At 60.4% G+C, this 57671-nt stretch carries 52 protein-coding genes (1 of these 52 running past the window's edge); 33 read left to right on the top strand and 19 right to left on the bottom strand.

Annotated elements, in window-relative coordinates; genetic code table 11:
* The 3 genes from AABE10_RS33605 to AABE10_RS33595 all read left to right on the top strand — a co-directional run.
* A protein-coding gene (locus AABE10_RS33605) for a hypothetical protein (RefSeq protein ID WP_342937415.1) crosses the window boundary here: on the top strand, positions 1 to 162 show its end. It extends 384 nt beyond the left edge of the window; 162 of the gene's 546 nt are visible here — the last part of the coding sequence; the start codon falls outside the window, past its left edge; its stop codon occupies positions 160 to 162.
* A 167-nt stretch (positions 163 to 329) separates the two neighbouring features.
* Complete coding sequence (locus AABE10_RS33600; protein ID WP_342937414.1) at positions 330 to 806, top strand: hypothetical protein; 477 nt, start codon at positions 330 to 332, stop codon at positions 804 to 806.
* 260 nt (positions 807 to 1066) lie between these two features.
* Positions 1067 to 1309 carry a hypothetical protein gene (locus tag AABE10_RS33595; RefSeq protein WP_342937413.1) on the top strand — a complete coding sequence of 81 codons (243 nt, stop codon included), beginning with the start codon at positions 1067 to 1069 and terminating at the stop codon, positions 1307 to 1309.
* 23 nt (positions 1310 to 1332) lie between these two features.
* On the opposite strand, the gene AABE10_RS33590 is transcribed toward AABE10_RS33595, so the two are convergent.
* Entirely contained in the window at positions 1333 to 3537 is a 2205-nt protein-coding gene (locus tag AABE10_RS33590) for a phage integrase family protein (RefSeq protein WP_342937412.1), read from the bottom strand.
* Positions 3538 to 3876: 339 nt separating this feature from the next.
* Here AABE10_RS33590 and AABE10_RS33585 point away from each other — a divergent pair, with 339 nt between their 5' ends.
* The 10 genes from AABE10_RS33585 to AABE10_RS33540 all read left to right on the top strand — a co-directional run bounded on the left by AABE10_RS33585 (position 3877) and on the right by AABE10_RS33540 (position 21846).
* Entirely contained in the window at positions 3877 to 4596 is a 720-nt protein-coding gene (locus AABE10_RS33585; protein ID WP_342937411.1) for a hypothetical protein, read from the top strand.
* The gene (locus AABE10_RS33580) at positions 4593 to 5276 is read left to right on the top strand and encodes a DUF1819 family protein (protein WP_342937410.1); all 684 of its coding nucleotides are present in this window, start codon (positions 4593 to 4595) and stop codon (positions 5274 to 5276) included. The genes AABE10_RS33585 and AABE10_RS33580 overlap by 4 nt, the downstream gene beginning before the upstream one ends.
* Positions 5273 to 5851: a DUF1788 domain-containing protein gene (locus tag AABE10_RS33575; RefSeq protein ID WP_201659288.1), complete on the top strand. Its 579-nt coding sequence runs from the start codon at positions 5273 to 5275 to the stop codon at positions 5849 to 5851. Before AABE10_RS33580 ends, AABE10_RS33575 begins: the two co-directional genes overlap by 4 nt.
* Before the next feature lie 15 nt (positions 5852 to 5866).
* Entirely contained in the window at positions 5867 to 9526 is a 3660-nt protein-coding gene (gene brxC / locus AABE10_RS33570) for a BREX system P-loop protein BrxC (protein ID WP_342937409.1), read from the top strand.
* A 25-nt stretch (positions 9527 to 9551) separates the two neighbouring features.
* A complete protein-coding gene (pglX, locus tag AABE10_RS33565; RefSeq protein ID WP_342937408.1) occupies positions 9552 to 13100 on the top strand; it encodes a BREX-1 system adenine-specific DNA-methyltransferase PglX in 3549 nt (1182 codons plus the stop codon).
* On the top strand, positions 13093 to 15711 hold the full coding sequence (gene pglZ / locus AABE10_RS33560; protein ID WP_342937407.1) for a BREX-1 system phosphatase PglZ type A: 2619 nt from the start codon (positions 13093 to 13095) through the stop codon (positions 15709 to 15711). Before pglX ends, pglZ begins: the two co-directional genes overlap by 8 nt.
* A 9-nt stretch (positions 15712 to 15720) precedes the next feature.
* Positions 15721 to 17790 carry a protease Lon-related BREX system protein BrxL gene (gene brxL, locus AABE10_RS33555; protein ID WP_342937406.1) on the top strand — a complete coding sequence of 690 codons (2070 nt, stop codon included), beginning with the start codon at positions 15721 to 15723 and terminating at the stop codon, positions 17788 to 17790.
* 21 nt (positions 17791 to 17811) lie between these two features.
* On the top strand, positions 17812 to 18348 hold the full coding sequence (locus AABE10_RS33550) for a hypothetical protein (RefSeq protein WP_342937405.1): 537 nt from the start codon (positions 17812 to 17814) through the stop codon (positions 18346 to 18348).
* Positions 18349 to 18669: 321 nt separating this feature from the next.
* Entirely contained in the window at positions 18670 to 20490 is a 1821-nt protein-coding gene (locus AABE10_RS33545; RefSeq protein WP_342937404.1) for a hypothetical protein, read from the top strand.
* A 954-nt stretch (positions 20491 to 21444) separates the two neighbouring features.
* On the top strand, positions 21445 to 21846 hold the full coding sequence (locus AABE10_RS33540; protein ID WP_342937403.1) for a hypothetical protein: 402 nt from the start codon (positions 21445 to 21447) through the stop codon (positions 21844 to 21846).
* Between the two features lie 63 nt (positions 21847 to 21909).
* On the opposite strand, the gene AABE10_RS33535 is transcribed toward AABE10_RS33540, so the two are convergent.
* Positions 21910 to 22257, bottom strand: a complete 348-nt coding sequence (locus AABE10_RS33535; RefSeq protein ID WP_342937402.1) for a hypothetical protein — start codon at positions 22255 to 22257, stop codon at positions 21910 to 21912.
* A gap of 399 nt (positions 22258 to 22656) precedes the next feature.
* On the opposite strand from AABE10_RS33535, the gene AABE10_RS33530 reads away from it, so the two are divergent.
* The 3 genes from AABE10_RS33530 (at position 22657) to AABE10_RS33520 (ending at position 24569) form a co-directional block, all read left to right on the top strand.
* On the top strand, positions 22657 to 23238 hold the full coding sequence (locus AABE10_RS33530; RefSeq protein ID WP_342937401.1) for a hypothetical protein: 582 nt from the start codon (positions 22657 to 22659) through the stop codon (positions 23236 to 23238).
* A gap of 139 nt (positions 23239 to 23377) precedes the next feature.
* Complete coding sequence (locus AABE10_RS33525) at positions 23378 to 23599, top strand: hypothetical protein (protein WP_342937400.1); 222 nt, start codon at positions 23378 to 23380, stop codon at positions 23597 to 23599.
* An 85-nt stretch (positions 23600 to 23684) separates the two neighbouring features.
* A complete protein-coding gene (locus tag AABE10_RS33520) occupies positions 23685 to 24569 on the top strand; it encodes a hypothetical protein (RefSeq protein ID WP_342937399.1) in 885 nt (294 codons plus the stop codon).
* Positions 24570 to 24638: 69 nt separating this feature from the next.
* Here AABE10_RS33520 and AABE10_RS33515 read toward each other — a convergent pair whose 3' ends face one another.
* The 3 genes from AABE10_RS33515 to AABE10_RS33505 all read right to left on the bottom strand — a co-directional run bounded on the left by AABE10_RS33515 (position 24639) and on the right by AABE10_RS33505 (position 28202).
* Complete coding sequence (locus AABE10_RS33515; protein WP_342937398.1) at positions 24639 to 25616, bottom strand: hypothetical protein; 978 nt, start codon at positions 25614 to 25616, stop codon at positions 24639 to 24641.
* 623 nt (positions 25617 to 26239) lie between these two features.
* Positions 26240 to 26710, bottom strand: coding sequence for a hypothetical protein (locus AABE10_RS33510; RefSeq protein ID WP_342937397.1), 471 nt, complete (start codon positions 26708 to 26710; stop codon positions 26240 to 26242).
* Between the two features lie 58 nt (positions 26711 to 26768).
* Positions 26769 to 28202, bottom strand: a complete 1434-nt coding sequence (locus AABE10_RS33505; protein ID WP_342937396.1) for a DUF746 domain-containing protein — start codon at positions 28200 to 28202, stop codon at positions 26769 to 26771.
* A 242-nt stretch (positions 28203 to 28444) separates the two neighbouring features.
* Between AABE10_RS33505 and AABE10_RS33500 the strand changes: the two genes are divergently transcribed.
* Together AABE10_RS33500 and AABE10_RS33495 are read left to right on the top strand one after the other, a co-directional pair.
* Complete coding sequence (locus AABE10_RS33500; RefSeq protein WP_342937395.1) at positions 28445 to 29902, top strand: UvrD-helicase domain-containing protein; 1458 nt, start codon at positions 28445 to 28447, stop codon at positions 29900 to 29902.
* Between the two features lie 201 nt (positions 29903 to 30103).
* On the top strand, positions 30104 to 30655 hold the full coding sequence (locus AABE10_RS33495) for a hypothetical protein (RefSeq protein WP_201659247.1): 552 nt from the start codon (positions 30104 to 30106) through the stop codon (positions 30653 to 30655).
* Positions 30656 to 31004: 349 nt separating this feature from the next.
* On the opposite strand, the gene AABE10_RS33490 is transcribed toward AABE10_RS33495, so the two are convergent.
* Positions 31005 to 31601 (bottom strand): hypothetical protein, encoded by a 597-nt coding sequence (locus AABE10_RS33490; RefSeq protein ID WP_342937394.1) that lies wholly within the window; start codon positions 31599 to 31601, stop codon positions 31005 to 31007.
* Positions 31602 to 31732: 131 nt separating this feature from the next.
* Between AABE10_RS33490 and AABE10_RS33485 the strand changes: the two genes are divergently transcribed.
* The 5 genes from AABE10_RS33485 (at position 31733) to AABE10_RS33465 (ending at position 38508) form a co-directional block, all read left to right on the top strand.
* Positions 31733 to 32581 carry a DNA-binding protein gene (locus tag AABE10_RS33485; RefSeq protein WP_342937393.1) on the top strand — a complete coding sequence of 283 codons (849 nt, stop codon included), beginning with the start codon at positions 31733 to 31735 and terminating at the stop codon, positions 32579 to 32581.
* 336 nt (positions 32582 to 32917) lie between these two features.
* Complete coding sequence (imuA, locus tag AABE10_RS33480; RefSeq protein WP_342937392.1) at positions 32918 to 33625, top strand: translesion DNA synthesis-associated protein ImuA; 708 nt, start codon at positions 32918 to 32920, stop codon at positions 33623 to 33625.
* Entirely contained in the window at positions 33555 to 35027 is a 1473-nt protein-coding gene (locus tag AABE10_RS33475) for a DNA polymerase Y family protein (RefSeq protein WP_342937391.1), read from the top strand. The genes imuA and AABE10_RS33475 overlap by 71 nt, the downstream gene beginning before the upstream one ends.
* A gap of 3 nt (positions 35028 to 35030) precedes the next feature.
* Complete coding sequence (locus tag AABE10_RS33470) at positions 35031 to 38186, top strand: error-prone DNA polymerase (protein ID WP_342937390.1); 3156 nt, start codon at positions 35031 to 35033, stop codon at positions 38184 to 38186.
* Positions 38187 to 38208: 22 nt separating this feature from the next.
* On the top strand, positions 38209 to 38508 hold the full coding sequence (locus tag AABE10_RS33465) for a DUF2471 family protein (RefSeq protein ID WP_342937389.1): 300 nt from the start codon (positions 38209 to 38211) through the stop codon (positions 38506 to 38508).
* 98 nt (positions 38509 to 38606) lie between these two features.
* Here AABE10_RS33465 and AABE10_RS33460 read toward each other — a convergent pair whose 3' ends face one another.
* The 4 genes from AABE10_RS33460 to AABE10_RS33445 all read right to left on the bottom strand — a co-directional run bounded on the left by AABE10_RS33460 (position 38607) and on the right by AABE10_RS33445 (position 41700).
* Entirely contained in the window at positions 38607 to 38843 is a 237-nt protein-coding gene (locus tag AABE10_RS33460; RefSeq protein WP_342937388.1) for a hypothetical protein, read from the bottom strand.
* Positions 38844 to 39743: 900 nt separating this feature from the next.
* Positions 39744 to 40247 carry a hypothetical protein gene (locus AABE10_RS33455; protein WP_342937387.1) on the bottom strand — a complete coding sequence of 168 codons (504 nt, stop codon included), beginning with the start codon at positions 40245 to 40247 and terminating at the stop codon, positions 39744 to 39746.
* 362 nt (positions 40248 to 40609) lie between these two features.
* Positions 40610 to 41035 carry a CBS domain-containing protein gene (locus AABE10_RS33450; RefSeq protein WP_342937386.1) on the bottom strand — a complete coding sequence of 142 codons (426 nt, stop codon included), beginning with the start codon at positions 41033 to 41035 and terminating at the stop codon, positions 40610 to 40612.
* Positions 41036 to 41502: 467 nt separating this feature from the next.
* Positions 41503 to 41700, bottom strand: coding sequence for a CsbD family protein (locus tag AABE10_RS33445; RefSeq protein WP_342937385.1), 198 nt, complete (start codon positions 41698 to 41700; stop codon positions 41503 to 41505).
* Between the two features lie 179 nt (positions 41701 to 41879).
* On the opposite strand from AABE10_RS33445, the gene AABE10_RS33440 reads away from it, so the two are divergent.
* Positions 41880 to 42101 (top strand): hypothetical protein, encoded by a 222-nt coding sequence (locus tag AABE10_RS33440; protein WP_342937384.1) that lies wholly within the window; start codon positions 41880 to 41882, stop codon positions 42099 to 42101.
* A 126-nt stretch (positions 42102 to 42227) separates the two neighbouring features.
* On the opposite strand, the gene AABE10_RS33435 is transcribed toward AABE10_RS33440, so the two are convergent.
* Both AABE10_RS33435 and ligD read right to left on the bottom strand, forming a co-directional pair.
* Positions 42228 to 43253, bottom strand: coding sequence for a response regulator receiver protein (locus AABE10_RS33435; protein ID WP_342937383.1), 1026 nt, complete (start codon positions 43251 to 43253; stop codon positions 42228 to 42230).
* A gap of 153 nt (positions 43254 to 43406) precedes the next feature.
* Positions 43407 to 45314, bottom strand: coding sequence for a DNA ligase D (gene ligD / locus AABE10_RS33430; protein ID WP_342937382.1), 1908 nt, complete (start codon positions 45312 to 45314; stop codon positions 43407 to 43409).
* 105 nt (positions 45315 to 45419) lie between these two features.
* Between ligD and AABE10_RS33425 the strand changes: the two genes are divergently transcribed.
* The 4 genes from AABE10_RS33425 to AABE10_RS33410 all read left to right on the top strand — a co-directional run bounded on the left by AABE10_RS33425 (position 45420) and on the right by AABE10_RS33410 (position 47999).
* Positions 45420 to 46346: a Ku protein gene (locus AABE10_RS33425; protein ID WP_342937381.1), complete on the top strand. Its 927-nt coding sequence runs from the start codon at positions 45420 to 45422 to the stop codon at positions 46344 to 46346.
* A gap of 1 nt (position 46347) precedes the next feature.
* Complete coding sequence (locus AABE10_RS33420; protein ID WP_342937380.1) at positions 46348 to 47166, top strand: tetratricopeptide repeat protein; 819 nt, start codon at positions 46348 to 46350, stop codon at positions 47164 to 47166.
* A gap of 73 nt (positions 47167 to 47239) precedes the next feature.
* Positions 47240 to 47395 (top strand): hypothetical protein, encoded by a 156-nt coding sequence (locus tag AABE10_RS33415; protein ID WP_342937379.1) that lies wholly within the window; start codon positions 47240 to 47242, stop codon positions 47393 to 47395.
* A gap of 445 nt (positions 47396 to 47840) precedes the next feature.
* Complete coding sequence (locus tag AABE10_RS33410; RefSeq protein ID WP_342937378.1) at positions 47841 to 47999, top strand: hypothetical protein; 159 nt, start codon at positions 47841 to 47843, stop codon at positions 47997 to 47999.
* An 8-nt stretch (positions 48000 to 48007) separates the two neighbouring features.
* Here AABE10_RS33410 and AABE10_RS33405 read toward each other — a convergent pair whose 3' ends face one another.
* Complete coding sequence (locus tag AABE10_RS33405; RefSeq protein ID WP_342937377.1) at positions 48008 to 48697, bottom strand: SOS response-associated peptidase; 690 nt, start codon at positions 48695 to 48697, stop codon at positions 48008 to 48010.
* A gap of 412 nt (positions 48698 to 49109) precedes the next feature.
* Between AABE10_RS33405 and AABE10_RS33400 the strand changes: the two genes are divergently transcribed.
* The 5 genes from AABE10_RS33400 to AABE10_RS33380 all read left to right on the top strand — a co-directional run bounded on the left by AABE10_RS33400 (position 49110) and on the right by AABE10_RS33380 (position 52864).
* On the top strand, positions 49110 to 49904 hold the full coding sequence (locus tag AABE10_RS33400) for a site-specific integrase (RefSeq protein WP_342937376.1): 795 nt from the start codon (positions 49110 to 49112) through the stop codon (positions 49902 to 49904).
* 73 nt (positions 49905 to 49977) lie between these two features.
* Positions 49978 to 50445, top strand: a complete 468-nt coding sequence (locus AABE10_RS33395) for a hypothetical protein (RefSeq protein ID WP_342937375.1) — start codon at positions 49978 to 49980, stop codon at positions 50443 to 50445.
* Between the two features lie 145 nt (positions 50446 to 50590).
* The gene (locus AABE10_RS33390) at positions 50591 to 52063 is read left to right on the top strand and encodes a 3'-5' exonuclease (protein ID WP_342937374.1); all 1473 of its coding nucleotides are present in this window, start codon (positions 50591 to 50593) and stop codon (positions 52061 to 52063) included.
* Positions 52064 to 52105: 42 nt separating this feature from the next.
* Entirely contained in the window at positions 52106 to 52594 is a 489-nt protein-coding gene (locus AABE10_RS33385) for a hypothetical protein (protein ID WP_342937373.1), read from the top strand.
* Positions 52595 to 52663: 69 nt separating this feature from the next.
* Positions 52664 to 52864 (top strand): hypothetical protein, encoded by a 201-nt coding sequence (locus AABE10_RS33380; RefSeq protein WP_342937372.1) that lies wholly within the window; start codon positions 52664 to 52666, stop codon positions 52862 to 52864.
* 213 nt (positions 52865 to 53077) lie between these two features.
* Here AABE10_RS33380 and AABE10_RS33375 read toward each other — a convergent pair whose 3' ends face one another.
* The 6 genes from AABE10_RS33375 to AABE10_RS33350 form a co-directional block, all read right to left on the bottom strand.
* Positions 53078 to 54064, bottom strand: coding sequence for a DUF7221 family queuine tRNA-ribosyltransferase-like protein (locus AABE10_RS33375; protein WP_342937371.1), 987 nt, complete (start codon positions 54062 to 54064; stop codon positions 53078 to 53080).
* 67 nt (positions 54065 to 54131) lie between these two features.
* A complete protein-coding gene (locus AABE10_RS33370; RefSeq protein WP_342937370.1) occupies positions 54132 to 55934 on the bottom strand; it encodes a hypothetical protein in 1803 nt (600 codons plus the stop codon).
* Between the two features lie 85 nt (positions 55935 to 56019).
* Entirely contained in the window at positions 56020 to 56445 is a 426-nt protein-coding gene (locus tag AABE10_RS33365; RefSeq protein ID WP_342937369.1) for a hypothetical protein, read from the bottom strand.
* A gap of 265 nt (positions 56446 to 56710) precedes the next feature.
* Entirely contained in the window at positions 56711 to 57094 is a 384-nt protein-coding gene (locus tag AABE10_RS33360) for a hypothetical protein (RefSeq protein WP_342937368.1), read from the bottom strand.
* Positions 57095 to 57184: 90 nt separating this feature from the next.
* Positions 57185 to 57466: a winged helix-turn-helix domain-containing protein gene (locus tag AABE10_RS33355; RefSeq protein WP_342937367.1), complete on the bottom strand. Its 282-nt coding sequence runs from the start codon at positions 57464 to 57466 to the stop codon at positions 57185 to 57187.
* Positions 57459 to 57671: hypothetical protein (locus AABE10_RS33350; protein ID WP_342937366.1), on the bottom strand; the 213-nt coding region annotated here is incomplete at its 5' end. The genes AABE10_RS33350 and AABE10_RS33355, both read right to left, overlap by 8 nt.

Genomic DNA, 57671 nt, shown 5'->3' with positions numbered 1-57671 from the left:
GGGAAAAAGGCGCCTCGACAAGGTGTGCGAGTTAGCATCGCTGCCGACGCAAAATATCTGAGGATCGACGTGCCTGATATAGCGCTCGTAGCTCCGCGTGTGAAGGAACTCGAGGAACTCCTCAATGCGATGCTTGGTAACGCCGTCCGCATGAAACGCTAACGCGCACCTGCGGGCAACCGCACACGGCCCGGGAACGCGTGCGCATGGGAAGTGACAGAAAACTGCCACTTATCTGACACTTTGCACTGGTGCTCCCACCCGTGCATGCGAACTATCAGATTACTGATACTTTTCTGTCAGTTTGAAGCAACGAAGAGAAAAAGTTGATGGGTCATTTGCAATTCGACGGCGACGGGACGCGTGAACTGATCTCGCGCGTCAAAATCTTTGTCTTCGCCTATAGACGTCCCGTTGACCGCTTGTTTCTCGACATAGAGGACGCGACGCTTTACGAATGGTCCGATGTGCAGCCGCTTACACCGCAACTGCGCCTCGTGCAGGCGTCTCCGCCGCTGACGCCAGTTTCTGCCGCTGTGGTCTCGACTGTAGTAGCCATATGGGGCCCGGACTTGTTCACGACTAACGCCGGCCGGAGCTTGGTGCACGTCATCGCGGCAGACGGCCCGATCGCCGCTGCGAAGCGGATCGCCATGGGCTTGCTCGATGAAGACAGGCATGACGCCAGATGGGATCAGACCATCGACGCGCTCAAAGCGCTTGTCGCTTTGCATCCGACCGTGTTTCTGCGGCCAGCGAGCATCGCACTTCAGAGGTTCACTGGAGGGCCGGGATCGGAACTCTAGGCGTCACCGCCGCTTTTGCGCGGCTTTCTTAGTCTTGGACTGTTCAGCGAAGGTGCCAGCGTTTTCATACGAAGCCTGGCCGATGACGCGCGTCGTCTCACAAACGACCTTATATACTGAATTTGCGCCAAACGACTTAGGAGACGCGCTATCGCGCGTCCCTCTGCCGCCAGGGAGGGGGCCTTCAGCGAGTAGGAAAATGATCTGCGGCGGCACTTGAAAGGGGCGTTACGCTGACCGCTTTCAAGGCCGAGGCAATCATGAACGATATAGAAGCGTTGTATCAGCAAGCCCTAGCCATCCTCGCCGGGAAAAAGCGGCCCGCGCCGATCGAGTACGCTGGGCCGTGCGGCATCCGCCTGCAGCAGCCGGCGCGGATTCCCACAGATCTGGAGTATCTAAGGCAGGAAGATCCTGTCTTGACGTTCCATCTATATCAAGCGGGGTTGTTCGAGGATGGCGCGCTCATTCGTCGTGACGAAGGCAAGGGAAGGGCGCGCTGATACGCGGAGTCCGTGCATGCCGGCTAGATCGAAGCTTTGCGCACGAACGTTTCTGCCTCCCGATACTGGCGACCAAGCTCAGCAGTTGCGTAGATCGATGTCGTATCCAGCGAATCGTGCCCGGCAAAATTGCGCGCGCTCTCAAGACTCATGCCGTTTGCGACCGCGTGCGATACGAAGGTGTGACGCAGCCAGTGGGGACTCACGGCGGAGAAGGCCCGCGCATGAGGTGAGTCTTCGCAAAGTGCGGCGGCAGTCGCCGTCGCGAAAAAGCGTTTGATGGCGTTGTACAGCCGGGTGGGATGGACCGGTCCAGCTTCGCGCTCAAGTGAGCGCAGCGCAGCGCCGACGTTAGCGCCACGTTCTGAGGCCTCACGACGGACGCGTTGGATCTCGCGATTGTCGGGCAACGCCGGGATCAGTGGAGTGCCCACGGGACAGGCGAGGGGGTCGCGCGGGAAGCCGCGGGCCGCGAGATAGTCGCCGAGCGCCTCGAGCACCGGTGGCACGAGTGGAATGAACCGCTCCTTTGCCCCTTTACCGACGACGCGTAGGACGTGGATTGAACCGAGTTCGGCGCCCGCGTATCGGACACTGATGTCGTCGGTGAAGGCACCGCAGAGTTCGGCGCGGCGCAGACCCGTGCAATACGTGAAGCCGAGCACGAACCGCATGCGGGTCGCAGATGCCGTATCGGGCAGCGTATCGAGTACCCGCATTGCAAAGGTCCAGGCGTCTTTAGTCAGACTGCGCTCTACCTGGATGCGTGGCTTGGCGGCAATTCGTCGCTCGTTACCGGCCTCGTCAATTTCGCTGCCGAGAAACACCTTGACCTTGGCAAAGGCGTTGTGGTCGAGGTACTGGGCGTTCACGAGATCGCCAAAAAATTTCTTCAGGGCTGCGAGGGCGTCCTGGCGACTCTTGATCGACAGAGGTCCACGAAAGGGCCGCCACCCCGGCTCTCCGCGCGGCATCGCGCGCACGGTCACCCACTGTGCGGCCGGCTGCGGATCAACGAGGAAAACGTTGATGTACTCACGCGCGTCGTTGATGTCCAGACTCGACAGCGGTTTGCCCTTCGCAAAGATTGACCACAACAGCAGCCGCTCAGCTTCGATACGGTATTTTTCGCGCGTGTTCGCGTTCTCGTAGTCCGTCAGCCAGAAGTTAATCGCCTGCAGGTCGTTGTCCGCGCCACTGTTGTTCTTAATCAGGTTCCGGTTCGCGCCGTGCGAGCCGTCCAGATCGGCAGGAATCAGGAAGTATTCCAGCGGTACAACGCCGGTCACGGGCTCGCGGCGCAACCGCGGTACCGGCAAGGTACGCGCTGAAGGATGCATCTGCGCTTCCGGCGCCACTCGCAGGCCGTCGACGTCCCGGTAGTGCTCCAGCCAGGCCACAATGCGCCGCGCGCCTGTCTCGCCGAGGCGCGGCACGTCGCGGTACCAGCGGTAGCCCACCGCGTTGATCGTCTGGACGAGCCTCCCGATCGTAGTCAGGCCGACGTCGGACAGGCGCAACGCCACTGTAGTGTCGAACCAGCCGAGCACATGATGGTCTGGCTTCGGGTCTTCGACTACCAGCCGCGCGAGCGCATCAAGAGCCGCCATCTGACGTACGCGCAAGCGTGCGTTGCGTTGCTGCCGGCGCAGCGTGGCCACCGCCTCCGCGCTCTGGCCGGGTTGTCCGCCAACGTGACGGTCGGTGAACAGATCGAGCAGCTCCTTCTCCGTATAGAAGCCGTCCGGATCATGCGCGGCGGCGAACTCCTCCAGAGAAGGCGCCGCGGCACCCGTGGTTGCGGGCGCAACCGCGTTCGCCAGAGCCGACGGGCGGATTGAGAGCAGCCGTGCCGTCGCGAAATCCTGACGCTTGCGTGCGGCCGCGACAAATGCGGTCACCAGCCAGTTGCGCGTGGCCATCGCTCTGCGAGCATCGTGGCCGAACTCGAGATACTGGTCAGCCAGCTCCGCCAGATCCAGGCCTTCGAGATAGCCGCGGAAAAACGCCAGGTGCTGCAGGCCGATGCGGCGGGAGGCTTCCTGTTCTCGCCGCGCACGTCGCCGACGCGCTTTGGCGCTGGCCCCCGGGCTTCGCGCCCGACGCTTCGGCGGTTCGGTCGCCGGCGGCCCTTCACGGAACTCGACATCCTCAACATCCCCGCTGATCTGCATTCGCGATTTTTCCTGATACGGAATCTGTGTTGTTTGATACGCGGTCGGTGCCATACCACTGCAGCGCGAGTCCGGTGATGCATCCACATTTGGCGCTCACGCCACCGCCGCGAGCCTCGTGCGACGGGCATCGACGGAGGTGCGCTGGAAAATGTACCCGTTTGTGCCAGAAAAGTGAAGGGGTAGATAGTTGTGGCTATCTACCCCTTCATTTCTGGACATTGGTTGACGAGTCAGTCGTTCACGCAACTAAATCTGTTACCAGTTTTCAAGTAATGTTGTTACTACCGGCGGACCTAGTCATGGCGTGAGTGGTTTGACGGGCCCTGCGCCGGACTCGGTTTCCGGACTCGCGTGCCGTGACCGGTTATGGTCATCCAATGGTGTAGCGCAATGGGCGGCCCGGCAACCGGGCGGACGCCAGTAGACACAACTTTAGTTGCGCGAGCGTTTGCCGCTCGCGCAACCAACTCCCGTTCCGCGCTGCCCGTCGATAAGCGCGATCGCTTTCGCCCGTTACCCGACAAAAAAAGGAAGTGCACGTGTCAGATACCGTTACCCGCTTTCCCGTCGCACCCGGCGATCGTCCCCGCTCGCCCACGGATCTGCATCCTGCTGGGGATCGTGCTCGTCGGTAGCTACTACGCCTGGCTGAACCCAGAGCCGCTCAATGTCTCTGCGAATGCCATGACCGCCCTGCTGCTGCTGCTGATCGTCGGGGTGGCGATTTTCTTCAACGTCCCGCTCAAAAAAAAGCGGAAGGGCGCGGACAGTCTCGCGCCGCGTCCGGCGCATAAGTGGATGCACCGCAAGCGAAGCAAGCCTGGGGGCGCGGTCGCGCGGCAGGTCACCGCACCAGAAATGTTTTCGCGCGCTGCGTCGCCCGTAGGGTCCAGCTCACCGGCGAAGCAGCCGGTAGGTGCGCACCGGGCTCATCGCGCCGGCCATCTCAAATCTGCTGCCTTCGAAAAGGCCAAAATCAATCACGCATCCGGACGGACGTCTGGGGAAGTGCGCGATAATCACAACTCTTTGAGCCGAGTGTCTGGCGCCAGATCGGCGAGGCGCGGGCGAAATGCTACAACAGCGCAGAAAATGGATGAAACAGCGTGATCAAAACGGGAGCGATCGGCCAATTTCAAGGCCGGCAGCCGGGCCGGGCCGGCCCACGTCGTCCTAGCGGCTTGATTGGGAGGTTTGCGTTGGCCCTGTATAACGCCGAAATCTCGGCAGGATCGCTGATGATTCCGGAAAGCCGACGCATTGCGACTCTTTTGCTTTCGCAACCCAGCGCCGAGCGGTGGGAAGCTGCCCTCAACGACGAAAATCTGCTGCAAAAGAAACCGCAGACGGCCAAGCGCCAAGGCCGCCTGATTCGCAACCGACTCGAGACGCTCGACACCGACGGCGTGCAGCTCGTAATCGGCGGCGACAGCGAGCTTTGCGGGCAGATTTTGCTCGCCGCGGCGATGCGCCACAGCAGACTGCTCAGCGATTTTATGCGCGACGTCTACGCGGCGGATCTGCGACGGTTGGAAAGACACTTGAACCACCAACAGTGGGACGGGTTTCTCTCCGACTGCGAGAATCGTGACGAAGCGGTGGTGCAGTGGGCGGCTTCGACCCGAGAAAAGCTCTTTCAGGTGATCGTTCGCATTCTTTTCGAAGCCAAATTCCTCGACTCCACTCGTCGACGTGGCTTGACGCCGCCTTTGCTGCACCCCCGCGCGAAGGCTTATCTCAAACAGCTCGGCGACATGGAAACGCTCGAGCGGATGGAGCTTCTCGCATGAGCGCGTCCTTCGATGATCGCTTGAACCAGATGTTGCCGCGACTGCTGTTGCCGGACGTGCTCGAAAACAAAGGCTCGGGCGGGGAGATCGGCTTCTGGATCTTCGATTACCCATCCGACAGGGAAATGACGATGCGTGGATGGCTCGCGGACGTTATCGAGCCTGGTTTGCGCAAGCACAGTCCGAAACTGCGGTTCGCGACCGTCGACCTTTTCGAGTGCGTCATCGGCTTGCTCGAAGATCGCCGCCTGCTGGACAAGGCGTTTGAGATGCAGCAAACCAAAGGCGATGACGCGCTGCTCACCTCGTTGCGCTCGGTCCTCAAAGAGGACCGCTTGGCCGCGCGCATCGTCGAACAAACCGGGGTCGCCGACCTGGACCTGTTGATTGTCAAGGGCGTGGGCGCGTCGTATCCGATGGTGCGCACGCACACGCTGTTGTCGGCGTTGCATCCGCACATGCAGCACAAGCCTTTGCTGATGCTCTATCCAGGGCGCTACGACGGGCAGTCGCTTCGGCTGTTCAACACGCTGATCGACGACAACTATTACCGGGCGTTCAGCCTGGTGTCCTAAAGCAACGAGAGACCAATGAAAATCCGAGAGCTTTTTGTTAAGCCAATCGACCGTCCGATCAACGGGGTAGTCAAAGCCGACCAGCGCGACGACGAGAGCGTTTGGCAGGAGCTGGACGAATACGTCGCGACCAAGGAGGTGACCGAATATCTGCGGCGCTTCTTCGACGCGTATCTGGCCACCGTCGACCACCCGAACGACCCGACGATCGCCGCGCGGATGGGCGTCTGGGTGTCGGGCTTCTTCGGCTCGGGCAAGTCGCACTTCATCAAAATCTTGTCCTATCTGCTGTCGAATCTCGAAGCGACCCATCCGGAAGACGGGGCGAGGCGGCACGCGGTCGAGTTTTTCAACTCGAAGGTCAAAGACCCTATGCTCCTCGGCGACATTCGCCGCGCCGTCACGAGCAACACCGACGTCGTCTTGTTCAACATCGACGCGAAGGCGGACTCGAAAAGCGACCGTGACGCCATCTTGCAGGTGTTCTTGCGCGTCTTCAACGAGATGCAGGGGCTCTCGGGCGACGCGCCGCACGTGGCGGATATGGAGCGCTATCTCATTTCGAAGGGCGCCTACGCCACGTTCAAACGAGCGTTCCAGGCGGCCAACGGCAACGCTTGGGAGCGCGAGCGCGACGCGGTCGATTTTCTGCGCGACCACGTCATCGCGGGGCTCAGCGATGCCTTGGACATGTCGCCGGACTCGGCGGCCAAATGGTTCGACAACGCGCGCGACGCCTACAAAATCAACATTGAGGGCTTCGCGACGCTCGTGCGCAAATACCTCGACGCCAAAGGGCCGCGTCACCGCATCGTGTTTTTGGTCGACGAGGTGGGGCAGTTCATTGGGAAAAACACTCAGTTGATGCTCAACCTGCAGACGATCACCGAAGAGCTCGGAACGCAGTGCAAGGGCCGCGCTTGGGTGATCGTCACCAGCCAGGAGGACATCGACGCGACGCTCGGCGAAGTCAATCAGGCGCGCACCAATGATTTTTCGAAGATCACGGGGCGCTTTCACACGCGACTGTCACTTTCAAGCTCGAACACCGACGAAGTGATTTCGCACCGCCTGCTCGAAAAGACGCCCGCCGCGCGCGACGCGCTCGAGGCCCTTTGGGCGTCCAAAGGCGACATCATCAACAACCAGCTTTCGTTTGCCGATCATGCGATCGCCTTCCGACGCTATCGCGACGCGGCGGACTTTGCCGCCCATTACCCGTTCGCGCCTTACCAATTCCAACTGCTCCAAAAGGTGTTCGAGTCGATCCGCAAGGTCGGCGCGACGGGCCGCCACCTCGCGCGCGGCGAGCGCTCCATGCTCGACGCGTTCCAGACGGCCGCCAAGCACAACGGCAACGAGGACGTCAACGCGCTCGTGCCGCTCTACGACTTCTACCCCGCGATCGAAAGCTTTCTCGATTCCTCGGTGAAGCGCGCCATCGATCAGGCGGCCACGAACCCCGCGCTCGAAGAGTGGGATCTGCAACTGCTGCGCGCGTTGTTTCTCATTCGCTATGCCGATGCGGTGAAGGGCACCATCGACAACCTCGCGACGTTGTGCCTCGACGAGGTCGACGCGGACAAGCTCGCGTTGAAGCGGACCATCGAGGCGGCCTTACAGCGGTTGGAGCGTCAGAACTTGGTGAGCCGTAATGGCGAATTGTGGTTTTTCCTGACCAATGAAGAGCGCGACGTTTCGCAGGAGGTCAAGTCCGTTAGCATTTCCGAGGGGGAAATTTCGCGCCTCGTCGCCGAGCTGGTCTTCGACGAAATCCTCGGCGGACAGACGAAGGTGCGGCATCGCGAGACCAAGAGCGACTACGAGTTCAATCGGCTGCTCGACGGCGTGCCCTACAAGCAGGCGAATCAGGCCTTGACCCTTGAGGTGCTCTCGCCGGTGGGCGCCGAATACGAAATGATGCACGAGGCGCGGTGCATTGGTCGAAGCGCCGAAGGGACGGCCGGTCGGGCGCTGCTTCGAATGGCCAACGACGCGCGGGTCTACGTCGAACTCAAAACGTATCTGCAAATCGAGAAATACATCGCGCCCAAGGTCGACACGGCCAGCCCGTCGCTCAAACGGATTCTCTACGATCGAAAGGACGAGAACCGCGATCGGCGGACGCGAATGCTGTCGCAGCTGTCGGAGATGATCAGCGCGGGAGACTTCTACGCGATGGGCCAGCGCCTGACGTGCAAGCCGCAGTCGCCGCCGGTGCTGCTCGACGAGATGCTCAATTACCTCATCACGAACACCTACTTCAAGCTCGGCTACCTGAAAGTCCGGCAGGCCGATCCCATCGCGGAGATTCGAGCCGTGCTGTCGGCGGACACGATTGGCCAGCAGTCGATCGCGCTCGAAGGCGAGGCCGGCAACGCGTTGGCGGTGGGCGAAATGCGCCAGTTTCTCGACATGAGCGCGCAAAACAGCCGCGTGCTGCTGTCGGACGTCGTGGAGCGCTTCGCCGGGGTGCCGTGGGGGTGGAGGCCCGAGTGGGAGTCGGTGCTTCTCGTCGCGCGCCTGTTCATGGCCGGCGAGATCAAACTCGTCATGGACGGTGCCGACCTCGACCCCTTGGCCGCCATCGAGCCGCTCACAAAAGCAGCCCGCTTGAAGAGCGTGTCGATCTTGAAGCGCAAGACGTCGGACGCTCAAACGCGCACGAAGGTGCGCGAGCTGCACCGCGACATGTTCTCGACCATGCCGCCGGACGAGGAGGATCCGCTCATCGCCGAGTTCCGCGCGAACCTGACGCGGTTGAAAGCCGATCTCGAACGCGCTCGCGGCAAAGCCGAATTGAAAGACTATCCGGGCAGTTCGGAAATCGCGGAGGCGCTGGGGGCTATCGACCGGCAATTGGCGCGGCGCGACGCCTTCGAGTTCCTCGAAGGCTTGGCGACCCAGCGCAGCGAGTGGCGCGATCGGGCCGACGACATCCACGACGTGCTGAGCTTCTATCAAAGCCAGGCTCCTGTATGGGCGCGCTTGCTCGAAGCGCTCAGCAGCTTTGCCGACAATCGCGAGCCGCTCCTCAATGACGCGACGGCGGCGGCGGCCTTGGCGGAGTTGGAGCGCATCCAGGCCAATCCCGCACCCTACGGCCAGGTGAACCGAATTGAGCAGCTGGTGGCGACCGTTGAGCGGGTCAACGACGCGTTGGCGGCCGAGCGTCGCGAACGCGCGCTTCGGTCGGTCGACGCGAAGATCGCAGAGGCGATGCACGCGCTCGATGACGCGAGCGCGGACGCCGACCTTCGCAATCGCGCCTTGAAGCCGCTCCAGGACTTGAAGGCGCAGTTAGCCTCGTTGGTGAGCATCCCGCGCATTCTCTTTTTGCAGGGGCGCGCGGGCGACTTGCTCGACGCGGCGATGGATCAGATTGCGCGGGCGGCGCGCTCGCGCTCGGCCGCGGCCCAAGCGGGCAACCCCAGCGCAAGCGCTTCGAGCCCCACCGCATCGAGCTCAACGGCCCCGAGCGCGAGTGCGCCGGGCGCGCAGTCGGACGGCGCACAGCCGGCGCCGGCCGCGCGTCCGGTCAAGGTGATTCGAACCAGCGACCTGAGCGCGAAGACGTATCTGGACACGCCGCAAGACGTCGACGACTACCTCGCGAAGCTTCGAGACGAGTTGATCTCGGCAATCGAATCGGGCCATCGAGCTCGTCTGCAATAACCTTTTCGGAGCACTGGCGCACGTCATGAACAAAGCCAATCTCAAAGCCTACGCGCCGCAAGCGCGGCTCGATTTCATCGCCGCTGTTTCCGCTCGCGCGAACCTGTTGGGCATCAGCACGCAAGGGGTGGCGCCGGCCGAAACCCGCGGCGACGTCGCGATAATCGAAGGGCGCGAGTGGCCCGTCAAGGTGCTCGCGCAGCGACAAAAGCTCATCGACACGATCGAGCGCCACGGCTACGCGCACACGATCGACGCGATCGCCTACACCTGGTTCAACCGATTCGTCGCGCTTCGTTTCATGGAGTTGCACGACTACCTTGATCATGGATGGCGGGTGCTCTCGAGTCGAGATGGCGCCCAACCCGAGATTCTTCGGCACGCCGCTGAGCTGAGCTTGCCTGGCCTCGCGGTCGATCGCCTCCGCGACATGCAACTGGCTGGCAACCAGGACAACGAGCTCTACAAGCTCTTGATCGTGGCCCAATGCAATGAACTCTCGCGCGCGATGCCGTTTCTCTTCGAGCGTATCGACGACGAGTCGGAGTTGCTGTTGCCCGACAACCTCCTGCGCACCGATTCGGTCATCGCCAAGCTCGTGGCCGAAGTGCCCGAAGATGAATGGGAGCAAATCGAAGCCATCGGCTGGCTCTATCAGTTCTACATCAGCGAACGCAAGGACGCCGTCATTGGCCGCGTGGTCGAAACGGACGATATCCCGGCGGCCACGCAGCTCTTCACGCCCAACTGGATCGTCCAATACCTCGTTCAAAACAGCATCGGGCGTCTCTGGTCGCTGGCCAATCCAGCGTCGTCGCTGAAAGCCCAATGGCCGTTCTACGTCGATCCCTCAGAGCGGCCGGCGCAGGAGCTCGCCCCGCTCGCCGCCATGGTCGCGAACCGCGTGGCCGAGGACGGCGGCAGCCTTAACCCGGAGAGCCTTCGTGTCTTCGATCCAGCGTGTGGTTCGGGGCACATTTTGGTCGAGGCCTACGAGCTGCTCAAACAGGTCTATGTGGAGCGCGGCTATCGCCTGCGCGACATCCCGCGCCTGATTCTGGAAAAGAACCTTTACGGCTTGGACATCGACGAGCGGGCGGCGCAACTGGCCGGATTCGCCTTGATGATGAAAGCGCGCGCGGACGACCGACGCGTCTTCGACGAGCCGCCGGCGCTCAACATCTTTGCCCTCAAAGAGCGCGGCGAGCTTTCGCAGAGCGCCCTGGCCGAGCCCTTGAAGCCGTATGGGATTTCCCTCGACATGATCGAGTGTTTGCTCTCGACTTTCTCCGATACGAAAACTTACGGCTCGCTCATCAAGATTGAGGAGCCGTTGGGCTCCGGCCTGGCGACGTTGGCGGCGGGCTTGCAACGCGCGGCGGGCAGCGGCGACTTGTATGCCGAGGCGGCCGCACAGGATCTGTTGCCGTTCATCGGCCAGGCGCTGCTTCTCGGGATGCAGTTTGACGCCGTGCTGGCCAATCCGCCCTACATGGGCGGCAAGTGGATGGGCCGCAAACTCAAGGCCTTCATTGAAGCGCGTTATCCCGAAGGCAAGGGCGACTTGTTCGCGTCCTTCGACCTGCGCATGCTGTCGATGGTGCGCGAGGGCGGCTATTTGGGGGCCGTTCAGCCGTTCCTCTGGATGTTTTTGAGCACCTACGAGGACCTGCGCCGCACGCTGCTCGATCAGGCGAGCATCAGCACGCTGGTGCAGCTCGAATACAACGCGTTTGAGCCGGCGTGCGTGCCGGTCTGCACGTTCGTTTGCATCAAGGGACAGGCCGAAGTCTGCCAGGGCGATTTCTTCGACCTCAGCGACTTCAAGGGTGTTGAAAACCAGGAACCTCGCCTACGCGAGGCGATCGTCGATCCGTCGGCGGCGTGGCGGCATCGCGCGAGCAATCAGCAGTTTCATGAGATTCCGGGGCAGCCGATCGCCTACTGGGTCTCCGAGCGCTTTCGCCAACTGTTCGCGAGCGGCCAGACCATCGAGGGCGTCGCGTTTTCGAAACAAGGGTTGGCCACGGGCAATAACGGTCGATTTATCCGCTTCTGGCATGAGGTTTCGATCGGAAGGGTTGGATTTTCCATGGATAGTCGAGCTGAGGCGCTCGCGTCCAAAAAGAAGTGGTTTCCCCAAACGAAGGGCGGCGCATTCAGGCGCTGGTATGGCAACTTCGAGACCGTGGTCAATTGGGAGGACGATGGTCGCGAGATGCGAGTCTATGGTGTCGAAGACGGGGGGAAGCCTCGTTCGGCAGTAAGGAACATGGATTTTTACTTCAAGCCTGGCATCACGTGGTCGGACTTGACGTCTAGCTTCTTCGGCTCCCGTCAGGTGCCGCAGGGATTCATCATCAACACGGTGGGCCCGGCCCTGTTCGCGAAGCCTAGCAAATCACTCGATGGCCTCCTGGGCTACACCAACTCACGCGTATTCCAGCGCATCGTTGACGTCAGCTTGCAGGGGCTGCACTACAACAACGGCGTCGTTGGCAGCCGCCCCTATGTGCCACCGGCTAACGTCTCGAAGGTCCGCGAACTCGAGCGCGAATTGATTGCGATATCTCGGCGCGACTGGGACGCCTACGAAGGTTCGTGGGAGTTCGCGGGCCATCCCTGCGCATCCTCCGACGCACGAAAGCAACTTGGCCTCGGCGCCGCTTGGGAGGCATGGGCCCGAGCCAAGGCAGAGGACGTGCGCGCAATGCAGGCGCTCGAAGAGGCCAATAACCAATTCTTCATCGAGGCCTACGGTTTGGAGGAGGAGCTTTCGGCGGTCGTGAACGAGGAGCACATAACGCTGGTGCGCCCGGATCGCGCCAAAGACGCCCAACGCTTCATCTCCTACGCGATCGGGTGCATGATGGGCCGCTACAGTCTCGACGAACCCGGGCTGATCTACGCGCATGCCGGCGGAGAGGGCTTTGACCCGACGCGATACGCGTCGTTTGCCGCGGACGCCGACGGCATTTTGCCGACCACGGATTTGCCTTGGTTCGACGACGACTGCGCCCAACGTATCCACGAGTTTGTAGAAGCCCTGTGGGGTGCAGAGCGCGTGGACGAAAACATCGAATGGCTGGCGCAAAGCCTAGGGCCCAAGAGCGACGAGGACCCCGACGACACCATTCGTCGGTATGTGGCGGACAGCTTCTTTCGCGACCACGTTCAGGTCTACAAGAAGCGCCCGGTCTACTGGATGTTCAGCAGCGGCCGTCAGGGCGCCTTCCAGGCCCTGGTCTACATGCACCGCTACAACGAGCGCACGCTCGCTCGCCTGCGCTCCGTGTATGTCGTGCCGCTCTCGACCAAGCTGGTCGCGCGCATTGAATTGCTCGAAAAGGACGCGGCCGCGGCGAGTTCGTCGTCGTCGCGCAGCAAGCTTCAAAAGCAAATTGACGCGCTCCGGCGAAAGCACGCGGAGCTGCTGAGCTTCGACGAGAAGCTGCGGCATTTCGCGGACATGCGCATCCAGATCGATTTGGACGACGGGGTGAAGGTCAACTACGCGAAGTTTGGCGAATTGGTCGCGGATTCCAAAACGATCACTGGCGGAAGCGATGACTAGCGGGCAGCACACCTTTTTGCCGGCCCTTTCGCGCCTGCTGGGCGAAGGGCACTCGCTGGTGTTCTGGAACGACGCCGAGGGCGAGTTCGCCTCGCAGCTCGATGGCGTGGAGCTCGACGGCGTTCGCGTCGTGCGGCTCGATCAAGTCCCGGCCTTGCAGGTGAAAATCTGGATCGAGCGCGAGAAGGACACCCGGTGGCTGCTTTACGCGCCGTTTGCGGAGCCAGAGCCCACCGCTGACTGGCTTCTCGACGCTCGGTTACGCGGCAAGGCGTTCAGCGCGGACACCGCCTCGATTCAGCTGGACGAGCTCGGGCTGGCCACGCAGTCGCTGCGCGCGCATCTCAAACATCGCGCGAAATTTTTGCGGGCGCGGGAGCGGCTCGAGCGGTTGAAGCGCTGGACGGATCCACAAGACACGGCTGAGCACCTCGACCGCAAAATGCTGGGCGTCGTCGTGCGCGCCGAGACGCCCGACGCCTCGGCCATCTTGCTCAAGGTCTTCGCCGGGCTTGCGGCGGAAGCGGACGATTTGGGTGCCACGCCCAAGGCATTGGCGGACATCGCTACCAACGACCTCGACGACGCCTTCTGGACCTTGGTCGAACGCGAGATGGGCTATCGAGAGGTGGAGCCCGAGGCGCGCTGCCTTCGCGGCTTGCTTTACGCGATTTTCGCCACCGACTTTTGCAACGGCGTGCGCGCGACGCCCGCGCCCATGGCACATTTGCTCATCCGCGAGCGCGCCCGAGCCGCCCACGCGTCGGTGTTTGCGAGCCGCTGGCGTTCGGACATGGCGAACTACGGCAGCTACGACACGCTCTCAACGTTGGTGGCCAGCGACCTGCGCGTCGACGATTTGATTCGCCCCATGAGCGCCGAAGATCTCGTCGAATCGATGACTTTCGAGAGCGTTGAGAAACGGGTGATTGCGGACCTCAAAGGTCGCATCATCGCCGGTGGCGGCGCCAACATGGATTCGATTCGCGCACTGATTGCCCGGCGCCGCGATGGCCACTGGGCCAACCCGCTGCTGGCGGGCGCAAACGACTCGACGCGAGCGCTTGCGGCGAGCTACGACGCGTTGGAAGCGGCGGCCAGTTTCTTCGAGCTCAAAGCGGCGCGCGCGGCAGGGTTCAGCTTTTCCGACGCACCGACCGCTTTCTTCGCCTACAGATCTGAGATTTTCAGGTTCGACCAGCTTTATCGGTGGTTCATGCGCGCGACGGAATCAGTGGAGCCGATGGGGTGGGCGCTCCTTCACGAGTTGCGCGATCGGATGGAGGATGCCTATTCCGGTTGGTTCATCGGACAGCTGGCGTCGGCTTGGGCCTCGGTGATCGAAGGTGAAGGCGGCTTGCTGAGTTCGTGGACGCTCCCCGGCGTGGTGAACCAGCAGGCGTTTTACGCTCAGGTGGTCCAGCCCGAGTTCGACAGCGCCAAGCGCGTCTTCGTGATCATTTCAGACGCCTTCCGCTACGAGGCGGCCGAGGAGCTCACGCGCGACCTGAACACGCGCAATCGGGTGAAGGCGCGACTCGAAGCGATGCTCGGCGTGTTGCCAAGCTACACGACCCTGGGGATGGCGAGCCTCTTGCCCCATGAGCGCCTAGCCTACAAGTCGAACGCCAACCTGGACGTGATGGTGGACGCGAAGCCGTCGGCCACGCTCGAACAGCGCTCGGCCATCCTCGCCCAGCACGAAGGAGTGGCCATTGGCCGCGACGAGTTGATGGAGAAGGGGAAGGAGCGCGGCCGCGAGTTCGTCAAGCCGCACCGGCTCGTCTACATTTACCACGATCGCATCGACGCGATCGGCGACAAGCGAGCGACCGAGACGAAGGCCTTTGAAGCGACGGCGCAGACCATCAAGGAGCTGGCCGACACGGTTAACTTCATTGTCAACAGCCTCAATGGCTCGACGGTGCTCGTGACGGCGGACCATGGCTTTTTGTATCAGGAGTCGGCGCTCGAAGAGGCCGACCGCTCCGTGCTCGACGCCGAGCCCGAGCGCGCCGTCAAGTCGAAGAAGCGCTACATTCTCGGCCGCGGCATGGGGAGCACGCCCAAGGCCTGGTGCGGCTCCACGGAGCGGACGGCCGGCACCGACGCGGGCGAGGGGAGCGTCGACTTTTGGGCGCCCAAAGCCGCCGGCCGCTTTCACTTTTCCGGCGGCGCTCGCTTCGTCCACGGCAGCGCGATGCCGCAGGAAATTGCCGTCCCGGTCATTGTGGTCAAAGAGAGCGAGTCCGAGAAGGTCCGCAGCAAGCCAGTGGAAGTGAGCACGCTGGGGTCGAGCAACCGTGTGGTGACGAACAAACAACGCTTCGAGTTCATTCAAAATGAGGCGATCTCGGAGCGCGTTCTGCCCGTCACGTTAATATTCTCCATTCGAGACGGCGACACGCCGGTGAGCGACGAGCAGGCGATCACGTTCGACAGCCCTTCGCCCTTGCTCGACGAGCGCAAGCGCTCGGTGATGCTCACGATCCAGGCCGGCTCCCACGACCGGACGAAAGACTACTTTCTCGTGGCGCGCGACGCCAAGACCAAGGCCGAGGCGTGGCGGGTGCCCGTGCGGATTGACTTGGCGTTCAGCAACGATTTTTAGAGGCAGGGAATGGCAGAACCAACCTCAGAGCCCCTGGCGGAAAAGGCGAGCTTGGACGCGGCGGGTGAGCGCTCGCTCGACACGCTGCTGAACGCGAGCTTCGCGGGGCGAGTGGTGCGCAAGGACCTCACGAAGCTGATCAAAGAGGGCGCCAACGTTCCGGTCTATGTGCTCGAATACCTTTTGGGGATGTATTGCGCCTCCGACGATGCGGAGACGATTCGCGCCGGGCTCGACAGCGTCAAGCGCATCTTGGCCGAGAACTACGTGCGCCCCGACGAGGCCGAAAAGGTCAAGAGCAAGATCCGCGAGCTCGGCTCGTTCAAGGTGATCGACAAAGTCACCGTAAAGCTCAACGAGAGCCGCGACGCCTACGAGGCGCTGCTCTCGAACCTCGGCATCAAGAACGCGGAGGTGCCCGATCACTACGTCCGCCAATACGAGAAGCTGCTCGTCGGCGGCATTTGGTGCATCGTGACGCTGCGCTACTATTTTGAGGAAAACCAGAAGTCATCTCCATTCGCCGTGGCGGACTTGAAGCCGATTCAAATGCCCAGCCTCGAGATGACCGAGTTGTTTTCGGCGAGGAAGAGCTTCACGGAAGAGCAATGGATCGACACGTTGCTGCGCTCGACGGGGATGGAGCCCACGTGCTTTAAGGAGCGGGTCAAGTGGCATCTGCTAGCCCGCATGATCCCCTTGGTGGAAAACAACTACAACCTCTGCGAGCTCGGGCCGCGCGGCACGGGCAAGAGCCACATCTACAAAGAAATCAGCCCGAATTCGATCCTCGTCTCCGGTGGGCAGACGACCGTGGCCAATCTGTTCTATAACATGAGCGCTCGTAAGGTCGGGTTGGTCGGCCTGTGGGACGTCGTCGCGTTCGACGAGGTCGCCGGCATTAGCTTCAAAGACCACGACGGCGTCCAGATCATGAAGGACTATATGGCGTCAGGCTCGTTCAGCCGGGGCCGCGAGTCAGTCAACGCCAGTGCGTCGATGGTCTTCGTGGGCAACATCAACCAAAGCATCGAATCGATGGTGAAGACGAGCCATCTTCTCGCGCCGTTTCCCGACGCGATGATCGACTCTGCCTTCTTCGATCGCTTTCACGCCTATGTGCCGGGCTGGGAAATCCCAAAGATGCGGCCGGAGTTCTTTACGAACCAATACGGCTTGATCGTCGATTACCTTGCGGAATGGGTGCGCGAGATGCGCAAGCGAAGCTTCGCGGACGCGATCGACAAGTGGTTCAAGCTCGGCAACAATCTCAACCAGCGCGATACCATTGCCGTTCGTCGCACGGTTTCGGGCTTGCTCAAACTGATCTGCCCGAATGGCGAGTATGAAAAGGAAACGGTTCGCCGCTGCCTCGAATACGCGTTGGAGGTGCGTCGCCGCGTCAAGGAGCAGCTCAAGAAAATTGGCGGGATGGAGTTTTACGACGTCCACTTCTCCTACGTCGACCTCGAAGACATGCAGGAGCGGTTTGTCGCCGTGCCTGAGCAGACCGGAGGCGGTATCATTCCAGAAGGGCGTCTCCAACCTGGCGTATTGCACACGATCGCGATGGCCGCGGCTGAAATGCCGGGCGTTTACCGCATGGAGGTTCAAGCGCTCGGCGGCAGCGGCAAACTGTCCGTCTCCGGCTCGTTGTCGCGCGAGCATGTTCGCGTGGCGTTTGACTACTTCAAGGCGAACGCGAGCCGAGTCAGCGCGTCGATCCATCCGGCAGAGCGGGACTTCCACCTGCATCTGGTAGAGCTTCAAAACTCTGGTTCGCCGAATGCTGTGACTCTTGCGAGCTTCATTGCGTTTTGCTCTGCGGCGTTGAGTAAGCCGTTGCAGTCACAGTTGGCAGTGATGGGTGACATGACGCTCGGTGGCACGGTTGCCCAGGCGAGAAATCTCGCCGAAAGCCTGCAAGTGGCGTTTGACGCCGGGGCGAAGCGGATCTTGTTGCCCATGTCCAGTGTGACTGACATCCCAACGGTTCCTGGCGAACTGTTTGCCAAGTTTCAGACCAGCTTCTACTCAGATCCCGTCGATGCGGTGTTTAAGGCGCTCGGCGTCGAGTGAGCAATTCACGGGGTGAAATCGATGGGAGAGCGCAAGCGCCAGCTTCCACCGTTCTTGGTTGGTGTCGTCTCGGAGGATCTATATTTGCGCTGGCTTTTGCGCAAAGCGCAGGCGCATGTCGGTCGCGATCGAGCGCGAGGCATGACCGCGAGCGGTGCGCAATATCGCGATGCAATCCATTCCGCGGTGCTCGCGAGTGAAGGCCGAGATCACTACACCGGCGAGCGGCTCGACTGGCACCTCATCTCAAAATACGCCAATGCTGAATCTCAAGCTGGGCGTCACCACTACAAGGCCGGCTTCGCGCTTCTGCCGACTGTCGATCACTTTGAGGCATCGGCGTCGGCCGCTTCGTTCAAGATATGTGCGTGGTGCACGAACGACGCGAAGAATGACCTTTCCGTCGACGGCTTTCTCGCGTTGTGCGCGCGCGTGTTGGAGCATGCAGGCTATCGCGTGGAAGCGCCGAAGGATGAGCAGCGGCCCCGAGTGCGACGCGTCAAAACGCGACCACTGCGCCGCCTGCCGGTGAACCGCCGCGTTGAGATGCGAAACTAGCGTCCGCGTGCCCTCGAGCCGCTATCTATAGAAGCCACGACTCGGAGTTGCGGCAAACCGGCGACGGATGTGCGTCTGCAGCGTTTTCCAAAGAACGATAAATCCATGCGACAGCTATTTGACAGCATTACGACAAGCGTAGGTTGGCTTACTGGACTATATGAAGCGGTAAGGATTAGCTCTGTCGGAAAAGCGATAGCGATTCTGATTAGCATAGCCGCGGGCTTGCTGGTCTGTTTGCGGCTTCTGAATGAGTTCAACAGGTGGCGGGCCACAAGAATCGAAAGAGCCCTCCACTCTCGTGCTCGACTGTCAGAAAATATGGCGGCGTTCGGCGACGACGAAATCAGGAAGGCGGAGCGACTCTACGTCGAACCGGATTGCGCGCAGACTGATCCCGCAAATGAATCCGACCTGCTTCGCGTTGCAGCTGTACGCCAGCCGATACTCAGCGCGGTAGACAATTTTTTCGAAGCTGCGGATGGTCATCGTTATCTGATCGTGCTCGCCGACTCTGGAATGGGCAAAACGACTTTTTGCCTTAACTATTTCCTCAGGAAACAAAGGTCAAAACAGGCAAACGACCGAAAGGTGGCGGTCGTACCGCTGGGCCGTAGTGACGCGCTTTCGTTGATCTCCAAAATCTCGGAACCGCGGGACACTGTGTTGCTGTTGGATGCCCTTGATGAAGACACCGAGGCCATTGGATCCTTCAACGATCGGCTGAATGAGATCATGAACGCAGCGCGCGACTTCAGACGAGTCGTCATTACTTGTCGATCTCAGTTCTTCGCGGATGAAATGTCGATTCCAACGGAAACCGGTATAGCCTATTTCGGCGCACGAGCGGGTGGCGAGCGCGGAGAGTATCAGTTTTACAAGCTGTATCTGCTGCCATTTTCTGTAGCCCAGGTCAACCGATATGTCGAACTGCATTTCCCATTCTTCTTCATTCTAAAAAAAAGACGGGCACTCTCACTGATCAAGGCAATCGGCGATCTGGGTGCGAGACCCATGCTTATTGAGCAAATTCCTGAACTCGTTAAACAGAAGAAGACTTACACGGAGATCTTTGACCTTTATGCTTTTATGGTTGATCGGTGGCTTCAGCGCGAGAGCCGATGGATCAACCCGGACAAGCTCCTTGCTGTGTCGAAGGTCATCGCGGTCGATATCTATCTCGGTCGATCCGTTCGTAGGACGGAAAAGCTAACGGCCAGGGAACTATCTACTTTGGCTAGTCAATGCGGCACAGATCTACAGCAATGGCACCTCACCTCACGGTCGATGCTGAACCGGGACAGCGCGGGCAACTACAAGTTTGCGCATCGGTCGATCATGGAGTTCCTGTTCGTTCTGGCTTTCGTGATGGGCAACGACCAGTGCGCGTCCGATGCATGGACGGATCATATGATTGAACTTTTTTACAGCTGGGGAAGATCTGACCACGCGTCGAATAACTGGGATGCGATCTCGAAAGTGTTGGCCTCGGACCTGCGCAAAACAAACCTTCTTCCTTTTGCGCATCCGATGAAAGTGCCCACGACATTGTCGAAAAGCGAGATCTCGAGAGTTGGGGACGCGCGGCGTCCACCGGCCCACACACTGCCGCCGCGTTGGCATGCCGCACTGATCAGCGTCTTGGTTGACGGGGCCGAAATTCATGTACACGATTCCGCGTATCGGTCGTTCTACAGCCTGCCCGCAACCAGTACGGTTGAGGCTAGCGACCGCATTGTCTTCAGGGAAAATGTCCATGAGCTGGGTGCATTGAAATCAAGTCATGAGGAATCCTTACTATCGACGCGGCTTCCGTCAATCGAAGAAATACTCGCTCTGTGGGAAGCCGAGACCGGTCTGTCAGGCCCGATTTTCGATCGCAGCGAGTATTACTGGCTCGGTGATGTGCTCGATAAGGAGAGAAGGCTCGTCTTCAATATCAACGAGGCGCCAGTCAATGACGATCGCGTTTCGCTCGTCGCGCAGCTTAAGGGAAGGAACGGCGGTGCTCGCGAGACGCTTAACATCTACGAGGTAGTCAAGCCGCCGCGGGTCGTGGCGCTTAGTCGCAGCTTCCATGCGCTTACGATTCGAGTGACGGCCGGCGAGATTAGCCTTAACTCGGCGCCGACATTGCAGTGACTAGGCGCGGGCTGTGATGTTGAGGAGGAGAAAAGCAACCAATGACTTCGCTTTCCAGGCGGTTCAAGTACGGCGAAACGTCATCTATGAACTCTACTCGGTCGAACGAGGGACTATCGGCACTATGACAGCAGCTTTTCTAACTCGCGAGTGTTCTAAGAGGGGCTGTAACGGGAGGGTCCGCTACCGGGCGGAATGGAATCCTATACCCAAATTCTGCCATCAATGTGTATTCACTGAGCTTCTGGATCTTCCAGAGTTGCTAGTCCGGTTCCTCAAACACGAGCGCGCCATGAAAAGCCGAACGCGGTTTGGCACGGATACGGCTCAGTGGATTGAGCGAGAGCCATTGCGAGCAGCCATCCAAGGGCTTCTCCGTCGACATGAGGGGGATCAACGAGGCCTAGCTCGGGAATGTGCGAGGGACCCCGCCATACGAGCCGTCGTCTACCGCATGAGGAGAGACCAGCGGCACTCTGTTTCGACGAGCCCCGGTGGAACTATTGCTTCGCCCAAGCGCATCGGGAAGCTGCTGCAAGGAGGCGCACCGGGTCTCGGGAAGCGATCTTAGGCGGGGAGTAGAAGGCGCGCCCGCGTCGTAAAAGACGATGACGATCTTGGCAGCCAGACCGCCCCGCTTGCTTATTCAAAAAGCATAAAATGACCTTGAGTTGCGGTTGAGAGTCAGAGGATTGGATTGGCTTTCGGGTGAGCCGCGGGTCCGGCATCTTCGCGCGCTGCATCTAGTACCGGCCGCATCAGCCTTGTCGGACGAGCAAAGTATAGCGAGGCCCGAAAACGCCAGTCACAGCCGCTAGCGCACGCGATAACTAAAGTGTTAGTCGAGGGATGCCGATAAGACATTCTGGTCGCAGTACCGAGGAAGCTCGGCGCCAGCAGGGGCCCCCGCCGGTGGTTTTGCTTTTCTGATACCTTCATAACTCTCGTCAAAACATGATCAAGTGCACGCTGTTTACGAAAAATATTGGGCATGTCGCGCGTGAATTTCGCGTTGGCGACGCTCAGGCAATAGTCCTTTCTGATGCCAAAAAGCTGAAAGCCGTGATGGAATCAAACGACGTCTATTACTACAACGCAGCGAAGGTCGAGATGCACAGGGGCCTATTCAAGAAGGGCGTGTTCGAAGTTCCCCTTGTTGCTCCGAGGGGCGACGGACTGCACTGGATCGAAGGGTTTCACCAAGTGAACGCGGCGCTTGAGGAGGGCATGACAGTCGTGCCTATCGGGACCTCGCTTGTCCTTGCGGAACAACTGAAGGCGCTAGTCGGGGCTAGCTGCGACGATACGGCGGGCAGCCCTTTTGATTTTTCGGCTTGTGACGCGACCATCATGTAAACGAGCCGTTACACCAGGTCGTACCGCGAGCGTTTCTGCAGAAGATGGCCCAGTTCCGGACAGTTAAGATCCGTCTCCCGGTCCGAACGTCGCGTTAACTAAAGGCGTCGTTAAGCGGCTCAAAGGAAGAATCGAATGACGGTAGCGTTTGACCCGCATAATCTTGACGCAGCGGTGACCGCAGTCATCGAGGAAGCGGTCCGCCAGGAACAGGTCTCCCCCTTCGACAGACAGGTGCGGGGTGTGGACCTGACGGACCGTGAGCAGGACCGAAACTACCTGAAAAACGAGGTACGTTCGGCTTACGGGCGCGCAAGTGCGTCGCCCGGCGGATTGCAGATCGCTCGCATCGAAGGCGTACCATACCGCGGCATTGGATTTGTCTTTGAATTGCACGGGGGACGTGAACATGTATCCCGCACCGGAGGGCGTAGACGAAGGAAAACGGGTCGATCATCTGGCGCTGTTCTGGGCAAACCTATCGCGCTAAATTTTGCAAACTGCAGACACCTCACCTCGGTAGACGCGCGCCGTTCCTCGATCAGCAGGATACGCAGAAGTGTTGCAACCGCTGTCGCGCGGAGCGCTCTTTAGGCCCGCCGGTCCTTTTCAACGCTCCGACGCCTTGGGCGTGGAGGGGGCGCATTGCCGTCCTTTCGCCAGAGCGCATCGGGCGCAATGCCAAGCAGCGTCCAGAATTCTCCTGCAGTTTCTCGAAGAGAGGTCACCGAGCAACGGGGTTCGAAAGACGAATTTTAAATTTTCACGACGCGGTTAAGACGCAAAAGTGATCAACTAAGGGATCAATTCATGAACATCCATGGACGTCTGTTACAGGCGGCTATCGTCACATCTCTCTGCGTTGGGTGCGCAACCTCAGCGAGGGCGGGCACAGACGCTTCCACCTTCGATGTCGCTGGTATCAGGCTTGGCATGTCGCCTGCAGAGGTGCAGTCCAAAATCGCCGAGCATTTTGGCGTAAGCAAGGCAAAGGTCTATACGCTTTCGATGCCGCAATCCATTCTCGGCGGCAAGCCCGCGATCATCGCAGTGAATTACGAAGCCAACGGCGAGCGCTTGGAAGTCAACTTCGAAGTGGTCAGTGCGAAACCGGGTGACCCGACAGCCGCCGACCGCATTGGTTACAAGTTGCCGTTCTCTCGTGAGAACGCTGATAGGCTGAAATCCGCCGCTGTCGCGAAGTACGGCGCACCGAACGTGGACTCATTTCCGCTTCATTGGTGCGCGAAAGCTTCCAATCCTGCGCTCTGTGATTCTGGTCAGGCCGAACTTACCGTCGGAAACACCGACCTGATCCTGAAGGACGACAGGTATGTTCAGCGATCCATGCGGTTGAGGGACGAACTAAACAGCGCGAAGCCACGTCTTTGATACGACCAGTTTGAAGGGCCGCCGCATCGACGGGAACTAGAACTGCCCGGGCGGCCCTGACTCGATGCGCGTTTCGAGCCGCTCTGATGACATTGTCGAACGCGCACTGAGCGCGCGGAGAGCAGAAAGGAAAATACTCATGAGAAAAAATACGTGGACATACGGTGAATTGACACAGATCGTCGAGAAAGAGATTGACGGGCTAATGGCAGAAGCGCGCGCGACGGCTAAAAGCGAAGACAGGAGGCGCAAACAGTGCTATGCAGCCGGTGTCTTGATGGGTTGGATGGCTATCGCTGCGGGCGACGCGGCCGCAATCGACAAGAAGCGCATGCAGGACAAGCTACGTCTCACTGCATAACGTCGAAGAGCGGATAAACGACGCGCGATTGCGGCCGCCGGGCGTCGTGGCGAAACGATGGCTACGGAGGAAGCGACGCTCGCTCATGACGTATGGCTGGAATTCGACGCGACTCGGTCATTCGATCGAAATTGAGGTCCGCGATCCGAGAATGTGCCTTCGAATTTGTTCGCCTCAACTGTTCTTTCGCTCGAGGCGAGATACCATTTTGCTGCCGAAACTCACCAAGCACGGCCTGTCGCACAGATTCAGCATTTCCCTCTTCCTTCACGCGCCAGTGGGCGCTCGCCGTTTCGGTATGATTCCGCAAAGGGATAAAGGGGACGGGGAAATGGATGACGGAAACGCTGCGTTCGACTACGCGGCATTTATTGAAGAGGTGAGGGGGCTAATCGGTCGGGCGAAGGCGTTCGCGCCGCAGGACAAGAGATACGACAGCCCCGCGTTGAAGCAGTGGCGCCATCAGCTCCACGACTACATCCAGCGGATCGAGCGTGAAGGGTATCGCATCAACTGCGATGATGTCATGCGAGTGTACTTCGTTCGATCCTATGGATCGGTTACCAGCCGCGACCAGTCAGAGGCATTTGAGAAGGACTTAAGTGCCACGATCGGCGAATTGGAGCACCTGCTCGAGGCCTACAACAAGTACGGTGACCCGGGGCCGAACAAGAGACGAAGCGTAGCAGGTCCGATCGCTGCTCCGGTCGAACCGGAGCAGCAGGAAGTCGCTAAGCTCGAGGTGCCTGAACGTATCACTATGCCGTGGATCTGGAGGAACGCATCTGCCACATTTTTGTGGACGGTCATCATCGGCGCGATCGTCTTCATCGGCGTCGTGTTCTCGTTCGGCGTGTTTATGGGCGGGACGAAGGCAGGTCAGCAGTTTATGGATTGGTTCAAACCCGCTGCGCAGTCCGACACCAAAAACGACGACCAATATCGGCTGGTGCGACCGGAAAGGAAATAAGGGCTTCGACCTGATCGCGCAGGCGCCGGATATTCCGTATCCAGCGAAATGAAACGATCCATCGCGCTCCTAAAGAAGAATTTCTTCGCGAGACGAGCAGAATACGCGACTCTGGCAAAAGTAAATCGCGTTTCGATTGAATGCTCGTAGACATTCGAGATTGTCCGCAAAATAGTAAAGCTGGAGCGGATGGTTCTGTTTCTGATGGTGCTCAATTAGTTCGCGCGGTGCACGGGGGACTAACCCCGCGTGATCGGCAAACAAGTAACGAATAAAAGCGTCGTGGCGAAGATTAAACTCCAAGCCAATCTGGTCCTGCCGGTCCGTAAATTGGCTGAAACCACGATCAGACAGTAGGCAACGTGCTTCGCTATAAGTACAGACCATGACTGCCGCAGCATGACTTTTTCGCTCAAACACTGCTTTGACCATACTCTCGAGCATAGAGAGATTTCCCTCCCCCGATTCCACAAAGAGCATGAACAGCATCCGTAGCCATCGGCCATAGTCGGTGTCGGATATGCCAAGTTGTGAACAAAGCCATGCCTGATGAGGCTTGCGACCATTGAGTACACGTTCGAACATCCGTCTTGCATCCGATGCGGTCGGCTCGTAGTTCGCGAGCACGCCGAACGTGTTGAGGATTTTCGCCACCGAAAAGGGGTTGCGCGCGAAGTTCAGTAGTTTGGCCGTGAAGATACTGGCGATCTCGCCGCCGACATTGTTGTCGCCCGATGCGAGCTTCTGAAGCAGGCTCCCGGTTGTGACGGCGACCTCCTGTTCGAAGCGCTGAAAGCTCGCCTCGAAGTTGAATCGCGAAGCGCAGTCCGAAGCGACATCAAACGTGAAGAGGTCATCGAGCGAAAGATTGCTAGATATCAGTCTTCCCCTCTGGTTCTCAAGTCGAATGGTAAAAGACTCCCGCTCTTGGACCTTGAACGAAAAGATCCGTTGATCTCGGGGCGGTGCGAAAGGGTTCGCCGCGTTGAGTCGTTGCTCGACCTGCGGAACAAAGTGCTGATTCCGGGTTGCGTTCGAATAGTTCATTTGGCTGCGGCGCACGACGAGTACGCCATGATATCGGATGGCCCGTGGTGTCCGGGAGCCCATGCTTGGCGCGCAATTCGGCGCATGGCGTTGATGGTGTCATGCTATGCAGGCGCGGCGGGGCCGGAGAACGAGCGCTGGCTGGCCCGCGGCTGGCCGAAAGATAGAAACGGACGTCTGGAAGCGCGGGGCTATCAAAGGCCTGGAAACGCAAGAAGCCCGCTAGGGCTCGGCGCTGCGCTTGGCCTCGCGGCCAGCGCCCACATAGCGCCCAGATTCAAAGAAAAATTTTGTGCCTGGGAAGTAAGCTAAATCGCGGGCGACAATGTCTCATATCGGCAAGACAGCGGGCCGACGTCGATGCTGACTGAGTGACTCAAAGGGTCGATGTCGGCCATTCGAGTCCGCGAGATGCGACAATTTTGCCGCGAACGTAGGGCAGTAGCACCAACTTTGTCGCACCACCCCGCAATGTGGCGCGGCTACGCGTCGTAAGCCTTTGATTACGCACTATACGCCGTCGCGATAACCATGACGCCCTACGAGAGCCGCGACGATCGCGACCGTGATTGTTTCAGTCATTATTTTTCTGGTCTCCGAGATCGCTTGAAATCTCTTTCCGGTCATTGCCGCTCGGCGAAACGCCGAATGGCCTCGATGGAAAAAGGTCCGGCGACTAGGCGCCGCCACTTATCGCGCGTCGCAATCCATTGGCGATGACGAAACTCAGCAGCGTTGACGCCGGACTGAAGCTGAGGATCGTCTTCTTGGTATCCGAGGGTGTCCATGACCTCACCGAGGCCAGCCTGTCCGGCGCGCCAGTCAGATGCCGCTCGCTTTTCCACGATTTCGGGGCCGACATAGTAATGCAGGGTGATCGACATCGCCTTTTCGCTCAACTTGGATTCAGTTGCCATGTATGAACGCACGATGTCAACGAATCGATTGGGAATCTGACTGTGGTCGTCGACACGCTGCACGGACTCGAAACCCGGAAGGAACGAGGCAACAGTCGCGATATCCAGTTGATGATCTGGCGGGACGGTGGCAAACCAGCTTAAGAAGTGCTCAAGGGGAGTTTTGGAATCAGCCATGATAGGTTGGGAAGCACTATAACGGTTTGACCTGTTCACAATCTTCTCACGGCGCGGCTCAGAGGGAGTCGACAGCGACGTCGAAGAACCCATGACAAACGGTGCAGCGGAACAACCGGCGTCTGATCTGAGCGGCAGTTTTCGTGCGCGTGCGCTTGAACCCATGCGGGCGTGCCGCGACCATCTTGCGGCAATGCGGGCACCAGATCTGCGGCGCAGGTGCTTTCAGACCAAGCCGCACGCGGCGCTCGAAATCGCCTGACGGGTCGAGAGCCAGCAACCACTCGCGGAAGCGCTGAACCCACGACTTGATGACCTCCGGCTTTGTGCCCAGCGACTCTGCAGCGTCGCGCAGGGTCCTGTGTTGCGAAAGGAGCGGGAGGATTGCGTAGAGCATGTCCTTGCGCAGTATGTTCGCCATCGGCGTTTTCGTGGTCCGCATGAACAACCGGGCGCACGCTCTGCACTGGAACTGGGGTAACGTGGGTGCGGCTCGCATCTTCCCGGTGAGCCGCGAGTCGGCGCTGCCGCAGTGCGGACAGGCCGGTGGCGCAACACTGGGCGACAGGGCGACGTCGATGTGCTTTTTCAGAAACCGCGTGAGCGCCTTGTCCTCGGTGAAGCGCCGCGCGATCGGGCTGTTGCTGCGCAGCGGCCTGCTGAAGTCGAAGCGCTCTGGCGCCACCGGGGAAAGAGCGGGCTTCGGTAACTGATCTGGCGGCGGGTGAGGCTGCAGCTTCATGGACGCAGTGTCGATGGGCGGGAGATCAGGCGCATCGAGGCCAGATCGCCGACGGCGGGCCGCCGCGTTTCGTGCGAGGTCGTCCACGACGATGACCGGCACGCAGTCGGCCGATGAATCTGACTGAAGCGGCCAGGAGAAAAGACAGGCGGGGCACTTCGCGAGTCGCCGCTGATCGACGCTATACCCGCCGTTGAGTTTCACACCGCCGCGGCCGCATCTCGGACACTCGCCGGCTGGCCGGTACTTGATGCCGAGTTTCACCAGCGACGTCCAGTGGCCGTCCGGATCATGCGCTGCGATCAGCTGGCGAAAACGCATTAGCCAGTTCGATACCGCGGCATAGTCAATCTGCAGGCGACGCGAGGCCTCCTCGACCGGAATCGGTTGCGACAACAGGGAAAAAAACGCAGGCATCTTGCCCACAAATCGAAGGCGCGCGAGCGGACTTCCCGTCAGCCTCGTGAACAGCTTCCTGCACCCGCCACAGCGGAAGTAGGGGACCGAGTGATATCGCGTGGGCCTCTGGTGCAGGCGCGCGGTCGCGGCTCCGCAATGCGGACACAGCGGCGTGGGTTTGATATCGGAAGAGTGCAGCTCCGCCCAAAGGCTGGCCACGAACGCCGTGAGTGTAGTGTTCTCTTCGTTGCCGTAGTCACGGTCGCTCGTTCGCGTGATAGGCGTGCGGGCGTCGAATACCGCAACGGTGGCGACGCGTTTGTCTTTGCGGGCGCGGCCGGTAGTTTTCAAAGCTTGTCGCATCACTTCGGCGAGTGTAAGGTGCGCGGCGGCGGCGCCCGGTGTGGTAGATCAGGGAAGAAGTGGTGTTTGCGCCGTTAACGGTCGGCGCAAGCCCGAAGTTTAATCCCGCGGCCTTGACACGCCCAGCGTCACGCCCTCGGCATAAAAGACCGGACCGATGACCCTCACCGAACTGGTGAGCGGTTGTATTCTCTTCGATTCCCACACGAACGCGCTTCTAGATTTCGCCAATGCTGCGCCTGATGATACCGACCGATGAGCAGCTGGCGATCCTTGATGCCGTCGTCGGCCGCGAGAGCATGAAAATCAAGGCATACGCCGGAGCGGGGAAGACGTCGACCCTGGGGCTCGTCGCGGACCGTCTTTCACATCAACGAGGCATATACCTCGCTTTCAACCGCGAGATCGCGGAGTACGCCAGGCGTCGATTCCCAGGGAACGTTGTTGCGGGCACGATTCACTCAATGGCGTACCGATCGGTTTCGACTTCCCTCACCGCGCGCGTGAATCAACCTGCGGAGCAGCCCCACGAGCTTGCAGCCCGCTACGGACTTGGGCCCGTCGAAGTTCCCCTTGTCACCGGAAAGGTCGTTGAAGTCACGCCTTTTGAGTTGGGCCGGATGATTGTTGATGGGCTCGGCAGGTTTTGCCGATCTGCGGACGACGTGCCGCTCCAGCTTCACATCCCTGTCGACGAGAAGATCGACGTGAGGGCGGCCGAATGGCTGCAAAGCAGACTCGTTCCCTACGTCGAACGACTGTGGAGCGAAAGCAAGGAACCTAGCGGCCGCGGAGCCATTCTTCCCGACGTCTACCTCAAGGTCTGGGCTCAGTCCGGTCCGCGCATTGAATCGGACTTCATTTTGCTCGATGAAGCTCAGGACAGTGATGGTGCGATCTTGCGGTTTCTCGACGAGCAGACACACGCACAGATCGTGTACGTAGGCGATCCCTATCAACAGATCTACGAATGGCGCGGCGCCGTCAACGCAATGGCGAAGATCGAGGCAGCCGAATATTCGCTGACCGAGTCGTTCCGTTTCGGTCACACGTTCGCCCTGCTAGCGAGCCGACTACTTGCGTTGCTTGGCGAGCAGACGCCGGTTCGCGGGCAAGGCACAATCGGCTCCCTCATGGTCGAAGACCCGTCGGTCGCGCCACCTGTTGACGCGATCCTTTGCCGAAAAAATGTCTCCGCCATATGGCATCTTGCCGCCGGCGTGGAGGCGGGCCAAAAGCCGGCAATCCGCATGAGCCCAGCCGAGATTGTCGCTTATGCCGATGGTGCCGAAATGTTGCTGGCGGGACGTCGTGCTTTCCGACCAGCTGCATTGTCGCTGTTCGAGACATGGAAGGACGTTCAGTCTTTCGCTCGCAGCGCGGCCGGCGTCGATCTGCTTCCCATCGTGCGAATCGTCGACGAGCTAGGGACGGATTATCTGCGCTCGCTCGCACTGAGGATCACACCCGAGGCGAGCGCTGATTACGTTATCTCGACGGTGCACAGGGCGAAAGGCCTCGAGTGGAAGCGGGTCAAGGTCGTTAACGATTTCCTGTTCAAATACGTCGATGGTCGCCTGACCCTGGACGACGATGAGCTGCGCCTGCTCTACGTCGCCCTGACGAGAGCGCAGCACGTTCTGGACGTGTCAGACCTGCGTGAACCGCTCTTGAAATTGTTTGCGTGAGACGAATCACTAGGTCGCGATCCTGAGGGCGATAATTCTCGGTGCTCAGTGGCAAGCCTTGAAGTAGTCCCGTAACCGCTTGACACGCTCGTGCACACGATAAAATGGAATTAGCTTTGCCACACAGGTGAGCGGTCGAAGACGCAATTGGAGGGCGGGGCTATCTCCGAAGCGTACATACAGAACCAGTCAAGAGAATAAATGCTTACGGGAACCGGGCTATTACACACGCGAGAATCAGCCGAGCGCCGCTACGAGTTAATCAGACGCCGCGCTCGACTGAGCGCGCAGCGGTACGCGCGACAACGGACGCGGCGTGACTTCAAGTTCAAAGCGTTTGACGTCTTTGCGTTCAAGGCTGTTGCCTCGCAGTGGGAGCCGCGTCGCCGCAGGGTCGCTTGGGACTGGGCCGCTCAGTTCGTTTACTGGAGAAAGAAACGACCTACCCGGTGGGATCTTGCGATCTGGCTGGGTGATGAACTTATTTGTCTGGCGCTGGGTTATGCATCGCGGCCCGGGAAGAAGATTCTCTATCTTGCGGGCGTCGAACGCATTCCCGGCAACCATCCAGAAGCGCAATTTGTACTTCCGATGGTGATCGACGCGACGGAGAGATACGCTCGGAGGCTTGGCGCCGCGGAAGTGCGGATCTTGCAGCCACACCCGGCGCTCGAAGCCAGGTATGCGGTCTTGGGGTACACTTATACCTATGACAACGCCAAGCGCTCAACCGTAGCCCGGCGTGAGGAGTAAACCGTGCGTACGATGAACATGGGTTTTCAGAAAGCCAATGATATTCAGGAGCGAACGGCCCGTGCGGCGGGCGGTTCGGGCCGGTCTACGCCTGTACCGCGTGTGACGCGCGAAGATCGCCGCGCTCGCGACATCTACAGCGCATTCCAGGGAGCGGATACACCGGAGTATCAGGGAACGATCCGGCAGCGACGGCCCCGGTAAAACCAAAAAGGCGCATGAGCGCCTTTTTTTACGTCTCCGACATTTTACATAATAACAATTATCGAACGATCGTTCTATTCAGATCCGCGGGACTGGACCGTGATGGCAACGCGTGGGTGCTCTCGCGGACAGAGCTTGCGATTCTTCACGACCTGTTGGACGTCGCGGAGCGCCAATGGTCGCCGTCCAATGTCAGCGGCATTTGCATCTTGTTCTTGTTCTGACCGTCAATCGCGGCCCGCATGTTCGGTAGCGCCGCCTGCACGTCTGGTCGCTTTGCCCACTCCGGCAGCTCGTCGATCGTATATGTGAAGTACGCCATGGTCTGGGGTACCCCGAGCACCGTTTCAACGGGGTCCCAGTTGAGCAGCTTCTGCAGATGAGGCTTCCCATAGCAGAGTGCACCGCGATTCGCGTATTTTCTCCCCTCGGCTGTGAGGTCGTACTTGTGCCCAGGTACCGGCGCGCCGACGGCGTTGGGGACACTCACCGGTGTGGCGGAAAGAAGGCCCGCATCAACGAGCGGGCGACGCGTTTGTGCTCGGTCACTGGAATCAGGTGCCGAGTCCGGCCAATCCAGTGCAACGGACGCGCAGAGTCGCGGCCCCGACTTGAGACCATCCGTTACCGCTGCTTCGAAATTCGAACTGTTCGGCTCTTTGCTGTTTGAGCACGCTGCCAAGACAAAAACAGAGGCTGCGGCGGCAAAGACAGGGAGAAGGGTTGCGCGATAGGCTTTCATTTAATAGACGAGAAATTACCACGCCCAGCATCTTACGTCAGTTGATTAGCGCGGGGCGTCATCACACATCTTCATTTTTACGATAACATATCGTAACGTAACGTAACGCATAACATAACACGAGGCTTTAAATGGCGCGCGAACCGGCAATCACCCAGGATCAAGTGAGCAAGGCTGCCGAGGCTATAAGTGAGACCGGCGCCCGACCGACCGCCCGCGCGATTCGTGAGCGCCTCGGTGAGGGCTCGATGGCCACTGTTCTCAAATACTTGCAAGCATGGAAGGATGCGCAGATCAGGCCGGCCGAGCCGCCCGTGACTCTGCCCCAGCCGTTGCAGCGGGGACTTATAGAGTTCGTGGCAGCAGAGGTTGAGCGCAGTAAGACCGAGCTTCGAACCGAACTTGAGGCCGCGAACCAGTCAAACGCTGATTTGATCCTGGAGTCCGAGCGGCAAGGGTTGATGATCGAAAACCTCAACGCGTCGCTCGAGAGGGCTTACGCTGAAAAGGCTGAGCTTTCGGGGCGGCTCGATCAAGTAGTAAATGAGCGAGACGCGGCGAGTCATGAAGCAGCAGCCGAGCGTCAAGCCGCGGAGGCAGCGAGAACCGAACTCGCGAAGGCAGAGCTTCGGCTGGAAGCGATGCCGCGGCTTGAGAAAGAACTGGGAGATTTGCGCGACGAGATCGATATCCAACGAGCAAAGCGCACCGAGGCAGAGCAAGCGGCAGCGGTCGCCGACGCTCGTTTTCAAGGTGCTGTTGAGGCGCGCAAAACAGCCGAGACCGCGCTTGATGAAGCCAAGAAAGGCGTAATCAATAAGGATGAAGAGCTTGCGAGTCTTCGTGCAGAACTCAAGGACGCTAGAGCCTCAAATAGTGACCTGCGCGAAAAACTGGCGACCCTCAGCGCGAACACGCCATCCGCCGCCCGTAGAGCACGCCGCGCTATTGCGCCCTTGCCAAAGAAACCTCGCGGGTAAGGCAGTTATCGCGCGGTTGCGCGGCAGTCCATTTCGTTTTTCGAGGCGCGTCCACTCTTCGGCCGCGCCTTTTTTGTTTCTTAACACAGTGCGCGAGAACTCTCAGGCGCGCGTTCGCCTGTGAACAGTTCTTCGGTGGACGATTTGCCCGCGATTTCCCGACGATCAATTTGGATTGCAAATTAAATTTGAAATGAAGAGACAACGTATAACCATGCTGCATGTTTGGATGTTGCACCGGTGCAATAGAACGTTCGTTCAATAAATTGGGGCTTGATCTGGCCGAACCAGGCCAGGATATACTGTGTTTTTATACAGTATTCTAGCGGAGGCAATATGGGCGCCGCCTTAATGCCTGAAGCGATCCATCCCGATTTATGGAAGGGCAACCAGCTTGCACGCGCTGCATCGCGGGTCGTCCCTTGCGGCGATGATGCACTTGCGGCGGAATTGCCCGGCGGCGGCTGGCCACGCGGCGCACTGACCGATCTGCTGGTCCAGCAGACGGGCTGCGGCGAACTGCGTCTACTGCGACCTGCCTTCGAGCGCCTTGGATCTAAGCCCGTCGTGCTCCTGCAGCCGCCGCACAACGTCCAGCCGACCGCGTTCGCCTGGTGGGGCCTGGAGGCCTCGAATCTGATGATGGTGAAAGCGCCGAAGACGGCCGACGCGCTGTGGGCTGCCGAGCAGATTCTGCGCGCGGGCACCTGTGGCGCGCTCGTGTTCTGGCAGCAGCATGTGCGGCCCGAGGCGGTGCGCCGGCTGCACCTGGCCGCGCAGACGTCCGAGTCGCTCTTTTTCATGGTGCGACCGCTGGCGACGACACGCGACGCCTCGCCTGCCCCGTTGCGCCTTGCGATCCGTGCGGCCAAAGGCGGTGTCGATGTCCAGTTTCTGAAGCGCCGCGGCCCCGCCCGGGATGAACCGCTGTTCGTCGCCCTGACGCCCTCTCCAATCCTGAACGTAAAACGCAATGCAACTGTGGATAGGCGTCCATCTCCCGTTGTTGTGCCTCGAAGTGTTCCGGCCGAAGTGGTCGCATGAGCCCGATGACGGCCCAGGCCTTGCCGTGCTCGAAAAGGAGCGTGTCATTGCCGCCGACCCGTGCGCGCGCGAAGCCGGGGTCTGCATCGGCATGCGGCGCGGCGGCGTCGTCACGCTCGCGCCAGCCACTGTCATGCAGGAGCGCGACAGCACGGCAGAGGTCAACGCGGTGCGCGAGATCGCGACCGGGCTGCTGAACCTGTCGCCGCAGGTCGTGATCGCCGAGGAAAGCACGGTGCTCGTCGACGTGTCAGCGAGCCTGCGGCTCTTCGGCGGTATCCGCGCGATGCGCCGCATGGCGCGCCGGGTCGCCGACGCAATGGGTGTAACGGCCACGATCAGCGTCGCGCCAACGGGACAGGCGGCATGGCTGCTCGCGCGGCATCGCGGCGGCGTCGCGCTGTCGCACGCCTCACTCGCACGCGCCCTCGCCGGACTGCCGGTCAGCCTGCCGACGCCCGCCCGCCGTCATCTCGACTGGTTGACGGGCATCGGCTGCGAGACAGTCGGCCAACTGATGCGGCTGCCCCGTGCAGGACTGAAAAAACGCTGCGGCACGGCACTCCTCGATGTGCTTGACCGCGCCAATGGAGTGGCACCCGAAGTGTACGAATGGTATGAAACGCCGCCGACTTTTCAGGCGCGCGTCGAGCTGCCCGATCGCATCGAGCACGCCGAAGCGTGTCTCTTTGCGGCCCGCCGGCTCATCGTCCAGCTAACGGGCTGGCTGTCGCAAAAGCAGCTTGCCGTCACGCGCATTGCGCTGCTGCTCGAACATGAGCGCGGGCGCGATGCGATCGCCCCGACAACGATCGAGGTGGCACTCGCCGAGCCAACGTGGCGCGAGGACCACCTCATGCGCCTGTTGAAAGAACGGCTGGGCCGTGTCGAACTTGCGGCGGCCGTCATTGCGTTGCAGCTCGTCGTGCAGGAAGTGAAGGAGGCTGAGCCCGCGTCAGACTCGTTGTTTCCGGAGCCGGGCGGCACCGCTGCCGATCACGCGCGGCTGCTTGAACTGCTGGTCGCCCGCCTGGGCGCAGAGAACGTACTGAAGCCGGCGCCCGTTGCGGACCACCGGCCGGAAGTCGCTGCGCGCTGGGTGCCCGTTACGGACAAGACAAAATACGTCGCGCCGGCGACGGACACGCCCCGCCCCGCCTGGCTACTGGAGTCTCCTATCAAGCTGCTGATGCGCGGCGAGCGACCGTTTTACGGCTCGCCACTGCGCACGGTGTCATCCGGCGAGCGTGTCGAGGCGGGCTGGTTCCAGGGCGAGCCGGTGACGCGCGACTACTTCGTTGCCGAGGCCGACGACCACATCTGCTACTGGATCTACCGCGAGCGGATTGGCGCGGTCGACGAAGACGAGCCGCGCTGGTACCTGCATGGCCTGTTCGGATAAGTCATGCTGCCCGCTTCATTCGGCCTGCCCGGTTATGCCGAGTTGCAGTGCGCATCCAACTTCACCTTCCTGCAGGGTGCTTCGCACGCCGAGGAACTGGCGACGCGCGCGGCGCAGCTTGGTTACGAAGCCATTGCAATCACCGACGAATGCTCGCTTGCGGGCATCGTGCGCGCGCACGTCGCGGCGAAGGAGGCGGGCGTCAAACTGCTCGTTGGCGCGCACTTTCGCGTCACGAACGCGGACGGCTCATCTGCCCTCGCCTTCACTGCGATCGCCCAGAACCGCGACGGCTACGGCAACCTGTCCGAACTGATCACGCTCTCGCGGACGCGCTCGGCCAAGGGCACGTATGTGCTGTATCCGCACGATCTTGATCATCCCGATCCGCCGTACACGCATCTGCGCGCGCTGCCCGACTGTCTGATCATCCTGACGCCCGATTTTCCGGCGAAGGACGCGCGCCTCGACGCGCAGGCTCAGTGGGCGGCGCAGACGTTCGGTACCGATCGGTGCTGGATGGGCCTCACCCTGCATGCCCGCGCGCTCGACGACCTGCATCGCAACGCGGTGTACGACGTCGCGGCGAGGCACGGGCTGAACGTCGTGGCGACCGGCCAGGTGCTGATGCATGTGCGCTCGCGGAAGCCACTGCAGGACACACTGACGGCAATCCGCCTGAACCGGCCCGTGACCGAATGCGGATTCGAACTGGCACCGAACGCCGAGCAGCATCTCCGCTCGCGGTTGCGGTTGGCCAACGTGTATCCGCCCGACGCGCTCGCGCAGACGCTAAGCATCGCGTCGCGCTGCACGTTCAGGCTCGACGAGCTTCGTTACGAGTATCCCGACGAACTCGTACCACCCGGCATCACGCCAACCGCGTACCTGCGGCGCGAAACCTATCTTGGGGCACATCGCCGGTACCCGCGCGGCATCCCGCACAACGTGCAGACGCAGATCGAGCACGAACTGTCACTGATCGCGGACCTGAAGTACGAGCCGTATTTCCTGACGGTGTACGACATTGTCCGTTTCGCGCGCAACGAAGGCATCCTCTGTCAGGGGCGCGGCTCGGCTGCAAACTCGGCCATCTGCTACTGCCTCGGGATCACCGAGGTGGACCCCGCTCGCGGCAATCTGTTGTTTGAACGGTTCATCTCGAAAGAGCGAGCCGCAGCCGGGGACGTGCCCGATATCGACACCGACTTCGAGCACCAGCGCAGGGAAGAGGTTATTCAGTACATCTATCGAAAATACACCCGAACGCGCGCGGCACTCGCGGCTGCCGTCACCACCTACCGCCCACGATCGGCGATTCGCGACTCGGGCAAGGCACTCGGCATCGACCCGGTGATTGTCGATCGCGTTGCGAAGGAGCATCACTGGTTTGATTCGAGCGCTGACCTGATGCGTCGCTTCGTTGATAGCGGACTGGACCCGGAGACGCCGATCATCCAGCAGTGGGCGACGCTCGCCGCGACGCTGCTCGGCTTTCCGCGCCATCTCTCCCAGCACGTGGGCGGCTTCGTGATCGCACGCGGCAAGCTTTCGCGGCTCGTGCCAGTGGAGAACGCATCAATGCCGGATCGCACCGTGATCCAGTGGGACAAGGACGATCTGGAAGCGCTGGGCCTGCTGAAAATCGACGTGCTCGCGCTTGGCATGCTGTCGGCGATACGCCGCACGCTCGAACTTGTCTCGCAGCAGCGCGGCGAGCCATTCGAGATGCAGGACATCCCCGCCGAAGATGAGGCGACCTACGACATGATCTGCGCGGCCGATACCGTTGGCGTGTTCCAGATCGAGTCGCGCGCACAGATGAGCATGCTGCCGCGCCTGAAGCCGCGCGAGTTCTACGATCTCGTGATCGAAGTCGCTATTGTTCGACCTGGACCTGTGCAGGGGGGTATGGTTCATCCGTACCTGCGCCGGCGGCAGGGACTGGAACCCGTCAGCTACCCGAGTCCTGACGTCGAACAGGCGCTCAAGCGCACGCTTGGCGTGCCGATCTTCCAGGAGCAGGTGATGCAGGTCGCGATGCTTGCGGCAGGCTTCAGTGCCGGCGAGGCGGACCAGCTGCGCCGTGCGATGGCCGCATGGAAGCGCAAGGGTGGCCTCCAGCACTATCACGACCGCATCGTTGAAGGGATGCTCCAGCGCGGCTACGACCGCGAGTTTGCCGAATCGATCTTCGCGCAGATCCAGGGCTTCGGCGAATACGGCTTTCCGGAGAGCCACGCAGCGAGCTTCGCCCTCCTCGTCTACGCAAGTTGCTGGCTCAAGCGCCACGAGCCAGCGGCGTTCCTGTGCGCGATGCTCAACAGCCAGCCGATGGGCTTCTACTCGCCATCGCAACTGGTGCAGGATGCCAAGCGTCATGGCGTCGGCGTGCTGCCCGTCGACGTGACAGTGAGCGACTGGGATTCAACGATGGAGGACGACGGTAGCATGGCGCCTGTGCGTCTTGGCATGTCCGTGATCCGCGGCATGCGTGAGGAAACCGCGCGGCGCATCGAAGCGGCGCGCGCGGTGAAGCCGTTTCGCGATGTCGCCGATCTCGCAAACCGCGCACAACTGGATCGCCATGACCTGCAGGTGCTCGCAGCCGCCAACGCATTGAAACGACTCGCGGGCGACCGTCGGCAGGCACTATGGGCAGCCGTCGCCGCCGTCCCGGAGAAAGATCTGTTGCGCGCGACGGCGCGCGAGGAAGAGGCACCCACGCTGGTCGCGCCAACGGAAGGCCAGGACCTGATCGCCGACTACCGTTCGACGGGCCTGACACTCGGCCGCCATCCGCTCGCCCTGCTGCGCAAGAAGCTGCTGTCAATGCGCCTGATGCCCGCCGAAGCGCTGGCGCGCTATCGCGACGGTCAGCTCGCGCGGTCATGCGGCATCGTTACCGTACGCCAGCGCCCCGGCACGGCGAACGGCGTGATGTTCATGACGCTCGAGGACGAGACAGGGTCTGTCAACGTCATCGTCTGGCAATCAGTGCTCGAACGGCAGCGGCGCGAAGCGCTCGGCTCATCACTGCTTGCCGTTTATGGTGTGTGGCAGCGCCAGGGCGACGTGAAGCATCTGGTCGCCCAACGGCTCGTCGACGTCTCTCACCTGCTTGGCGAACTGCCGACGGCGAGCCGGAATTTTCACTGAACTCTACGGAGAAGAAAGATCGATGGAAAACTTCAACGTGCTGTTTGATGCGCAGGCCGCCGTCGAGGCGGTGCTCCCGGATGTAGTTGCGCGGCATCGCTCCAAAGGCGTCCTGACGTGGAAACTGATCCACCAGATCGAGGAAGAAGTGCTGTCCGAAGTCCGCGCGGGCGGACGTTTCAGCCCGCGGCTGCTGCAGATGATCTGCGCGCCGGCCGCCCTTTCCTACCCCAACGACGACCGGCCCGTTTCGTTTGAAGGCCATGACTTCGTGCCGATCGTTTTTCTGGCGATTGACCGCGCATGGCGACGGGTACATTAAGCGCCGATGATTCGGCCGCCGCCGTTGTGCCCGGCGAAGTCGCGCTCCGGGCCGACGCCGTACAGCTGTTTCGTCAACGGATCGGAAAACAGTGTGACCTAGCGACCGCTTCTCTTAGACCGACGGTTTACTGAGATCTCGCGCCGAATGACGCGGCGGTGTTCAATCGCTAACCGAAGGCTGTCTATCAAAACGGCGAGCAGTTCCTCGCTGACCTCGCGCAATGCATTCCGCTCATCGAAAGACGCAATGCGTTTCTGCTGTTCCCGAATGAGTCGAATGGCGTCGCGAATGTGGCGGTTGGCGCGTAGCAGATCCGGTTCATCGTCCACCATTTCCCTCTCGCGCCGATACGTTGCGACGCTGGCACTATAGGGCGCCCCTGCGGTTAGCAATGGGCCTTTTCATTGAACCTGTCGAGGGGCACAATTGCTGGCAGTGCGAGCATTGGTGCGAAGGCGCATCCCATGTCCGGGATGCAGTTTCAATGTTCCGAAGGAACGAAAGAAGCCGGTGTAAGTCTCCGTCATTGCGCCCGAGCGGCGTCGGTTCACGGACAATGCGCCGTCCGCTCGTGAGCGCTTCGACGATCAACTCACGACGATGTTCAAGCCATGCGAGCTCCTGCCGCAATTGAGTCAAGTCCCACCAGGAGGGTATGGTCCTGGGAGTGGTAAGCCATCCGCGCATCTGCTTGATTTCGGCATCGAGGTTTAGCAACTCGACAAATCGATCTTTTTCCCTCATCGGCCCCCTCTTGCATAGGCGGTTAGTGCACGCGCCCACCTTTCAGCGCAAAAGCAGCAATGGGAAAATGTAGTGGTTTTTATTTGTTTTGCAAGGTGTCGCCAAGAAAACCGCTGCAGCCTGTCTTTTCATTCTGTGCGAACGACAAAGTAGACCGGACGCGTTACCGGAGAAACGCGCCCGGCCTGCCCTAATGCGTCGCTGGCCAATGCGCTAGCGACGCTGACCATGCCGAAGACGCCTGGCCTCTCAACTACCCTGAACTATCAAGTGTAAGGCAATGAGAAAGGAAGAAAGGAGGCTAGGCATCCCCGATCTGCGCCTGGCACGCCTGGCCGTTTTTTTAATCCTGGACGTCGCGCGAGGGCTGGATGCGCCGGCAAGTGTCGCCAGTTGGGCTCGATCAAGGCAGGCATGCGACGGAGACCGTCCTCAGATCGGCGGTCGCACGAACGGGCAGCCCGCGAAGCTAGGCGGCAAGCTGCTGCTCAAAGCTTTGGTGCGTCATCGTCGTCATCCTCAGCATCTCGCCGGGGGATGGGCGCGCGCAGGGGCTTCGACGTGTCAACGCCCATCAGCGCGATCGCCTGCCATAGCATGTCTGTTTGAGGCTTGAAGTCGAGAGTCCGCGTCGCGTGCTCAGATACTACACAGAGCATGCCGCAATGCACCGAAAGGGTGTACGACGCCACGTGCAAGGCGCGCAGCACGCGTCCCTCGTCCGTTATCTGTTGATCCATGTCGAGGTCGATCGCCTCTGCAACGCCGGGCATGGGAGGCACGGCAACAGTGCCGCTTTTAATCAGATGGATCGCGGGGGTGACGATCTGAAGCTGGGGCTCAAAGTCCAGCTGGAAGACGTCGTCCTCACAGTGCACCGTAAGGCCGTGGTGCGCCTCAAGCGTGCGGACGGCGACCTCCAGTGCATGAAGAATCAGCGCATTATCTGCGGCCTGTTTGTTCGCGCGCTGAACGAAGTTTGCCGTTTCCATGCTCCAGCTCCCTCGAGCGGGACCTGCGATCAAAGGCATCGCCGATGCCGGCCTCCCTACTTCCGTTTCTGCCTCCGGTCGTTGTTCCGGCGCAGACTCTCGCCACTTTTTCAGCCCGGTCGCCGAGTTTCCTCAGTCCGTGGTGATCCTCGCGACGAACGCGACGGGGTGGCCGACCGGCTCATTTTTTTTGGGGGAGGCTCTCCTGGCCGGCCAGGTTCTGGTCCCGGTTCGTCTCGGTCGGGCGCCTTCCGATGGCCCGTTAGACGTTGACGGCCTGTTTGCCACTCATCGCGGACGAATCGGTATTTACTCATAGTTCCCTCGTCTGGTGGTGGTGTTCGATCTGGACCGCACCATCGTTAACGCTTCGGTGCGGATGGCGTCGAAATCGCGCTCAGTGTCTTATACGCACCACCATCTGTGCTGGTCGCGAGGTCTCCTAGCGACAAGATACCGACGAGGCGCTTTTCGTTGTCCAGGACGGGTACGCGACGAATTTGCGCGCCTTCCATTTTTTTCCTGACCTCTTCGACGTCATCAGTCTCGTAGCACCAGTTCGGGGGACCGCTGACGATGCCTTCGATCGATTCATCCGGCGACAGGCCTTGTGATACCGCTCGTACAACGATGTCACGGTCGGTTAACATCCCAACCAGATCCGCGCCGTCACATACCGGTAGCGAACCAACGTTCAGTTCCTCCATCAACGTTGCCGCGTCCCTCAGGCTCTGGGTCGGCCCGATCGTGACTGCGTCACGTGTCATCACTTGCGCAACAGTGGTCATAGCGTGCTCCTTGTGAAATGACAGGGTTGATCACGGTGACTGCGCATTGCTCGTTCCACATTTGCAGCGTCGGCGTCCCGCAGGCCCTACGACCGCGACGCGCGTTGTGCTGTCCGGTTCTTTAGCCGCAATAATGCCGAGCGCGCCCGTCCGGTATCGAAATGTGGACGGACGGCCGCTCGCGGCACAATTGGCCTTTTTTATAGCGCCTGCCAATCGCTGTTGGTGTGAGACAGCCACGTGTTTTTTTATGATCTTTTGCTCGTAAGCCGCCGAATCGGCGAGGACTGAACGCCGTTCAGTGCGACGGGTGGTGGGCGGCAGTCAGCCGATCATCGTCCCAAGAGGTCACCCTCTTCGATGGGGGGAACGACCGCCAAAAGCCCGTCGACGCAACAGCGGCTCCGACATCGGCTCCCTGGGTAAAAGCGGCCGTCGGCGTTTAGCCAGCGGCGCTCCTTTCCGGGTCATAGCATGCTGTCGAAGTCCCTCAACTGTCGCTCGGCCTCATCGCGCGCGATCCCGTAGCGCTCCTGAATCCTACCGACGAGATACTCGCTGTCGCCGTCAGCCACCGCAAGATCGTCATCGGTCAGCTTGCCCCATTTGGCCTTCAACTTGCCCGACAGCTGTTTCCACTGGCCCTTTATCTTGTCTTCGTTCATCGTGTGCTCCAAGAGTCGATGTGCCAATGAACAGCAAGTGTCGGGCCTCGTGTTGCTTCTCTAACCAAGCCGAACTGTCCGGTGCGAGAATGCGATAGTGCAGCGCAGGTTCAGCGGAGCAGCGACGGGTAGCAGTCACGGGCAGTACAGTTTTGCGTCTGGATACAGGGGGCACGGTCATGAACGCGGTTCAAGACTACCGGGACTGGAAGTTGGACATCGAGCCGGTTGACGCGGCGGGGATGTACACGGCCCAGGCCACGATCTCGCGAACGAGTACGGATGCAGATGACGGATACTTCAGCTATACGTTCAAGAACATCGGCGTCTCGGACACAGCCGAGGGCGCGATCCGGTGGGCGGCTGAGTGGCTGCGTGGGTGGATAGACGACAACGCGTAAGCCCATACTGCCTTGGGGCATCGCCTTGACCGGATACAGCGCGGAAAAGAGAGCGGCTTCTCGGAAGCAACACGATAACCAGTTCGCGTTTCGGTCGGTGGCAAAACCACGACAGAGCGCTTCCCATCACCATGTTTGTGACGGTGCCTCCGGGGAGTCAGCTATCGCCTTGTCGCGTCTGCGCGACTGCACGTGCAGCCTCAGAGACCAGACAAGCCGGTTCAACTCGTGCTTCAGCACGAGGCGTCGCCATAGCCGCGCGGAGCTGAACGTGCGTCGATTCGCCTGCCGGCCGAGCAACGCTTTACAGCCCGGAAGGTGAAGCAGCGCGCAACCCCTGAACCATCGCAGGTCACGGTGCGTGCTGCCCGACCAGTGTCGTCCGACCATGCGGTAAGCACCGATGTCAATGATCGCCTGACCCCGTTCTGAAAGGATATTGAGGGCCGCGGAGATAAACGCCTCGTCGCCCTGATGGTTCAGGTCGGGAATCACCGCGCGGTAGCGACCGAAGCACGCGCGAGCGACCGGAACCAGTTGACCAACGAACTCCGCCGAGACAATCAGACACTCCCCGCCGAACCAGCGCGGATTGCGAAGAGGTCTGCCGGCAACCAACTCCAGGTCGTCGATGACGCGGGTGCTGCCGTATGCGGAAAATTCCTGGTCGGAGATGTCAAAAGCGCCCACGCCTGACGCATGGCAGCGCCGCAGTAGATCCGGATCAAGGCCGTGCTGGGCGATGACGTCAGTATCGAGCAGCAGCAATAGTCTGTTGGCGGGTAGCGTCAGTGCCATCTGTTCCAGCAGGTCGAGTTTGAAGTGCGCCCCGTAGAACCGGGTCTCTTTTGCCAGATCAAGCGATGGCCTCAGCGGGAAGACGGCCGGACGTATCTCAGCGTCCAGCCGGGAAAGGTAATCATCGACGAGATCTATCGCGTTTGTCGCGATAGTCAGCTGCGGCAAACCTGCGTTCAGCAGGCTGCGGTTGAGCGTCACGGCCTGGGCCACATAGCTGAACGCGTCGCCACAGCGCAAATTTGGACTGCCCGAGGCCTCTGCATCAAGGAAAACGAGCGCGCAAGGCGTAACCCCGATCTCAAGCTGTGCCAAAACCGGGCATTGAACTTGACGATAAAGCTCTTCGAGCATATTTTCCCCGGCTCGACTTTGTCGAATCAGGCAGGTTTTTCATATTGCCTGGATGGTGCGGCAACCTTGCGCCAAAGTCCCGCACGCAGGCGACATCCGGGCCGCTCTTCGCCAATTCGCAGCGGGTCGCCCTCGTCTCACGCGAGCTGACGGTCAACCCGTCACACGAACAGCTCGGCGCATTCTTTCGGTGATTTCCTGTTCCGCAGATGCAGCGCTGCCTTCCGACCGCAGCCTGGCTTCAGCGATGCCGGTCGTAACGTTCCAATCAGCCGCGCCACCGAGTTCACGCAACGCGTCCCACGTAACCGGCATTGATAACGGGAGTCCGGGTCTGGCACGCGGAGACAATGCGACCGCTGTCGTTGCGCCCTTCCCGTTTCGGAGGTAATCAACAAAGATTTTCCCGATGCGATTTCTCGGACCCGACACGGCAGAAAAGCGTTGGGGGATGACTTTTGCGAGATGACGCGCGATTGCGTGACTAAAGGCTTTTACTTCCTGCCATGTGTGGACCGGCGCAAGTGGCACGATGATGTGCACGCCCTTCCCTCCGCTGGTCTTGCAGAACGAATGTAGCCCTAGTTCGTCCAGCACCACCCGCGTCAATGTTGCAGCCTCAACCATAACGCTCCAGTCGAGTTGCGGATCAGGGTCGAGATCGAGAATGAAGCGGTCAGGATGATCGAGATCGGGCGCGGTCGCATTCCACGCGTGGATCTCGATAGTGTTCAGTTGGGCAAGCTCAAGCAGCGCTTCTCGCGTGTTCGCAACGAGCAGCGGTGCATGGCCAGGGTGCATCGACTGGGGCAACTGCGTAACGGCTTTCAGGCGCTGCCCTTCCGCGTGCTTTTGATAAAACATCTCGCCGTCGATACCATCAGGCGCCCGGACAATCATCAGCGGCCTGTCCTTGATGTGTGGCAAGAGGTAATCGGCGACGGCGTCGAAATACTGCACGACGTCCGCTTTCGTGAGACCCGTCGACGGATCAACGATGCGCGAAGCGTTGGTGATTGTCGTTCCCCGAACCCTCGAACTCGCGTCGCGACGACTATTTTCCGCCGGCGCGGCAACCGGCTTCTCTTCGCGGACTTCGCCCGCTTCCTTGTCCTCGCGCATCGCCTTCAGCACGCCATGACGGATCTCGCCAGAGGATGTCCATTCGAGGAACGACACTTCGACAACCACCTGCGGTCGCATCCAGACGAGGACACGGCCGCGCTCGGGTTTCGGCGGGTTAAAAAACGGCGTCTCGCCAACTGGTTCCAGACACTCGTGCAGCTCGCGCATCTGCGCGGGTCGCAACGTCGCCTTGACCGAACCGGCGTAGCGGAGACCACCGTCTCGCTCGTACACGCCAAGCAGCAGCGAGCGAATGCCTGCCGCGGCTCCCGCGCTTCTGCTGATACCGCCGACAACAAACTCCTGGCGCTGCAGGCACTTGACCTTCACCCAATCAGGTGAACGACCTTCCGTATATGGGCGATCGCCCCGTTTGCCAATAAGCCCCTCGAGGCCCATCCGGCAGGCGGAGTCGAGCAACGATTCGACACCTTCGGTGAATGTGTCGCTCAGCCGTATGTGTGCGGCGTCGACGCCCGCGAGCAACTGCTGCAGTGCGGCCCGCCGGTCGATGAGCCGCGCCGTCCGGAGCTCGCGACCATCAAGAAACATCATGTCGAAAGCGAAAAACGTCAGGCCAGCCGTGCGGCGTCGGGCGAACGCATTCTGCAGCGCCGAGAAATCGGGAATGCCGGCCTTGTTGAGTGCCACAATCTCGCCATCGATCCACGCTTGGCTGACCGGCAGCCGCGCGAGTGCTTCAGAGAGCGCAGGCATCCTCTCGGTCCAGTTGTGTCCGTTGCGCGTGAACAGTGTCACAGCACCGTTGTCGATACGGCAAAGCATTCGATAGCCGTCGAATTTGATTTCATACGACCAGTTCGAGCCGACTGGCGGGCGATCGACGAGCGTAGCGAGTTGCGGACGAATGATGTCCGGCAGGCTGCCCCCTTGGCCTCCAGCCGCCTGATCGGCTACTCTCGTTCTACGCGCCACCTGTCGCACCTCCTGAAACCTACCGGCGTCGCACTGACCGTTCCAGGCAGGCGTGCCGGCCGGGAAATTGCTGCTACCGGGAGCGCCTGCCAACGGGAGAATGTCATGGCCGCTCCGCGTTCGATTGCCTCGATGACCATCAGCTTTGGACTTGTGTCGATTCCCTGCCGTATGTTCTCGGCGACGGAATCCAAGTCTGCCGTCAGCTTCAATATGCTGCACAAGGACTGCGGCGCCCGGGTGCGTCAGCAGCTCTACTGCCCCGCTCATCAGGCCGTCATAGAGCGCTCCGATACCGTCAAGGGGTACGAGTTCGAGAAAGACAAGTACGTCGTTTTCGAGCCGTCCGAACTCGAGGCCTTCGAGGCGACCGCCAGCCACAGCATCGACATTGTCGCCTTCCTTCCGGCCGACGCGATCGATCCGATCTATTTTGACAAGGCTTACTATCTCGGGCCAGACAAGCGCGGCGCGAAGCCCTATCAGCTACTCGCGCAGGCCATGACGGAGACCGGCACGTGTGCGCTCGCCAAGTTCGTGATGAAGGGCAAACAGAACGTCGCACAGGTTCGTGCTGGACCGGAAGGATTGATCCTGCAGCAGCTTCTGTACGCCGATGAGGTGCGGGCGCAGTCGGCGATCGGCATTGAGAAGCCCGACGTTCAGCCAGCTGAACTGATGCTCGCCGAGCAGCTCATCGCGCAGTACCGCGTCGATTCGTATGACCCGGCGCAGTTCAAGGACGAGGAAAAGGAACGTCTGCTTGCGGCGATCGACCAGAAAATTGCGGGCAAGAAGATTACCTTGCAGCCCGCCGCGCAGCCGGAGGGCGCTGAAATCATCGACCTCGTTGAAGCTCTGCGGGCCAGCCTGAAGGGACAAGGTACGGCGGCCATGAAGCAAAAGCCCGAGGCCGCCGCGCCTGTCGCCGAGCCGGCCGTGCCGAAGCAGCGCAAGTCGGCGCGCCGCACTGTGACTGCAGAAACGCCCGCCGCGCCCGCACCGGCCAGAAAGACAGGAACCCGCAAATAGCATGACCCGCGAAGAACGTTTTCGCATGCGTGACGTGCAGCGGATGTTGGGCGTCTCGCGAACAGTGATCACTCAGCTCGTCGCAGGCGGCTTCGTCCAGCCAGCGCGCGGCCATGGCCGGGAGACGCTGTTTTCGTTCCGCGACGTCGTCATGCTTCGCACCGCCCATTCGTTGAGAAAGGCGGGCATCCCGCCGCGCAAGATCGTGCGGGCACTGGAAAACCTGCGCGCGACCTGGTCGCCCGACAAGGACCTCACGGCGATCCGGATCACTGCCGTCGGCGCCGACGTCGCCGTGCACGACCGCGCCGGGCCGTGGGACGCCCATACTGGCCAGTTGTTGCTCGATTTTGAGCCGACGCCCGCATGCGGCGGTACCGGCAACATCACGGAGATTCAAAAGCGCCGCGCGCCCGACGAATTCGCGGACGCTGCTGCAAGGGAAGCTGAGGGCGATGTGGACGGCGCCGAAGCCGGCTACCGGCGCGCCATCGAATCGGACCGGACCTATCTCGACGCGTACCTGAACCTTGGATGCCTCCTGTCGGAGTGCGGCCGCTACGACGACGCCATCGAGGTATGGCGTAACGCCCTGCTCGAAAACCCGGACCATCACCTGCTTCACTTCAATCTCGGCGTGGCGCTGGAAGACTCAGGCCGCCTCGAGCAGGCCCTGATCGCATACCGGCGCAGCATCGAACTGAAACACGACTTCGCGGACGCGCATTTCAACGCGGCGCGCATCCATGAAGAACTGGGCCAGCAGACACAGGCAATCCGCCACTACAACGCCTACCGGACATTGAACCGCGACGGTTGAGGGGCTTCTCGGCCCGTCGGGCATCTGGCTTGCTGTCCCTTTTTTGTTATCGTCCGATTGTAGGGGGCAAGCTATGGCAGAGCAGCACAAACCCGGCGAGATCGTGAAAACGTCGGGAATCTACAAGGTCGTTCACGAAGGCGACAGCAGAGGCGCGGTCTATGAGCTTCTACACGGTGCGACGCATTCGCACAAGCACAGCGAACTCGGTAGCGGCGACAAGACGTGAATAGTAAAAAGGGGCCAGCGGCAAGCCGCTGGCCCGAAGGCATTCTGGCTGTCTTGTAGGCCGCGCCAGAACCTGAGAGGCTTGCAGGGTACCCGGAACGCGGACGGTCTAATTCGTGAAGATGCGATCGCACAAGCCGCGTAATCCGCGGTCGGTACCCGCGCCCCACGGGTTAAAGACGCGTTGGCTGGAATTGTCACGGGGCTGCGCTTGACTTGCGCAGAGTGCGGCGTAGGCTGGGGTCTTCTTCAAGCAGAGTCGCCGGTCGAAATTGGAAAAATTCATCGTTGGACAGTGGGCCTCGCCGTGGGCGTGCGAGCCGCACCTTCCCGTCCGCGTGGCAATCAATGCTCACGAGCGCGCAATCGTAATCCTTCACCAACGCGTCGACGAGTCCTGGATTCCATTCGACCACTGTGACGACGGATACGTCAGGGACATGATCATGGACGAAATTGACATGGTCATTGAAGACCCCAAAGCGTACGGCATGCGAAGTCGCGGCGACATTCCTGCTGCCTGGGTGTATGACGAGGCACATCCTGGTGAAGTGAATATCGGCTGTCCCGTGCCGATACAAGTTCAGGAAAACGTATGCGATTGAGCACCCAGTCACAACAGCTGCTGTTGATCATCCCGCTCCGTTGCCGCCTTTTTTGGCTTGCGCGGCGTTAGAGGAAACGGCTCGGCGTGCATGGCTTCGACGGGATAGAGTTGAAGAAATGAGCGGGCCTCGTCGACCGATCGGCACGACAGCCAATCGCCGTACTCCGTCGGCGGCACGATCACCACCGAGCGCTTCTCGTCACCGGGCTTGTGAAACCGCTTCATAAGCGGATGCTCGTCCGAATTGACGGTCAGCATCGTGAAGGCGAGCGTCTGTGAGCCGTCGATCTCCTTCCACTGGCGCCAGAGACCCGCGATCGCGAGTGGGGCCCCGTCCGCCATGCCGATCTTCCAGCGCACCGCTTTTCCCGTCTCGTAGTTCGGCTCGAAGAACGTCAGGCATGGGATCAGGCAAAGCTGCAGGTTCTTCCACGCGCCGCTGAAGCTGCGCTTCTGCTCGACACTTTCGGATCGTGCGTTCATCGTGTCGAACACCTTCACGACCGGCGGGATGTGACGACGAGGAACGATGCCGAACGACGCGGGTACGGTCTCGAAACCGTCAAGGCCGCGACGAAAGACGGGCGCGAAATAGTCCTTGTAGATTTCCGGCTTGTACTCGAAGTCCGGCCGAGGGAACAGACTGAACGTATCCCAACGCGCGTCGTTCGGATTGGCTTCGTAGCTGGTGCACATTGCGACCCTCCTTGAGCCGCCATGATAGTCCAGCAAGCGGAATTGAGAGCGCCGGCTCTTGACTCAACGAAGGCGGCGATGCGTCCGCGGCGCTCGGAGCAAAATTTATCTCGGGATCAAAAGCCGTACAAAATCACCTCTCTTTCTGCGGCCCAAAGGTCGAGAACCCGATATAAAGTCTGGTCCATGCCGCTCAGCTCACTGATGCCCCATCCCGCTATAGACGTTTTTGACGAATCGCAGATTCGTCGGGGGTGCGGTCAACGCAAATTCAGTATATAAGGCGCACATGGACATGAATTCTTTGTGGCTATTTGCCCCGTCGGATGCCTATCGAATCTGGCAGGAAACGGAGGCCGTCGGGGCAGACCGACGGCCTTTCTCTGCGCGATCGCGTGTGCAGCACGCCGCAATGTTCGACCGCTTTCTCCGTCATATTCACGAGCGGCACGCGTCGGTGGCCACCTTCGACGCCGTGCAGATCGAATCATTTTTCAACGAGATCGAGAGTCGCACGACACCCGGGACGTCGACGCGCTTGCGATACGCCAAGATGCTGAACCGGCTATGCCGCCATCTCGTCGACATCGGGCTGCGTGCCAGCAACCCGGCGTCTGAAGTAAGCGCGTTTGCCCGTTGGCCCGAGGACGAGCCGCTACCTCTTTACCTCGATCAGGCCGCAGACGAGCGGCTGCAGGCGTGGACGAAGCCGTCGGAGTTGGATGATTCGCGAATACTTCGTAACCGGGCCATCGTTGCGCTGTTCCTGGGTGCGGGCATATCGGCGGCCGAGTTGCGTCAAGCGCATCGGTGCCATGTTGTCGTCGACGGCGTCAGGCCGAACGTCTATGTTCCCAAGCGCGGTGCCCGCGACCAACGGCGGGTAACGCTACCGCAGTTTGCATTGCCCGCTCTGCGCCGATGGAAGGACGTCAAGCCATCCGTGGATGACGCTCATCTCTTTCCGGCACCGGGTCAAGGTGGCGTGATGAACGACGTCCTTCTCGGCACCGTCGTGAAGGACGCGCTCGAGGGCATCGGCTTCGTTGCGCCCGACATGAGTCCGCGCATCCTGCGCAACACCTTTGCTCGCCGACAACTGCTGAGTGGCCGCAGCAACGAGGATACAAGCGGGATGCTCGGGCTTGTCAGCCAACGAACGGTTACGCGTCTGCGTGCCACGATCAGCGAAGCGCGCTCAGCTTGACTTTGCACGCAGCTCCGTAGGGTGGGTTACGCCGGTTTATCGAGATCGGCATAACCCAACGATCGGAGTTCGCATGCCTTATCAGACGGATTTTGCCGACATCGCGTATCCGGACGAGTCCGGGCGGCCCTGCGCATTGACTTTTCGCATCGCCATTACCGCCTCGTCGGAACGGCTCGCAGTCGTTCACTTGCGGCGCGTCAATCCGGCTTATCAAAGCCCGATGAGTTCGTACATCGTTCGCGATCGAATCCTCAACCGGATACTGGACAGCCACTTGCGCGGAATGCCGCTCAAGACGGTCAGACTGGTGGTGGAGGATGGCGACAAGGCTGCCATGTTTCCCATCGAGGTCGATTTCCAGGACTACATCGAGCGCCGAAACCCACACGAAGCAACGCCTGTCGCGACGGGGCGCGGCCTCTTCACACAGCGCGTGAAGATCCGGTCGGAATTTCTGCTCGCCGGGCTCACGCGCGTACATACCAGTCATAGCAAACCGGTCGCAGTGCCAAAGGACATCGCGCGCGTTTTACGATGATCGGATCGATCGGGCCGCGCAAAGAGACACGCTATTCATGCTCTTTTCCCGGCCCGCACACCGCTGATGCTGAAACACTACTCGTTGCCGCTTGACTTTACGGGTCACCAGATAGGCTGGTTAAACCATCCGCATTCCAAACATCATGAAAGAGATCAAGCCGACCGATGAGCAGCTCTTCACGCTGGATGCAGTCGCGTCCGGCGCAACGGTCAAAGTGAAAGCGTACGCGGGCGCAGGAAAAACGTCACAGCTGCGCATGATTGCCGAGCGCTTCAGTTCAAAGCGCGGGCTCTATCTCTCGTTCAACAAGGACATTGCAACGGATGCGAGAAAGAAATTCCCGCGCAACGTCACCTGTAAAACGGTTCACTCTGCCGCTTACGGAGCAACGGAAAAAGCTCTGACGGCACGGCTCAATCTACCGAAGGAGCCGCCTCACCATCTTGCGAGCAGGTATGGGCTTGGCCCGGTTCGGGTCCCGACGATCATCGGCAAGAACATCGAACTGTCTGCATTCCAGGTTGGGCGATTGGTGGCGGACGGTGCGGCGCGCTTCTGCCGATCGGCGCAGGACAAACCTGAGTTATGGCATATCCCTGTCGATGAAATGATCACTGAGGCGGCGGCCGAGGAACTGCGCTCAACACTGCTACCGTTCGTCGTACGCCACTGGGATGAAAGCACGGACCCAAATGGGAAGACTGCGATCACGCCCGACGTCTACCTCAAAACGTGGGAGCGGTCGCGCCCACAAATCGGTGCGGACTTCATCCTTCTCGACGAGGCGCAAGATAGCGACGGATTGATGCTTTCGGTTTTGCGTCGGCAGGAACACGCCCAGATCATCTACGTCGGAGATCCGTATCAGCAGATTTACGAGTGGCGCGGCGCGGTTAATGCGATGGAACACATCAAGGCGCGTGAATGCACCCTGACTGAGTCTTTCCGCTTCGGGCACCACTTCGCCGCGCTCGCTTCGCGTGTGCTGAATCTCCTGGGCGAACGAACCCCGCTCCGCGGGCAGTCGCACATCGAATCCGTCTTTTTCGAAGAGCCAGATCCGGCCAGGATATTCGATGCCATCCTGTGTCGGAAAAACGTGACCGTCATCGGGAATCTCGCGAATGGGCTGCAGGCCGGGCACAAGGTAGCCGTCAGGGCAAACATCGAAGAGATCCTCGCCTTCGCAGACGGTGCTGACCGCCTGATGCGAGGCGAGCGTACGTTCAGCCCCGCGTCTCTGGCGCTGTTCGAGACGTGGCGTGACGTGCAGGAGTATGCCGCCAGCTACGCAGGCCGAGACCTCCTACCCATCGTTCAGATCATCGACCGGGAGGGGACTGCCTACTTGCGCGATATGTTGTCACGCGCATCGCCGGAAGCAGAGGCGGACTACGTGGTGTCGACCATTCATCGCGCGAAAGGACTCGAATGGAACCGTGTAAAGGTCTGCGGTGACTTCCGTTTCAAGACGGACGATGACGGACGCACCACGTTTTCCGATGAAGAGAAGCGCCTGCTCTACGTCGGCTTGACCCGTGCGCGGTGCGAGATGGATGTTTCCGAACTGCGGAACGATCTACTTAAAGTTTTCAAGGACGCTGCCGAAAGGTAGTCAGGCACCTTCAGCATCGAAAAAATTCAGCGAGAGGAAATCATGTTCGAGGAAACACGGCAACAAGTCCAAAGCGTCGCCGAACTTGAGGCTTTACTGAGACGCGTCGCCGCCGACGTCAGGAGTGAGAACGGCGCGCGGCCAAACACGAGCGCGGCGTCGGAAGAATATCTCAAGAAAGGGCGATCAATCGTTGAGCTTATTCACAGACTGGAACGGGAGTATGTAAGGTTGACGGGGGACAGTCCGGCCGTACGCAAACGGGCTAAAAGCCGTGTCTACGAGTTCGTACAACATACGACTGGGCTATCTCGTGACTCCGTCAACCTCTATGCACGTTGCTACGAGAAATTTGCTGGAATGCCGGAGGCATTGGACCTTAGAATTTCAGATATGCAGTTGCTGCTGCCGGACGATGCTGACGCCGACCTCATCGGGTACATCGCTGAACGCAGGAGAGACACACCGGATCTCCGTCGCGAAGAAGTCCGCGAACTCATCCGAGAGTACCGGATGGTTCGGCTTGAATAGTCCGGGTCGCTGAAACATCGGCCTCATCGAGGGCGGCAACACTCAGGCTAAAACGACTCGGAAAACGACATGTTTGAAATTTGGGCGATCGAGGCGGACGGCAAGCGCGTCTTGGTACGCGACGACGTTGTAGAGGGCACCTTGGCCCGTGCGCTGGTCAGCGAAGGCAATATCGGCGCGGCTCTTCGCGGTGAACCGCACCGGTATGTAGCCGTTCCCGATCCGGATTCGGTCGATACAGGAGCAGAGTCAGAACGGAAAAACGTGTAGGTCGCGAATAGCTCACCAGCGGATCATCGCGAGACGGGGAGGCGTTCATGTAGACGCTATGTGATGAGCGTTGTTCGCAAGCCATGGTGATCGCGACCGCGATGCACGACCTTTATACCGGCGACGTGGCTGTGATGCTTCAGGGCGTCCTCGGAAAAATAAAAAGCCCGCGGTTCCGAAGAACCCGCGGGCGTGGTTGAAGAATGTGGCGGGTCAGACGCCGAAGCTCAGCCGGTACTGATCACCAGCGGCGGGCGACGCGCGGCGAGCCGCGGCCTCCATCCAACGGTCGATCTCCGCGATACGGTGAGCGATCGTGTTTGACACCCCGGCCTTTCTCGCCTTCACGCGCGCTGCGAAGTCGGCAGCCATTGAGTCAACGCTGGCCACCCAGTCATACATTTTCACGCGTTCCAGCGCTTGGCCCTTTACACCGAACAGATGGAGTTTGGCCCCGGCCGGAAGATGCCCTTCGAGGCCTTCGAGAATCGCGAACAAGCCGTGACGCGGATCGGTGAGATGCCGCCGACAGACAGAACCGAGGCCGATGAGTGCCGGCGGCGCAACCCACGGCGTCCAGCGCTCCCACACCTGCATCATGAGGTCGATGCTTCGGCGGTAATCGTCGACCGACCAACCCTGCGCCACGGGTACGGGAATGCGAACCATGTTCTGCACCGCGTTCGCACTCAGCGTTTGGGCCAGCTGGTCCTGCCACGCATATACCACCCGAAGCATGCCTTCGAGCAGGGTAGCCGTCGCATTCACCCGATAGTCGATCGCCTGCTGATCGACGGCCAGCTCCGGCTCACAACAAAAGTCCGGTTGCGCGACCCATGCCGCTCCGGAAAGTGACGCCAGTTCTACGAACTGTGCCATCGTCCACGGATAGACTCCGCCGATCCCGGCCTGCCGACCCTTCGACTGGAACAGCTTCATGGCGGTGAAGCCCGCGCTGTCCAACGCAAAATCGACTTCCGTCAGATCGGTGGCGCCAGGAATGCGGAAACGTCCCATCTTCGGGTTCCAGAAAGCCGACGCGGAAACCATTCCGGCAAAGCCTTCATTAAAGGCGTGAAACGCCAGCTTGCCGCCGCTATGGGGAATCCCGCCGCGGATCAACAGGCCGTCATCGACGTGCGCATTGAGTTGCGACATCGGCATGCGGCCGCATTCAGATTCGATTTGCATGATTTGCATAGCAATGCTCCAAGACAAACGGAGCAGCCCATGCGGGCCGCCCCGCATGGGTGTGAAAGACGACCGCTTACGCGGCCAACGGAAAGAGATGCATCTGTTGCCCCTCGAAGCCGCGCATCTGCGCGTCGCTGATCGCGTTCTCGATGAGGTGCTGGTCCAACCCGGCGGGTGTGAGATTCAGACGTTCGGCGAGGCGGGCGAAATATTGCCCGCGCGTCGCCATGTCCTGATAGCGCTGTGACGCACCCGTCGGTAGCGTCAGCATCGTTTCGTTGAGCCAGAAGCGCGCCGATTCGATTGCCGCATGGCCCTGAACACGTGCGTACCACCCGTGGTCGAACGTGCACGTCACGAATTCGCACGCCCGCGAAGCGTCAACGTCGAGTTGATCGCTCTCCTCAAAGTAGACGGTACGCTCTCCGCCCGTGGTCTGCGCATACGCGGATAGCCGGTCCGGATGCCGATACGGATTCCACTGTTCGGCAGCATAGTCGCGCAACCCATCGGTCGGTGCTTCTGCATCAAAGCCGCCGACCCGATACCAGCCATGCAACGGAATCGGGACTTTGGGGAAAACTTCTACCTGTGGAACGCGATAGCGGCGCCCGAGGCGATGCACTTCAAACCAGATCGATACGGCCGGAAACGCGTGCGGCGCGTAGTGATGCATCGACAGCATGAAATCGATCGCCACCAATTGGGCGGGGGTGATCATTTCAAACTGTATCTCGCACAGCTCGCGATTTTCTGGCGTATCGGGGATACGGCCGCTCGCGAGATCCGCATCGTGCTGCTCGGCGCGCTCCACTTCGAGTGCGTCGAGCGTCAGCAGGTACCGCAAGAGATTGATCCGCTCTTTGTATGAGAGCACATCAGGCTGAACCCGGATATAGCCGTTGTCGCTCAATGAACGGCCTACCAGCTCGCGCCGGTCGAGATCCCACTGCGTCGCGAGCAGATAGTTCCGGAAATCGTTCAGGCCGGACATATACGCGTACTCGGGCTCGCGGACCATCGATTCGAGCGAGCGATCCCGTTCGCCCGCCACGCAGCAGAAAACACAGCCGAACCGACTTCCGCACGCAGCACGCTGGCCATTCTCGCCTAGCACGACACCGCACATCCCATCGTTTGCCGCTCGATACAGATCCGAGAGGCGTTCAATGGTCCGTTGCGAGAAGGCACACGGAAAGGGCCGCTTCGCTTCATCAACGAAGAGCGTGAGCATCATCCAGACGTCGTCAGTCGTCCAGTCACGCAGCGGTGACACGGCGAGTGCGCCCCGGGTATCACGAACAGCCGCGCTCGCGCTTTCACCCCGTTCGATCATTGCCGCACCCCGGGCCGCGCTTTCCGCAAGCCTGGTGCCGAGAACGGTCACGATTTCGCGATCGCCGCGCGTGGCCGCGTCGCGCTCGAGGGCCGCACGCAAACGCCCTTGTGGGATCAATTTCCAGTCGGTCGCGCAAGCGCGAATGCGTTTGCCATTTCGCACGCCGTTCTGCGGCGTACGAATCAGCGTGCCACGACCGATAGTCGATACAACGAACTGCGCGGCGAGCGATGGCGTGGCAATGTGGGTCGTCACCGATATTGCCTGCCTGTCGGCAAAGTGATCGATCTCTTCGAGCATCGTCTCGATGTGTCGCGCAAGGCTGCTGTTCTCGATCGTGGTGTCCGCCGTCGAGATGTAATGACCTGGTTGCGATTCGCTGGTCTTCCCGATGCGGCGCACGGCCTCCAGCATGAGGATGGTGGCGCAGGTCGAGTCCTTGCCGCTTACGGTCCCGCAAAGCGGATGACCGGCACGGATGAGGCCGATGAGTGCCGCAATCGCGGCTTCCATCTTGAGTATGATTTCGTCAAACATGATTGCTCCGGTTTCGGGAGCACTCCCCTGCGGGAGTGTCTCCCACAGGGATTAGTGAATTGATAGGGTTAGTCAGCGAGTGCGGCTATTTCATCCACCATCTGGAGGTAGGTGATGAGGCCTTGCTGATGCTTTTGCATGATGGCCGCACGTCGAATACCCCGCGCCCAGCGAGCGGTTGAACCGACGCGGCGACAGCTTCTGGAAGCGAGTCAAAGCACATGTGGCCGATGAAGCCGTCCTGGTCGAACTGCTGCACTCGCCATTCCTTCGCGCCGGAGGCATCCGGGAGTGCAAATGCCCACGACTCGCGCCCGTTCATGCGGCACTCGATACCGGCCGGGTGGCCGTCATACGAAGACATGAGGCGTTGGTATGCGATCTGCAACGGACGGACTTCGTCACGCAAGAGACGGGCGAAGTCTGCTGGGATGTCATCTGATGCGGCACAGACAGTTTCCCAGGCCGAGGAACGGTAACGTTTGATGGTGCTGCGATGGATGCTGTTCATGGAGGCTCCAGTGGATGGGAGCCCTCCCCTGTGGGGAGATAGCTCCCACAGGGACAAAAAAGAAAGGCCCGCACGGAGCGAGCCTGTCGATGCGCCAGTGGCGCGGGTTGTCTACACAGCGTAACGCCAGAAATTGGCCGTGACACCATGGAAAGATGCTGTATTTGCGTTCCCTTTCGCCAAAGCGATGTTTAATAAAAAAAGGCCCGTCGAAGCCTCCGGGTTGGAGACTCACGACGGGCGGGTGCAGGTTGTCGAAAGCCGCCTATGCAGGTTCGGCCACAACTATGTGTGTCATCCATGCGGACGCCGATGGCAGGCGGCCAACGAGCGCCAGAAGCTCCATGTCTTCAGCGCCGCGCGCCTCAACGCTGGAACCGTTCAGAATCGCGGCCTGTAGATAAAACAGGAATGCGAGACCGTCTGGCCCATGCTCTTCGGCGACCGCACCGAGCGATTCGACTTCGTCGAACAGCTCGCGCACGAACAGCGATGAGAGGCCCGCGCGATGCATGGTCACGATGGCATTGACCGCGATATCAGCGCCGGCGCCAGGATTGTTATCAGGAATGTCCGTGCCGTTGATTGCCTTGGATTCGACCAGGCAACGCATCACGTCGTCGAAAAAATCACTGCAGGAGTACGTCATCGATTTGCTCCAGAGAATAGTGCAAGCAAACCGCGCCAACCGGGCGGTTTGCCCCGTTGGGAACGTGAATAGAAATGAAGGTTTGCGGTGTCAGGCGGAGTGAGCAACCTGCTGACCGAGGACAATGGTCCCGCCGCGACCAACGTTGCTGCGAATCAGACCGCGACGTGCCGCCTCGCGAAACGCCGCATTCACCGTGTTCAGGTGGAAGCCAAGGTCGTCGGCAATCGCCCGCTGTGATGGAAGCCGGTCTCCGGGTGCGAAGATGCCGAGGCTAATCGCTTCTTCGATCTGGGCAGCGATTGCCAGATAGACACGTCCGCGCAGACGCGCAAAATCAGGACGCCAGCCCTGCTTCGGGTCCTTAAACATTGCTGTACCTCAAATGCCGGTCGAACGGCGACGGGTTTGCGCGTAAGGCTCGGGCGCCCGCGCCATGGTTGCCCATTGCTGCAACGGACTGCTGTTCCCAGAGCAAACAGCCAAGCGCCAGTAACGCTCCAATCACAGCCGCGGTTGCAATCTGCTTTTTCATGATCGCCTCTAAGTTTAAGCGAGAAGCCCCGACGCTCTGTCG

This window comes from Paraburkholderia diazotrophica, assembly GCF_038900755.1.
GTDB classification, from domain to species: domain Bacteria; phylum Pseudomonadota; class Gammaproteobacteria; order Burkholderiales; family Burkholderiaceae; genus Paraburkholderia; species Paraburkholderia diazotrophica_A.
The sequence above is the reverse complement of the archived record's forward strand: the minus strand, read 5'-3'. Positions and strand labels throughout refer to the sequence as shown.

Coding starts and splice junctions, on each gene's coding strand:
- AABE10_RS33600 (WP_342937414.1), top strand. CDS start 330: ATGGGTCATTTGCAATTCGACGGCGACGGGACGCGTGAACTGATCTCG.
- AABE10_RS33595 (WP_342937413.1), top strand. CDS start 1,067: ATGAACGATATAGAAGCGTTGTATCAGCAAGCCCTAGCCATCCTCGCC.
- AABE10_RS33590 (WP_342937412.1), bottom strand. CDS start 3,537: ATGGCACCGACCGCGTATCAAACAACACAGATTCCGTATCAGGAAAAA.
- AABE10_RS33585 (WP_342937411.1), top strand. CDS start 3,877: ATGGGCGGCCCGGCAACCGGGCGGACGCCAGTAGACACAACTTTAGTT.
- AABE10_RS33575 (WP_201659288.1), top strand. CDS start 5,273: ATGAGCGCGTCCTTCGATGATCGCTTGAACCAGATGTTGCCGCGACTG.
- brxC (WP_342937409.1), top strand. CDS start 5,867: ATGAAAATCCGAGAGCTTTTTGTTAAGCCAATCGACCGTCCGATCAAC.
- pglX (WP_342937408.1), top strand. CDS start 9,552: ATGAACAAAGCCAATCTCAAAGCCTACGCGCCGCAAGCGCGGCTCGAT.
- pglZ (WP_342937407.1), top strand. CDS start 13,093: ATGACTAGCGGGCAGCACACCTTTTTGCCGGCCCTTTCGCGCCTGCTG.
- brxL (WP_342937406.1), top strand. CDS start 15,721: ATGGCAGAACCAACCTCAGAGCCCCTGGCGGAAAAGGCGAGCTTGGAC.
- AABE10_RS33550 (WP_342937405.1), top strand. CDS start 17,812: ATGGGAGAGCGCAAGCGCCAGCTTCCACCGTTCTTGGTTGGTGTCGTC.
- AABE10_RS33545 (WP_342937404.1), top strand. CDS start 18,670: ATGGCGGCGTTCGGCGACGACGAAATCAGGAAGGCGGAGCGACTCTAC.
- AABE10_RS33540 (WP_342937403.1), top strand. CDS start 21,445: ATGATCAAGTGCACGCTGTTTACGAAAAATATTGGGCATGTCGCGCGT.
- AABE10_RS33535 (WP_342937402.1), bottom strand. CDS start 22,257: ATGTTCACGTCCCCCGTGCAATTCAAAGACAAATCCAATGCCGCGGTA.
- AABE10_RS33530 (WP_342937401.1), top strand. CDS start 22,657: ATGAACATCCATGGACGTCTGTTACAGGCGGCTATCGTCACATCTCTC.
- AABE10_RS33525 (WP_342937400.1), top strand. CDS start 23,378: ATGAGAAAAAATACGTGGACATACGGTGAATTGACACAGATCGTCGAG.
- AABE10_RS33520 (WP_342937399.1), top strand. CDS start 23,685: ATGACGTATGGCTGGAATTCGACGCGACTCGGTCATTCGATCGAAATT.
- AABE10_RS33515 (WP_342937398.1), bottom strand. CDS start 25,616: ATGAACTATTCGAACGCAACCCGGAATCAGCACTTTGTTCCGCAGGTC.
- AABE10_RS33510 (WP_342937397.1), bottom strand. CDS start 26,710: ATGGCTGATTCCAAAACTCCCCTTGAGCACTTCTTAAGCTGGTTTGCC.
- AABE10_RS33500 (WP_342937395.1), top strand. CDS start 28,445: ATGCTGCGCCTGATGATACCGACCGATGAGCAGCTGGCGATCCTTGAT.
- AABE10_RS33495 (WP_201659247.1), top strand. CDS start 30,104: ATGCTTACGGGAACCGGGCTATTACACACGCGAGAATCAGCCGAGCGC.
- AABE10_RS33490 (WP_342937394.1), bottom strand. CDS start 31,601: ATGAAAGCCTATCGCGCAACCCTTCTCCCTGTCTTTGCCGCCGCAGCC.
- AABE10_RS33485 (WP_342937393.1), top strand. CDS start 31,733: ATGGCGCGCGAACCGGCAATCACCCAGGATCAAGTGAGCAAGGCTGCC.
- imuA (WP_342937392.1), top strand. CDS start 32,918: ATGGGCGCCGCCTTAATGCCTGAAGCGATCCATCCCGATTTATGGAAG.
- AABE10_RS33475 (WP_342937391.1), top strand. CDS start 33,555: ATGCAACTGTGGATAGGCGTCCATCTCCCGTTGTTGTGCCTCGAAGTG.
- AABE10_RS33470 (WP_342937390.1), top strand. CDS start 35,031: ATGCTGCCCGCTTCATTCGGCCTGCCCGGTTATGCCGAGTTGCAGTGC.
- AABE10_RS33465 (WP_342937389.1), top strand. CDS start 38,209: ATGGAAAACTTCAACGTGCTGTTTGATGCGCAGGCCGCCGTCGAGGCG.
- AABE10_RS33460 (WP_342937388.1), bottom strand. CDS start 38,843: ATGGTGGACGATGAACCGGATCTGCTACGCGCCAACCGCCACATTCGC.
- AABE10_RS33455 (WP_342937387.1), bottom strand. CDS start 40,247: ATGGAAACGGCAAACTTCGTTCAGCGCGCGAACAAACAGGCCGCAGAT.
- AABE10_RS33450 (WP_342937386.1), bottom strand. CDS start 41,035: ATGACCACTGTTGCGCAAGTGATGACACGTGACGCAGTCACGATCGGG.
- AABE10_RS33445 (WP_342937385.1), bottom strand. CDS start 41,700: ATGAACGAAGACAAGATAAAGGGCCAGTGGAAACAGCTGTCGGGCAAG.
- AABE10_RS33440 (WP_342937384.1), top strand. CDS start 41,880: ATGAACGCGGTTCAAGACTACCGGGACTGGAAGTTGGACATCGAGCCG.
- AABE10_RS33435 (WP_342937383.1), bottom strand. CDS start 43,253: ATGCTCGAAGAGCTTTATCGTCAAGTTCAATGCCCGGTTTTGGCACAG.
- AABE10_RS33425 (WP_342937381.1), top strand. CDS start 45,420: ATGGCCGCTCCGCGTTCGATTGCCTCGATGACCATCAGCTTTGGACTT.
- AABE10_RS33420 (WP_342937380.1), top strand. CDS start 46,348: ATGACCCGCGAAGAACGTTTTCGCATGCGTGACGTGCAGCGGATGTTG.
- AABE10_RS33415 (WP_342937379.1), top strand. CDS start 47,240: ATGGCAGAGCAGCACAAACCCGGCGAGATCGTGAAAACGTCGGGAATC.
- AABE10_RS33410 (WP_342937378.1), top strand. CDS start 47,841: ATGGACGAAATTGACATGGTCATTGAAGACCCCAAAGCGTACGGCATG.
- AABE10_RS33405 (WP_342937377.1), bottom strand. CDS start 48,697: ATGTGCACCAGCTACGAAGCCAATCCGAACGACGCGCGTTGGGATACG.
- AABE10_RS33400 (WP_342937376.1), top strand. CDS start 49,110: ATGTTCGACCGCTTTCTCCGTCATATTCACGAGCGGCACGCGTCGGTG.
- AABE10_RS33395 (WP_342937375.1), top strand. CDS start 49,978: ATGCCTTATCAGACGGATTTTGCCGACATCGCGTATCCGGACGAGTCC.
- AABE10_RS33390 (WP_342937374.1), top strand. CDS start 50,591: ATGAAAGAGATCAAGCCGACCGATGAGCAGCTCTTCACGCTGGATGCA.
- AABE10_RS33385 (WP_342937373.1), top strand. CDS start 52,106: ATGTTCGAGGAAACACGGCAACAAGTCCAAAGCGTCGCCGAACTTGAG.
- AABE10_RS33380 (WP_342937372.1), top strand. CDS start 52,664: ATGTTTGAAATTTGGGCGATCGAGGCGGACGGCAAGCGCGTCTTGGTA.
- AABE10_RS33375 (WP_342937371.1), bottom strand. CDS start 54,064: ATGCAAATCATGCAAATCGAATCTGAATGCGGCCGCATGCCGATGTCG.
- AABE10_RS33370 (WP_342937370.1), bottom strand. CDS start 55,934: ATGTTTGACGAAATCATACTCAAGATGGAAGCCGCGATTGCGGCACTC.
- AABE10_RS33365 (WP_342937369.1), bottom strand. CDS start 56,445: ATGAACAGCATCCATCGCAGCACCATCAAACGTTACCGTTCCTCGGCC.
- AABE10_RS33360 (WP_342937368.1), bottom strand. CDS start 57,094: ATGACGTACTCCTGCAGTGATTTTTTCGACGACGTGATGCGTTGCCTG.
- AABE10_RS33355 (WP_342937367.1), bottom strand. CDS start 57,466: ATGTTTAAGGACCCGAAGCAGGGCTGGCGTCCTGATTTTGCGCGTCTG.